52 protein-coding genes and 1 tRNA gene (1 of these 53 running past the window's edge) are annotated in these 56,553 nt (G+C 64.5%); 19 read left to right on the top strand and 34 right to left on the bottom strand.

Going from position 1 to position 56,553, the window contains the following annotated elements:
- Nucleotides 1–297 precede the first annotated feature (297 nt).
- The 3 genes from WH303_RS07355 to WH303_RS07345 all read right to left on the bottom strand — a co-directional run bounded on the left by WH303_RS07355 (nt 298) and on the right by WH303_RS07345 (nt 4,604).
- Nucleotides 298–1,890, bottom strand: a complete 1,593-nt coding sequence (locus WH303_RS07355) for an aldehyde dehydrogenase (NADP(+)) (RefSeq protein ID WP_339517689.1) — start codon at nt 1,888–1,890, stop codon at nt 298–300.
- 132 nt (nt 1,891–2,022) lie between these two features.
- Complete coding sequence (locus WH303_RS07350; RefSeq protein WP_339517687.1) at nt 2,023–3,354, bottom strand: MFS transporter; 1,332 nt, start codon at nt 3,352–3,354, stop codon at nt 2,023–2,025.
- Nucleotides 3,355–3,467: 113 nt separating this feature from the next.
- Complete coding sequence (locus WH303_RS07345) at nt 3,468–4,604, bottom strand: iron-containing alcohol dehydrogenase (protein WP_339517686.1); 1,137 nt, start codon at nt 4,602–4,604, stop codon at nt 3,468–3,470.
- Between the two features lie 104 nt (nt 4,605–4,708).
- Here WH303_RS07345 and WH303_RS07340 point away from each other — a divergent pair, with 104 nt between their 5' ends.
- Complete coding sequence (locus tag WH303_RS07340; protein WP_445228265.1) at nt 4,709–5,638, top strand: LysR family transcriptional regulator; 930 nt, start codon at nt 4,709–4,711, stop codon at nt 5,636–5,638.
- Between the two features lie 254 nt (nt 5,639–5,892).
- Nucleotides 5,893–6,903, top strand: coding sequence for a hypothetical protein (locus WH303_RS07335; RefSeq protein WP_339517685.1), 1,011 nt, complete (start codon nt 5,893–5,895; stop codon nt 6,901–6,903).
- An 81-nt stretch (nt 6,904–6,984) separates the two neighbouring features.
- Here WH303_RS07335 and WH303_RS07330 read toward each other — a convergent pair whose 3' ends face one another.
- The 11 genes from WH303_RS07330 to WH303_RS07280 all read right to left on the bottom strand — a co-directional run bounded on the left by WH303_RS07330 (nt 6,985) and on the right by WH303_RS07280 (nt 20,797).
- On the bottom strand, nt 6,985–8,292 hold the full coding sequence (locus WH303_RS07330) for an MFS transporter (RefSeq protein WP_339517683.1): 1,308 nt from the start codon (nt 8,290–8,292) through the stop codon (nt 6,985–6,987).
- A gap of 163 nt (nt 8,293–8,455) precedes the next feature.
- Entirely contained in the window at nt 8,456–9,430 is a 975-nt protein-coding gene (locus WH303_RS07325) for an NADPH:quinone oxidoreductase family protein (RefSeq protein WP_339517681.1), read from the bottom strand.
- Nucleotides 9,427–9,951, bottom strand: a complete 525-nt coding sequence (locus WH303_RS07320; protein ID WP_339517679.1) for a MaoC family dehydratase — start codon at nt 9,949–9,951, stop codon at nt 9,427–9,429. Before WH303_RS07320 ends, WH303_RS07325 begins: the two co-directional genes overlap by 4 nt.
- Nucleotides 9,952–9,960: 9 nt before the next feature.
- A complete protein-coding gene (locus WH303_RS07315) occupies nt 9,961–10,767 on the bottom strand; it encodes an enoyl-CoA hydratase/isomerase family protein (RefSeq protein WP_339517678.1) in 807 nt (268 codons plus the stop codon).
- Nucleotides 10,768–10,781: 14 nt separating this feature from the next.
- Nucleotides 10,782–12,401, bottom strand: a complete 1,620-nt coding sequence (locus tag WH303_RS07310) for a class I adenylate-forming enzyme family protein (RefSeq protein WP_339517676.1) — start codon at nt 12,399–12,401, stop codon at nt 10,782–10,784.
- A gap of 5 nt (nt 12,402–12,406) precedes the next feature.
- Nucleotides 12,407–13,408: an NAD(P)H-dependent flavin oxidoreductase gene (locus tag WH303_RS07305; protein ID WP_339517674.1), complete on the bottom strand. Its 1,002-nt coding sequence runs from the start codon at nt 13,406–13,408 to the stop codon at nt 12,407–12,409.
- Nucleotides 13,409–13,455: 47 nt separating this feature from the next.
- Nucleotides 13,456–14,253 (bottom strand): enoyl-CoA hydratase/isomerase family protein, encoded by a 798-nt coding sequence (locus tag WH303_RS07300; RefSeq protein WP_339517673.1) that lies wholly within the window; start codon nt 14,251–14,253, stop codon nt 13,456–13,458.
- Between the two features lie 10 nt (nt 14,254–14,263).
- Nucleotides 14,264–15,514, bottom strand: coding sequence for an acyl-CoA dehydrogenase family protein (locus tag WH303_RS07295; protein WP_339517672.1), 1,251 nt, complete (start codon nt 15,512–15,514; stop codon nt 14,264–14,266).
- Nucleotides 15,515–15,535: 21 nt separating this feature from the next.
- On the bottom strand, nt 15,536–16,594 hold the full coding sequence (locus WH303_RS07290; protein WP_339517671.1) for a phosphotransferase family protein: 1,059 nt from the start codon (nt 16,592–16,594) through the stop codon (nt 15,536–15,538).
- A 301-nt stretch (nt 16,595–16,895) separates the two neighbouring features.
- A complete protein-coding gene (locus WH303_RS07285; protein WP_339517669.1) occupies nt 16,896–19,565 on the bottom strand; it encodes a LuxR C-terminal-related transcriptional regulator in 2,670 nt (889 codons plus the stop codon).
- Nucleotides 19,566–19,618: 53 nt separating this feature from the next.
- Complete coding sequence (locus WH303_RS07280) at nt 19,619–20,797, bottom strand: acetyl-CoA C-acetyltransferase (protein ID WP_339517667.1); 1,179 nt, start codon at nt 20,795–20,797, stop codon at nt 19,619–19,621.
- Between the two features lie 183 nt (nt 20,798–20,980).
- Here WH303_RS07280 and proP point away from each other — a divergent pair, with 183 nt between their 5' ends.
- Nucleotides 20,981–22,552: a glycine betaine/L-proline transporter ProP gene (gene proP / locus WH303_RS07275; RefSeq protein WP_339517665.1), complete on the top strand. Its 1,572-nt coding sequence runs from the start codon at nt 20,981–20,983 to the stop codon at nt 22,550–22,552.
- A gap of 284 nt (nt 22,553–22,836) precedes the next feature.
- Nucleotides 22,837–23,805, top strand: coding sequence for a tripartite tricarboxylate transporter substrate binding protein (locus WH303_RS07270; RefSeq protein WP_339517664.1), 969 nt, complete (start codon nt 22,837–22,839; stop codon nt 23,803–23,805).
- 338 nt (nt 23,806–24,143) lie between these two features.
- Here the strand turns inward: WH303_RS07270 and WH303_RS07265 are convergent.
- From WH303_RS07265 to cysS, 6 genes are all read right to left on the bottom strand, one after another.
- Nucleotides 24,144–24,236: transfer RNA gene (locus WH303_RS07265), tRNA-Ser, on the bottom strand.
- Between the two features lie 25 nt (nt 24,237–24,261).
- On the bottom strand, nt 24,262–25,542 hold the full coding sequence (locus tag WH303_RS07260; protein ID WP_133858990.1) for an aspartate kinase: 1,281 nt from the start codon (nt 25,540–25,542) through the stop codon (nt 24,262–24,264).
- A gap of 77 nt (nt 25,543–25,619) precedes the next feature.
- Nucleotides 25,620–26,591 carry a tRNA lysidine(34) synthetase TilS gene (gene tilS, locus WH303_RS07255; RefSeq protein ID WP_339517662.1) on the bottom strand — a complete coding sequence of 324 codons (972 nt, stop codon included), beginning with the start codon at nt 26,589–26,591 and terminating at the stop codon, nt 25,620–25,622.
- Between the two features lie 83 nt (nt 26,592–26,674).
- Nucleotides 26,675–27,649 (bottom strand): acetyl-CoA carboxylase carboxyltransferase subunit alpha, encoded by a 975-nt coding sequence (locus tag WH303_RS07250; RefSeq protein ID WP_339517661.1) that lies wholly within the window; start codon nt 27,647–27,649, stop codon nt 26,675–26,677.
- 77 nt (nt 27,650–27,726) lie between these two features.
- Nucleotides 27,727–28,377, bottom strand: a complete 651-nt coding sequence (locus WH303_RS07245; protein ID WP_021026746.1) for a DNA-3-methyladenine glycosylase family protein — start codon at nt 28,375–28,377, stop codon at nt 27,727–27,729.
- A gap of 57 nt (nt 28,378–28,434) precedes the next feature.
- Complete coding sequence (cysS, locus tag WH303_RS07240; protein ID WP_339517659.1) at nt 28,435–29,820, bottom strand: cysteine--tRNA ligase; 1,386 nt, start codon at nt 29,818–29,820, stop codon at nt 28,435–28,437.
- Between the two features lie 315 nt (nt 29,821–30,135).
- Between cysS and WH303_RS07235 the strand changes: the two genes are divergently transcribed.
- The 5 genes from WH303_RS07235 (at nt 30,136) to WH303_RS07215 (ending at nt 33,732) form a co-directional block, all read left to right on the top strand.
- Complete coding sequence (locus WH303_RS07235; protein ID WP_339517658.1) at nt 30,136–30,690, top strand: tetratricopeptide repeat protein; 555 nt, start codon at nt 30,136–30,138, stop codon at nt 30,688–30,690.
- 181 nt (nt 30,691–30,871) lie between these two features.
- Nucleotides 30,872–31,456 carry a peptidylprolyl isomerase gene (locus WH303_RS07230; RefSeq protein WP_116925078.1) on the top strand — a complete coding sequence of 195 codons (585 nt, stop codon included), beginning with the start codon at nt 30,872–30,874 and terminating at the stop codon, nt 31,454–31,456.
- A 68-nt stretch (nt 31,457–31,524) separates the two neighbouring features.
- Nucleotides 31,525–32,031, top strand: coding sequence for a peptidylprolyl isomerase (locus tag WH303_RS07225; protein WP_021026742.1), 507 nt, complete (start codon nt 31,525–31,527; stop codon nt 32,029–32,031).
- 17 nt (nt 32,032–32,048) lie between these two features.
- The gene (locus WH303_RS07220) at nt 32,049–32,906 is read left to right on the top strand and encodes a UDP-2,3-diacylglucosamine diphosphatase (protein WP_339517657.1); all 858 of its coding nucleotides are present in this window, start codon (nt 32,049–32,051) and stop codon (nt 32,904–32,906) included.
- Nucleotide 32,907: 1 nt separating this feature from the next.
- Nucleotides 32,908–33,732, top strand: coding sequence for a M90 family metallopeptidase (locus WH303_RS07215; RefSeq protein ID WP_339517655.1), 825 nt, complete (start codon nt 32,908–32,910; stop codon nt 33,730–33,732).
- Between the two features lie 9 nt (nt 33,733–33,741).
- Here the strand turns inward: WH303_RS07215 and WH303_RS07210 are convergent, their stop codons facing one another.
- From WH303_RS07210 to WH303_RS07190, 5 genes are all read right to left on the bottom strand, one after another.
- Nucleotides 33,742–34,413: an alpha/beta hydrolase gene (locus WH303_RS07210; protein WP_021026739.1), complete on the bottom strand. Its 672-nt coding sequence runs from the start codon at nt 34,411–34,413 to the stop codon at nt 33,742–33,744.
- A gap of 127 nt (nt 34,414–34,540) precedes the next feature.
- Complete coding sequence (locus WH303_RS07205) at nt 34,541–35,098, bottom strand: NADPH-dependent FMN reductase (RefSeq protein WP_445228264.1); 558 nt, start codon at nt 35,096–35,098, stop codon at nt 34,541–34,543.
- Between the two features lie 113 nt (nt 35,099–35,211).
- On the bottom strand, nt 35,212–36,828 hold the full coding sequence (locus WH303_RS07200; RefSeq protein ID WP_339517653.1) for an ArnT family glycosyltransferase: 1,617 nt from the start codon (nt 36,826–36,828) through the stop codon (nt 35,212–35,214).
- A gap of 3 nt (nt 36,829–36,831) precedes the next feature.
- Nucleotides 36,832–37,428, bottom strand: a complete 597-nt coding sequence (locus WH303_RS07195) for a phosphatase PAP2 family protein (protein WP_339517652.1) — start codon at nt 37,426–37,428, stop codon at nt 36,832–36,834.
- A 265-nt stretch (nt 37,429–37,693) separates the two neighbouring features.
- A complete protein-coding gene (locus WH303_RS07190) occupies nt 37,694–38,407 on the bottom strand; it encodes an ABC transporter ATP-binding protein (protein WP_052329949.1) in 714 nt (237 codons plus the stop codon).
- 79 nt (nt 38,408–38,486) lie between these two features.
- On the opposite strand from WH303_RS07190, the gene WH303_RS07185 reads away from it, so the two are divergent.
- Nucleotides 38,487–39,101, top strand: coding sequence for an arylesterase (locus WH303_RS07185; protein WP_052329953.1), 615 nt, complete (start codon nt 38,487–38,489; stop codon nt 39,099–39,101).
- 50 nt (nt 39,102–39,151) lie between these two features.
- On the opposite strand, the gene WH303_RS07180 is transcribed toward WH303_RS07185, so the two are convergent.
- From WH303_RS07180 to WH303_RS07150, 7 genes are read right to left on the bottom strand one after another with little or no spacing between them, the layout of a single operon-like run.
- Nucleotides 39,152–40,393: a PLP-dependent transferase gene (locus tag WH303_RS07180; protein ID WP_339517650.1), complete on the bottom strand. Its 1,242-nt coding sequence runs from the start codon at nt 40,391–40,393 to the stop codon at nt 39,152–39,154.
- 58 nt (nt 40,394–40,451) lie between these two features.
- Nucleotides 40,452–41,957, bottom strand: coding sequence for a tRNA adenosine(34) deaminase TadA (gene tadA / locus WH303_RS07175; RefSeq protein ID WP_339517649.1), 1,506 nt, complete (start codon nt 41,955–41,957; stop codon nt 40,452–40,454).
- Between the two features lie 5 nt (nt 41,958–41,962).
- Entirely contained in the window at nt 41,963–42,208 is a 246-nt protein-coding gene (locus tag WH303_RS07170) for a hypothetical protein (protein WP_021026731.1), read from the bottom strand.
- A gap of 32 nt (nt 42,209–42,240) precedes the next feature.
- Nucleotides 42,241–43,176 (bottom strand): ADP-ribosylglycohydrolase family protein, encoded by a 936-nt coding sequence (locus WH303_RS07165; protein ID WP_339517648.1) that lies wholly within the window; start codon nt 43,174–43,176, stop codon nt 42,241–42,243.
- A complete protein-coding gene (locus tag WH303_RS07160) occupies nt 43,176–43,751 on the bottom strand; it encodes an NADAR family protein (RefSeq protein ID WP_339517647.1) in 576 nt (191 codons plus the stop codon). The genes WH303_RS07165 and WH303_RS07160 overlap by 1 nt, the downstream gene beginning before the upstream one ends.
- 15 nt (nt 43,752–43,766) lie before the next feature.
- Nucleotides 43,767–44,381 carry an HAD family hydrolase gene (locus WH303_RS07155; protein ID WP_339517646.1) on the bottom strand — a complete coding sequence of 205 codons (615 nt, stop codon included), beginning with the start codon at nt 44,379–44,381 and terminating at the stop codon, nt 43,767–43,769.
- On the bottom strand, nt 44,378–44,914 hold the full coding sequence (locus WH303_RS07150; protein ID WP_339517645.1) for an RNA 2'-phosphotransferase: 537 nt from the start codon (nt 44,912–44,914) through the stop codon (nt 44,378–44,380). Before WH303_RS07150 ends, WH303_RS07155 begins: the two co-directional genes overlap by 4 nt.
- Before the next feature lie 193 nt (nt 44,915–45,107).
- Between WH303_RS07150 and WH303_RS07145 the strand changes: the two genes are divergently transcribed.
- Together WH303_RS07145 and WH303_RS07140 are read left to right on the top strand one after the other, a co-directional pair.
- Nucleotides 45,108–45,836 carry an NUDIX hydrolase gene (locus WH303_RS07145; protein ID WP_021026727.1) on the top strand — a complete coding sequence of 243 codons (729 nt, stop codon included), beginning with the start codon at nt 45,108–45,110 and terminating at the stop codon, nt 45,834–45,836.
- A 115-nt stretch (nt 45,837–45,951) separates the two neighbouring features.
- Entirely contained in the window at nt 45,952–47,955 is a 2,004-nt protein-coding gene (locus WH303_RS07140) for a peptidase U32 family protein (RefSeq protein ID WP_339517643.1), read from the top strand.
- A gap of 134 nt (nt 47,956–48,089) precedes the next feature.
- On the opposite strand, the gene WH303_RS07135 is transcribed toward WH303_RS07140, so the two are convergent.
- Nucleotides 48,090–49,442, bottom strand: coding sequence for an MFS transporter (locus WH303_RS07135; protein WP_339517642.1), 1,353 nt, complete (start codon nt 49,440–49,442; stop codon nt 48,090–48,092).
- Nucleotides 49,443–49,629: 187 nt separating this feature from the next.
- Here WH303_RS07135 and cyoA point away from each other — a divergent pair, with 187 nt between their 5' ends.
- The 7 genes from cyoA (at nt 49,630) to WH303_RS07100 (ending at nt 56,533) form a co-directional block, all read left to right on the top strand.
- Nucleotides 49,630–50,685 carry a ubiquinol oxidase subunit II gene (gene cyoA, locus WH303_RS07130; protein WP_021026724.1) on the top strand — a complete coding sequence of 352 codons (1,056 nt, stop codon included), beginning with the start codon at nt 49,630–49,632 and terminating at the stop codon, nt 50,683–50,685.
- A gap of 30 nt (nt 50,686–50,715) precedes the next feature.
- A complete protein-coding gene (gene cyoB / locus WH303_RS07125; RefSeq protein ID WP_027010869.1) occupies nt 50,716–52,719 on the top strand; it encodes a cytochrome o ubiquinol oxidase subunit I in 2,004 nt (667 codons plus the stop codon).
- A complete protein-coding gene (gene cyoC / locus WH303_RS07120) occupies nt 52,712–53,335 on the top strand; it encodes a cytochrome o ubiquinol oxidase subunit III (RefSeq protein WP_021026722.1) in 624 nt (207 codons plus the stop codon). The genes cyoB and cyoC overlap by 8 nt, the downstream gene beginning before the upstream one ends.
- Nucleotides 53,336–53,764, top strand: a complete 429-nt coding sequence (gene cyoD / locus WH303_RS07115; RefSeq protein WP_116925060.1) for a cytochrome o ubiquinol oxidase subunit IV — start codon at nt 53,336–53,338, stop codon at nt 53,762–53,764.
- Nucleotides 53,765–53,833: 69 nt separating this feature from the next.
- Entirely contained in the window at nt 53,834–54,589 is a 756-nt protein-coding gene (locus tag WH303_RS07110; RefSeq protein WP_339517906.1) for an SURF1 family protein, read from the top strand.
- A gap of 137 nt (nt 54,590–54,726) precedes the next feature.
- Complete coding sequence (locus tag WH303_RS07105; protein WP_445228134.1) at nt 54,727–56,028, top strand: ATP-binding protein; 1,302 nt, start codon at nt 54,727–54,729, stop codon at nt 56,026–56,028.
- Complete coding sequence (locus tag WH303_RS07100; protein WP_339517637.1) at nt 55,991–56,533, top strand: response regulator transcription factor; 543 nt, start codon at nt 55,991–55,993, stop codon at nt 56,531–56,533. The genes WH303_RS07105 and WH303_RS07100 overlap by 38 nt, the downstream gene beginning before the upstream one ends.
- Nucleotides 56,534–56,551: 18 nt before the next feature.
- Here the strand turns inward: WH303_RS07100 and WH303_RS07095 are convergent, their stop codons facing one another.
- Nucleotides 56,552–56,553: a 2-nt sliver of a LysR family transcriptional regulator gene (locus WH303_RS07095; RefSeq protein WP_339517635.1), read on the bottom strand. Its footprint extends 898 nt past the window's final position; just 2 of its 900 coding nucleotides fall inside the window; its start codon lies beyond the right edge, outside the window; only part of the stop codon is in view: it crosses the right edge, with 2 bases visible at nt 56,552–56,553.

The raw sequence follows: 56,553 nt of genomic DNA, 5'->3' as shown, positions 1-56,553 counted from the left end.
AGGGCTTCCGGGAACCCCTACTTCAGGCGTTTGTCTTCACCGATGTGCGGATGCCGCTACGCAGGGGCTCCCCGCGCGCAAAGACTCGGCCCGCTTTTTTTGGATTCATATGCGTACTCCCAGCTGGCGCAACTGCAAAAAGCCGAAGCACCAAGCAGTTCTCACAACTTCCAATAGGCGCAAGCAGTGATGCGTCCTGCCTCCGCACAAGCCAGGCGCCCCCATATGCGGTGGAATGCCATGGAACGCCTGGCTTGCTACTCCAGAGAGCCCTCACCGCTCCCCAAAAATCCCTCCTCAGCCAACAGCCCCCTGGCTAGGCTGCCCATCCACCAAGCGCCACAGCCCCAACGCATTGTCATTTTGCAAAGCCACCGGCCGCAGCGCATCGGGCAGATCCTGGTAGCAGACCGGGCGCAAAAAGCGGTCGATGGCGCTCGCGCCGACGGAGGTGTACATGGCGTTGGAGGTGGCGGGGAAGGGGCCGCCGTGGACCATGGCGTGGCTCACTTCCACGCCGGTGGGGAAGCCATTGACGAGGATACGGCCGCATTGGCGCTCCAGCACCGGCAGCAGCGCGCGGGCGCTGTCGTGGTCGCCCTGCTCCAGGTGCAAGGTGGCGGTGAGCTGGCCTTCCAGCTGTTGTGCAACCTGCAGCAATTCGTCCACACTGCTGGCTTTGACGACGATGGAGGCGGGGCCAAACATCTCTGACTGCAAGGCCTCGTTTGCCAACAAGGTCTGGGCGCTGGTCACATACAGCGCGGCCTGGGCGGCGTTGGCATGGCCCGCGGCCACGCCGGCGGCCAGCTGCTCCACGCCGGCAGCGGCTTGCACCTGCGCACGGCCGGCCTCATAGGCCTGGTGGATGCCGGCGGTCAGCATGGTTTGCGCGCCCTTTGCGCGGATGGCCGCAGCTGCCGCACTGATAAAGCTGTCAAGCGCGGGGCTGTCGATGGCCAGCACCAGGCCGGGGTTGGTGCAGAACTGCCCGGCCCCCATCGCCAGCGAATCGGCAAAGCCCTGGGCCAGGGCCTCGGGCCGCGCGGCCAGCGCCTGGGGCAGCAAGAAGACGGGGTTGATGCTGCTCATCTCGGCGTACACAGGGATGGGCTCGGCGCGGCTGTTGGCGATGCGCAAGAGCGCCAGGCCGCCTTGGCGCGAGCCGGTAAAGCCAACGGCCTTGATCGCGGGGTGGGCCACCAGGGCCTCGCCCAGTTCACGGCCGGCACCCACCAGCAGCGAGAAAACGCCCTCGGGCATGCCCTGGCGTTGCGCGGCCTTTTGCACCGCCCGCGCCACCATCTCCGAGGTGCCCAGATGCGCGCTGTGCGCCTTGACGATCACCGGCGCGCCAGCGGCCAGTGCCGATGCGGTATCGCCCCCTGCCACCGAAAACGCCAGCGGAAAATTGCTGGCACCAAACACCGCCACCGGGCCCAGCGGGATCTTGGCCAGGCGCAGATCGGCACGGGGCAGCGGCTGACGCTCGGGCTGGGCGGTGTCGATGGTGGCGCGCAAAAAATGGCCGTCGCGCACGACCTGGGCAAACAGGCGCAGCTGGCCCACGGTGCGGCCGCGCTCACCCGTCAGCCGGGCAATCGGCAGTCCGCTCTCGGCATGGGCGCGCTCAATCAGCGCATCACCCAGATTCAGTATTTCTTCAGCAATCGCTTCCAAAAAGGCAGCGCGCTGCGCCAAGGGCAGATTGCGGTAGGGATCGAAAGCGGCAGCGGCCAGGCTGGCCGCCAGGTCGACTTCGTTGTTGCCACCCAGACCAAACTCGGGCTCGGCGATGGGGGCGTTCAGTATGGGGTTGAAGGCGCGTTGGCTGCCGCTGGTGCCGCGCAGGCTGCGGTAGCCAATGACCATGTCTCCAGTGATCTGCATGGAGGGTTTCCTCAAGAAGTTGTTTTGGGGGAAAGATGAAGGGGATGCGCGTAGCGCGCCCAGCATGGCAAGACCCACCGCAGGCCAGCAGCGCTGCGGCAGGTCCAGCCTATCAGGCCAGTATTCAGGCCATCACTCGTCCAGCGGCAGGCCGCTGCGGTCGCGGGCAACGCCCACGGCGACGATGGACACCAGTGCACACAGCACCAGGAAGATGACCACCGGCACATAGCTGCCGCTGTAGTAGGCGATCAGCGCGGTGGCAATCAGCGGCATCGGGCCGCCCACCAGGGCTGCACCAATCTGGTAGCCCAGCGACATGCCGGTGTAGCGGATGTCTGGCGGGAAGGCCTCGGCCAGCAGGGTGCCGATCATCGCGCCATAGCTCGACCAAATGATGCCCAGGCCCACACCGACGGCCAGCGCTGCTGCCCAGACGGATTTCTGATCAAGCAGCCAGAAGTACGGGAAGATCCAGAGCATGAAGGCAATGCTGCCGCCGATAAAGACCTTCTTGCGACCGATCTTGTCCGACAGGTGTCCGAAGAACAGCATGCAGGGGAAGGCGATCAGCGCGCAAATCAGCACGATATTGAGAATGGTCGAGCGGGCAAAGCCGTGGTCCATCATGTACGAGATGGTGAAGGTGGCGTAGAGGAAGAACGTCGAGGTCTCCACCACCTTGGCGCCGATGGCGATCAGCACTTCACGCCAGTGGAACTGCAGGGTCTGCTTGATCGGGATAGGCGCGCTGCTGCGGCTGGCCTGGATTTTCTTGAACGATGGCGTCTCGCCCACCGCATTGCGGATCCACATGCCCACCATCACCAGCACGATGGAGCCCACAAACGGAATGCGCCAGCCCCAGGCCAGGAAGGCCTCTTCGCTCATGCTCGCGCTCAGCAGCGAGGTGATGATATTGCCCAGCGCCAGGCCCAGCACCGCGCCGGTCTGCGGCACCGCGCCGTAGAAGCCGCGCTTCTTGCGCGGCGAGTACTCGACCGCCAGCAGCACGCCGCCGCCCCACTCGCCGCCCAGCGCCAGGCCTTGCAGCAGGCGCAATACCGTCAGCAGGATGGGCGCCAAGATCCCAATCTGCGCATAGTTGGGCAGTAGGCCCATCAGCACGGTTGACAGGCCCATCATCGACAAGGTCATCGCCAAGGTCTTCTTGCGGCCAATGCGGTCCCCGATGTGGGAGAAGATCACGCCGCCAATCGGGCGGATCAGGAAGGCCAGTGCAAACGTGGCCAGCGACAGCATCTGGCTGACCAGCGCGTTGTCGCTGGGGAAGAACTGCTTGGCAAAGATGATGGACGACATGGTTCCGTAGAGGAAATAGTCGTACCACTCGATGGTGCTGCCCACCGCGCTGCCAATCAGCGCGCGCCGGCGTTCCGCATCCGGAACCATGGTTTCCTTGTCGGCCATCGTGGCCGTGTGATTCAGAGAGCTGCTGCTCATGTCTCCACCTTTTGCTTGTTGGTTTGGGAATGTCTGCGTGTGCGCAAGCCTGCGGCCAGCCGGCCGTTGCGGCGGCGGGCCGGGCTTGCGTCTTTTTTGTTGAAAATGCCGGTTTACATCGACTGGCGCAGCATCTCGACATAGTCGTCGGCACTGGCCTCGCGCGGGTTGGTGCGGTGGCTGTGGTCGGCCAGCGCGCCCTTGACGATGCGCTCAAACAGGTCCTCGCTCACACCCAGCTCGGCCAGGCCCGTGGGCAGCTGCAGGGCGCGGGATTTGGTGACCAGGGCCTCTTCCACCGACACGCCATCGGCCAGGCCCATGGCCTGTGCCAGGCGTGCGATCTTGTCTTCGCGCACCACCGACTCCGCCCCCCGGTTGAAGCGGATCACCGCTGGCAGCAGGATGGCGTTGAGGGTGCCATGGTGCAGCTTGGGGTTGATGCCGCCCAGCGAATGGCTGAGGCTGTGCACGCAGCCCAGGCCCTTCTGGAAGGCCAGCGCGCCTTGCAGCGAGGCACTCATCATGTTGCTGCGCGCCTCCACATCGGCGGGGTCACGGAAGGCCACCTCGATATGGCGCCAGGCGCGCCACAGGCCATCGAGCGCAATGCCATCGGCCGGGGGGTTGAAGGCGGGCGCCAGAAAGGTCTCGATGCAGTGCGCAATCGCATCCATGCCGGTGGCGGCCGTCAGGCCTGCGGGCAGGCCCAGGGTCAGGTTGGGGTCGCAGATGGCGACCTTCGGGATCACATGGGGCGAGAGGATGCCGACCTTGCGGCCATCGTCCAGGATGATGATCGCGCCGCGCCCTACTTCGCTGCCAGTGCCCGCCGTGGTGGGCACGGCAATGATGGGCAAGGTGGCGGCAGTGATCTTGAGCGCGCCGCCCTCGATCAGCGCAAACTGGCGCAGCGGCCCTGCATGGCGGGCCGATACTGCCACCGCCTTGGCCAGGTCAATCGATGAGCCGCCACCCACGGCGACGATGCCGTCGCAGGCGCTGTTATTGAGCGCCTCGACGCCAGCGCGCACGGCCGTCTCCGACGGGTTGGGCGGCGTGCCATTGAACAGGCCAAAACGGGCCGCGCCCAGCGCCTCTTTGACCTGGTCGATGATGCCGGCCGCCTCCACCCCTTTGTCGGTCACGATCAAAGGATTGGTAATACCCAGCTTCTCGCACACATCCTTCAGTTCCGCCAGCACACCGGCGCCAAAGCGCACTTCGGTCACATAGTTGATCAGAGCCATAACGTTTTACCAGTTATATCCATTGCTATCAGAAGGCCCGAAGTCTAGGCAGCGCAGCCCATTCGGTACACTGACGGCTTCCCATACCGATATAACTTTTATTCATGGCCAGCGGCATCCCCAGCCTCAATTCCGTCATGTCGCGCCTGCATGCCAAGCAGCTGCGCCTGCTCATCGCCATCGAGGAAAGTGGCTCCCTGCTTGGCGCTGCGGACAAAGTCGGCCTCACGCAGCCGGGCGCCAGCAAGGCGCTGCGCGAGCTCGAGTCGACCTTGCAGGTGGACCTGTTCGAGCGCACCAACCGAGGGCTAATCCCGACGGAGGCCGGGCACTGCGCACTGCGTTTTGCCCGCCTGATCCAGTCGGACATCAACCAGCTGCGCTTTGAGCTCGATGCCATCGCCAGCGGCGTGGGCGGCCACCTGGCCATTGGCACCATCATGGGTGCGGTGCCGCTGCTGTCCGATGCGCTGTCGAACGTGCTCGCGCGCCAGCCGCATATGTCGGTGGAGATCATCGAAGACACCAGCGCAACCCTGCTGGGCATGATCGAGCGCGGCCAGATCCATGCGGCCATCTGCCGTTCCTCGGTCAGCCGCACGCCCGAGGTCTATGAGTCGCTGTTCATCAAGCAGGAGTCGCTGTCGGTGATTGCCAGCGTGCGCCACCCTGCGATGGGTGCCAAGGCTGTGCAGTTGCAGGACCTGCAGGACAGCCGCTGGCTGGTCTACCGCGCCCGCATGCCCATGCGCCGCCTGCTCGAGCGCGAGTTCCATGAAGCAGGACTCCACTTCCCTTCGCACCTGATCGAAACCACCTCGGCGCTGGCCACCGTCACCATGCTCGGCCGCAACAACGACCTGGTGGCCCTGGTCTCCGACGACATCGCGACCTACTTCTCGCGCAATGGCCTGGTCGGCACCATCGATCTGACCTTGCAATCGCGCAGCGAGCCCTATGAGCTGGTGCTGCGCAAAGGTGCACCCCGCAGTGCTGCGCTGGGGCTGTTGGTGGCGGCGCTGTGCGGCGCATAAGGCATCCAGCGAGAAAGACGGCTGCATAGCGGCGTTTTGCAGCTGGATAACTGCTGCTCTAGCCGCATTAACGTAAGCTTATGTAATAAAAATACTGCTAGGATGGGGCATGGCACTCCTGTTCCTCAAGACCAAATTCGTTTTTATTCAATGAATCGTTGGCTTATCTCAGTGACCGGGCCAGGCAACGATGCCCGTGACTTTTGCACGCTAAGAATTCAAACGAATAACCAGTAAAAAATAACAAATAGCACATGAACACCACGCAGATTGCGATCGCAGCGGCCAGCCTTGTCCTGCTGGGGGGATGCACGCCTTATGCCTACCAGGGACGCATGTCCCAGGATGAGCAGCTGAAGATCTACCAGGATGTGGAGACCTCCCGCCGCGAAGCCGCCCGGAATTTTGAGAAATATGCAGCGATTTGCCTGGCTGAGTTTCCGAATGCCACTGACGCCAAGAACGATGGCAACCAGCATCTGTCGGACCAGTGGGCGGTGAATGTCGCGATGGTCTCTGATGGTGATCCGCTGGTCTGCTCGGTCAACCGGGACAACCTGACCGTGGAGCGCATCCACAGTGGCTCGCGCACGATGGCACTGGGCGAGTACCGGGCTTACCTCAAGGGCGAATTGGCGCCCAGCGTCTACCAGTCCAAGGATGTGTCGCTGGGCCCATCGGACAAGTACCTGCTGGCACCGCGCCCCACGCTGCAGCTGTCGCGCCTGGTATGGGATGACCTGGCTGCGCCGGAGCGCCAGCTGCTGGAAGCGAACTACAGCATCGACTACTTCGCCGCCGCAGAGTTCGGCACCATCATTGATGTGCAAGGGGTCGATGAATCCACACCGGGCACCCACGCGGGCGCGGCCATTGGCAGCGCCGTCGCCAGCGCCGCCTATATTGACCGCGCGATTCGCGGTGGACACAACTACTCCGTCGGGGTCAACCTGGCGGTCGGGATACTGGGGGCCGTGCTCGGCTCGCTGGCGGACAAGCCCGCCGTCACGCAATTCCAGTTCCGCTACACCGTCAAGAAAGGCGATGGCGAGCTGGACTATGTCCACCAGGTCCAGGAGACGGCTTTCCGCAGCTCGCCGGGCGCCTGCGTGCTGTTGCCCACCTTGCAAGCGGCCACCCAGCAGCTGTGCGACCAGACCCCGGACAGCCTGAGAAAACGCCACCTGGCCAAGCTACAAGCTGCAGCGGCGGCCGCAACCGCGACCGCAACTGCAACCGCAGCACCCGCGCCCCAAGCAGACTGAAGCGAGTTGAGCGGCCACCCAACCCCCTCCCGCCGGATGGCGGTGGCCGTCCCTGCGGCGCAGGACTGGCGCGTCCAATCCTCAGGTCACCGAACGCGCCGCATCGCGGCGGATCGATAGCACGCCAATCAAGCCAATGATGGCCGCCGCAATCACAAAATACGCGGGTGACTGCTTGTTCTCGGTCATCTGCACCAGCTTCACAGCCACATAGGGGGCGGTGCCGCCCGCGATGATCACGCCGAAATTCCAGCCGGTGGCCACGCCGGTGTAGCGGTACTGCGGCTGGAACAACAAGGGCAGCAAGGTGTAGGCGCTGACCTGGGTGGCAACGGTGTTGAGCATCAGCACCACATAGGCCCAGGCGGCAACCATCAGGCTGCGCTCCATCAAGCCCATCATCGGGTAGGTCAGGAAGATGTAGCCGATCAGGCCCACGAGCATCAGGCGGCGCAGGCCGATGCGGTCACCGATGTAGCCGCCCAGCGGCATGAGTAGCGCAGACAGGCCAATGGCCAAGGTGGCGACCCAGTACACATTACCGGCGGGGTAGCCCAGCTGCTTGACCAGGTGGATGCTCATGTAGGTGAGGCCGATGTAGGCCGTGCCATTGGTGGCGGCGCTGATCGCGGTGGATTGCAGCAAGGCCTTGGTTTGCAGGCGGAAGACGGCGCCAATGGGCGAATGCTCCTTCTTCTCGGGCTTGCCCTCATAGGTCTCGCGCACGCGCGTGCGGGCCCAGATGCACAGCAAGGTCAAGGGCAGCGCCAGCAAAAAGGGAATGCGCCAGCCCCAGGCGCTCATCTGCTCGGGCGTGGTGAGTGCGGTGACCGCACCGGCCACGGCTGCTGCCACGGCAAAGCCGCCGGTCGATCCCATGGGGGTGAAGGCGCCAAAGGTGGCCTTCATGTGCGGTGGCGACGACTCCGAGATAAAGGTGGCCGAGCCCCCTACTTCGCCACCGGCTGAGAAGCCTTGCAGCAGCCGCACCAGCACCAGCAAGGCGGTGGCGAAGTAGCCCATCTGCTCATAGGTGGGCAGCAGGCCCATCAAGGTGCTGCCAATGCCCATGCAGATCAGGGTGCCCAGCAGCGCCGTCTTGCGGCCATACTTGTCGCCGATATGGCCAAACACGATGCCGCCCAGCGGCCGCACAAAGTAGGCCGTGCCAAACACCGCCAGCGCGGCCAGCAGCGATACCGTGGGGTCGCCGCTGGGAAAGAACAGCGGCGCAATCACCACCGCCATATAGCCGTAGAGGCTGAAATCGTAGTACTCGATCAAGGTGCCCACAAAACCCGAAACCGCTGCGCGTTTGGCATCGGCGGGTGCTCCGCTCTCGCTGGCCTGCGCTGCTATATCAGCGCTCAAGGTGTTCGCATTCGTCATGATTCATCCATTCGGAAAGGTGGTTTGGATAAGGGCAGCCCCCTGAGAACCTGTTCAAAGGGCCACCCCGGGGTTCACATCGGCGCCGAGGGCTTTATTGCCCCCTTGTCTCGTGGCACCGGTGTTCAAGACGGAAACCGGGAAATGCTGGGGGGTGTAGGTGCTAGGGCACGACGACTCCTTTGCCAATGGCCTGGCGCTGGCGCACGGCCTCCAGCGCAGCAGGCGTTTCCTCCAGCGAGAAGCGCTGGGAAATCAGCGGCCGCAGCCGCCCCTGGGTGTAAAGCTCGGCCAGCGCCTCGATGTCGGCCACCACATGGGCGCGCTCGCGCTGCAGGTAGTCGCCCCAGAACACGCCCACGATGGCGCAGCCTTTGAGCAGCGGCAGATTGAGTGCAATGCGCGGAATCTCACCACCGGCAAAGCCCAGCACCAGAAGGCGCCCACGCCAGGCAGTGCTGCGCAGGGCCGGCTCGCTAAAGCGCCCGCCCACCACATCGCAGACGACATCCACGCCCCGCCCGCCGGTGATGGCCTTGAGCCGCTCGCGCAAATCCTCGCGTTCGTAGTCGATGGTTTCATCCGCGCCATGCGCGCGGCAGGCGGCCAGCTTTTGTGGCGACGAGGCTGCCGCAATCACCCTTGCGCCCATGGCCTTGGCCAGCTCAATGCAGGCAATGCCCACACCGCCGGCTGCGCCCAGCACCAGCACCGTCTCGCCCGCTGCCAGGTCTGCCCGGTCGCGCAGCGCGTGGTAGGCCGTGCCATAGGTCATCAAGAGGGAGCCCGCCACCTCAAACGGCAGGCCGGCCGGCATGGGGAAGAGCGCAGCAGGCTGCACGCAGATCTGCTGCGCAAAGGCGCCCCAGCCGACAAAGCCGATCACGGCCTGGCCTTGGCGCACGCCCTGCACCTCGGCACCCAGCTCTTCGACCACGCCAGCAAATTCGCCCCCAGGGCTGAACGGCAGTGTCGGCTTGAACTGGTAGCGGTCTTCGATGATGAGGGTGTCGGGGTAGTTGATGCCGGCCGCCTTGACGGCGACGACCACCTCGCCGGGCGCGGGCTGCAGCGCAGGCAGATCGCGCAGCTGCAGCGCCGATGGCGGGCCAAACTGTTCGCAGACGACGGCCTTCATCGCGCGCCTCCTTGCTTGAACATCCGGCGCACCACCGACTCGGCTACACAGGCAGGTTTGCTCTGGCCCTCCAGCTCTACCGTGGCGTTAAAGAGCATCTGCACACCACCGGTGACCCGGCTGACGTCGGTCAACACAAAGCGGCTGCGCACCCTGCTGCCTGCCCGCACTGGCTGCATAAAGCGCACGCGGTTCAGGCCGTAGTTGATGCCCAGGTCGCAAAACGGCAGCAGCCCGGGCATAAAGTCCTCATAGTGCTTGCCCAGCAGCGACAGCGTGAGGAAGCCATGCGCAATCGTGCCGCCAAAGCGTGACTCCTGCGCTGCACGCGCCGGGTCTACATGTACCCACTGAAAATCGCCGGTCGCCTCGGCAAAGCGGTCGATGCGGCTCTGCTCCACCTCCACCCAAGGGCTGACATACAGCTCGGTGCCGGTAAGGGCTTGCAGATCCTCCACGCTCTGGCAGGCGGGCACCTGCAGGCCAGGGTCCTGGGCGGGCGGATTCCGTAAATCGTTCATGTCGCCTCCTTAGCGCCCCGTGAACACGGGGCTGCGCTTGTGCAAAAAGGCCTGCACGGCTTCCTGGAAATCCTCGGTCATCAGACCCAGCACCTGGGCATGGTTCTCCAGCTCAATGGCTGCGGCCAGGCTCGGGGCATCCAGGTTCTGCCACATCAGTCGCTTGGTATGGGCGGTGGCATACGGCGCATGGGCGGCGATCTGGCGCGCGCACTGCAAGGCCCGCTCCAGCAGCTCGGCAGCAGGCAGCACCTCGCTCACCAGGCCTATGCGCAGCGCCTCGTCCGCAGCGACGGGCCGGCCGCTCAGCATCAGCTCAAAGGCGCGCCCGGCACCGATGAGGCGCGGCAGGTGGTAGCTGATGCCGCATTCACCGGCGGTGATGCCGATCTTGATGGCCCCCACATGGAAGGCCGCCTGCTGCGCGGCAAAACGCACATCGGCGGCCAAGGCCAGGGCCATGCCCGCGCCGACTGCCACGCCGTTGACAGCCGCGATCACCGCCACGCTGGTCTCGCGCAGGCGCTGCACCAGGCCGGCAAAGTGCTGCTGCAAGTCCATGTTCTCGCGCACGGTGGCCGGCAGCTGCCCGTTCTCGTCCAGCAAGGATTTGAGGTTCAGCCCGGCGCAAAAGCCCTCCCCCTCGCCGCTGATGACCAGCACGCGCAGGCTGGCATCCGCCAGGCAGGTATCGAGCAGCGCATGCAGAAACTGCAGATCGGGCAGGCTCAGCGCATTGAGGCGCGTGGCACGCGTCAGGCGCAGCAAGGCAATGCCCGGCTGCAGGGTCTCCAGGGTGGCGGCATCGTTTGGCATGCGGGCGCCCTCCTTCAAGCCTGGGCGGCCAGCAGCTCTTGGCGCAGCACGCGCTTGAGCAGCTTGCCGTTGGCATTGCGCGGCAGCAGATTGCGGCTGATGGTAAAACTCTCGGGCACCTTGTAGTCGGCCAGGCGTTCTGCGCAAAAGCGGCGCAGCGCCTCGGCCTCGGTGTGCCTGTCGTCGCGCAGGGTCACAAACACATGCACGCGCTCGCCCAGCACCGGGCAGGGTTTGGCCACCACGGCGGCTTCCAGCACATCGGGGTGTTCGCACAAGGCGTTTTCTACCTCCACGCTGAAGATCTTGTAGCCGCCCCGGTTGAGCATGTCCTTGCGGCGGTCCATCACATAGACAAAGCCCTGCGCGTCCATGCGGCCCACATCGCCGCTGCGCCAGTAGCCAGCCACAAAGTTCTCCTGCGTGGCCTGCGGGTTGTTCCAGTAGCCCTTGGCCACCATCGGACCCTTGAGCCAGAGCTCGCCCACCTCATCGGCCGGCAAGGGTCGGCCATCGTCGTCCATCACCGCAATATCGGCGCAAGGCAGCGCCAGGCCTACGCTGGCCAGGTGCGTGCGCGTCAGCTGCGCGGGCATCACCGCTACGGGCGATGTGGTCTCGGTCGCGCCATAGCAGTTGGACAGGCGCAGCCCCGGCAGCCACTGCGCCAGCCGGTCTATGGTCTCGGGCGGCATCGGCGCGCCGCCAAAGCCGCCCACGGTCCAGTGCGACAGGTCATGCTGGCGGTAGTTCTCCTGCAGCAGCAGCAACTGGTACATCGCCGGCACCATGATCGTGAAGCTGATGCGCTCCCGGGCGGCCAGCGGCAGCATATCGGCCGCCTTGAAATGCGGCACCACCACCAGGGTGCCGCCCAGGCCCAGGGTCACCGCCATCAGCGCCACCAGGCCGGTGACATGGCTGAGCGGCACTACCGCGCAGCCCCGCACCGAGGCATCCAGCCCCAGCGCCTGCGCGTAGTGCAGGATGGTATGCACAATGCCCAGGTGGGTCAGCATCGCCCCCTTGGGGAAACCGGTGGTGCCCGAGGTGTAGACCAGCATGGCCAGGTCTTCCTCATCCAGCGCCTCGCACTGCGGCAGCGGCGCATGGGCCAGCAGCTGCGCAAAGGCCTGGGCGGCATCGGGCGCGCCGCCCACCACCACCTGGTGCCGCAGCGCCGGCGTCTCGCCCATGCCGGCCACCACAGCGCCCAGCGCTGCGTCATGGACCAGCACCACCGCCTCGCAGTCGCGCAGGATGTAGCCAATGCCGGCCGATTGGTCGCGGATGCTGAGCGGTACCACCACCGCACCGATGGCCATCGTGGCGTAGGAGGCAATCACAAACTCGGGGCCATTGCCCAGCAGCAGCGCCACGCGGTCGCCCTTGGCCACACCGCGTGCCCGCAGAGCGGCCGCTACGCGCAGCACCTGGTCTTGCAGCTGCGCCCAGCTCAGGCGCTGCGCGCCGCAGACCAGGGACTCGGCCTCAGGTTGGCGCCGGGCGGCCTGCAGCCACATGCGGATGACATCGTTGGGCCGCTCGGCAAAGCAGCGCATCTCACGCTGGTCGTAATGGGTTTCCAGCCGCAGCTGGGGCGTGGTTATGGTGGTGGGTGTGGACGGGGTCATGCTCATCAAGCCTCCTGCAGCACGGCTGCCTCGGGCATGCCAGCGCGGCGCGCGGCGCTGGCCAGCGCCTCCTGGCACTCGGCCACCATGCGCTGCACCAGCGCTTCGCAGCTGGGTACATCGTTCACCAGGCCCACCACCTGGCCGGCCCAGACCAGGCCGCCATCCACATCGCCGCTGTGCAGCGCAGCGCGGCCGCGCTGGCCGGCGACCAGCGGGTGGATCTCGGCAAACTCGCAGCCGCCGGACCGGCGCTCGGTAGCCACCACCTGGTCCGAGATCGCATTCTTCAGCACCCGGCCGGTGTTGCGGAATGTGCGGAAGATCAGCTGGGTATCGCGCTCGCCAGCGTTGACCAGGGCGCGCTTGATGTCGTCGTGGATGGGGGCCTCGACCGTCGCGCAAAAGCGCGTGCCCATGTTCACGCCCTCGGCGCCCAGGGCCAGCGCGGCGGCCAACCCCTGCCCATCGGCAATGCCGCCCGATGCGATCACCGGAATGCGCAGCGCGCGGGCGGCCAGCGGGATCAGCACCAGGCCCGCCACATCGTCCTCGCCCGGGTGGCCGGCGCATTCAAAGCCATCGATGCTGACGGCATCGACCCCATTGCGCTCGGCCGACAGTGCATGGCGCACGCTGGTGCATTTGTGGACGATGCGCATATGGCCGCGCTTGGCTTTTTCGATAAAGGCCACGGGGCTGTTGCCGGCGGTCTCCAGCACGCGCACACCGCTGTCGATGACCGCATCCAGGTAGGCCTCATAGGGGGGCGGCTTGGCCGACGGCAGAATGGTCAGGTTCACGCCAAAGGGCTGGTCCGTCATCTCCCGGCAGCGGGCGATCTCGCGTGCCAGCGCCTCGGGCGTGGGCTGGGTCAGCGCCGTCAGCACGCCCAGGCCGCCGGCGTTGGAGACGGCTGAGGCCAGCTCCGCCGTGCCCACCCACTGCATGCCGCCCTGGATGATGGGGTAGCGGATGCCCAGCAATTGCGTAATACGTGTCTTCATAGGATGCCTATGGCTTGCGTTCATGAATGGGTTGATCGATCAACGGCTCAGCGGCCTTCAAACCGCGCTGCGCGCTTGTCGCGGAAGGCGCTGATGCCTTCCTGAAAATCGGCCGTGCCAGCGCACTGGGTAAAGCTCTCCGCTTCTTTGTCCAGATGGGCGTCCAGCCCGCGCTCCAAGGCGCTGCGCAGCAGCTGCTTCATATGGCCCAGCGCATGCGTGGGGCCCTGGGCCAGGCGCTGCACCAGGGCTTCGGCCTCGGCTGCCAGGCTGTCCTTGGCGACCACGCGGTTGACAAGGCCCAGGCGCAGGGCCTCGGCCGCCTCCAGGTTGTCGCCCAGCAGCGCCAGTTCCATCGCCTTGCGCAGGCCCAGCACACGCGGCAGGCCCCAGGAGGTGGAGCAGTCGCAGCTTGCGCCGATCAGCGGATAGGCCACGCCAAAGCGCGTGCCCTCGGCAGCAATCGCCAGGTCGCAGGCCAGCATCAGCCCCAGTCCGCCCCCCGCCACCGCGCCTTGCACCGCACAGACCACCGGGGCCTGCAAGGCGGTCAGCAGGCGGATGCCGCCATGCATGCCGGCAATCAACTGCGCGGCGGCCTGCTGCGGATCGGCGCGCATTTCATCCAAGTCGCCACCGGCCATAAAGGCCCGGCCTTCGCCCGTGATGAGTACGGCGCGCACCAGCGGGTCGGCGGCGATGTCCTGGCAGGCCTGGTGAAAGGCGGCTGCCATGCCACGGTCAATGGCGTTGAGCGCCTGGGGGCGGTTGAAGCGGATATGGGCCACGGCGCCGTTGCGCCAGTGCAGCACGCTGCCATCGGGGTTCTGGTCGGGATAGGTCATCGCAAACTTTTTAGTGGCTGGTGCTGTAGTAGGCGGCGGTGGCGCCCAGGTTGTCGCGTGCGCGGGCCAGCTCGGCGCGGGCAATCGCACGCAGGTGCACCTCGTCCGGGCCGTCAAAAAAGCGCATCGCCCGGCCCCAGGACCAGAGGTAGGACAGCGGGGTATCGGGCGTGATGCCCATGGCACCGAACACCTGGATGGCCCGGTCCAGCACACGCGTCTGCAGCTGCGCCGCGACCAGCTTGATGGCCGATACATCGATGTGCGCGGCCTTGTTGCCGAACATGTCCATCTTCCAGGCGGCCTGCAGCACCAGCAACCGCGCCTGGTCGATCTCGACGCGGGACTGGGCGATCCAGTCCTGCACATTGGCGTAATCGCTCAGGTGCTTGCCAAAGGCGCGGCGGGTGAGTGCGCGCTCGCACATCATCTCGACCGCCAGCTCGCACTGGCCAATGGTGCGCATGCAGTGGTGCACCCGGCCAGGGCCCAAGCGCGCCTGCGCCAGCGCAAAGCCGCTGTGCTCCTCGCCCAGCAGGTTGCTGACGGGCACGCGCACTTCGGTGTAGGTCACCTCGCAATGCCCTTCGGGCGCATGGTGGTGCATGATCGCCACATTGCGCACGATGTTCAGGCCCGGGGTGTCCAGCGGCACGATGACCATCGAATGGCGCTGGTGGCGGGGCGCATCGGGGCTCTCATCGCTGACCCCCATGACAATGGCGAACTTGCAGTTCGGGTGCAGCGCGCCGGTGGTAAACCACTTGCGGCCGTTGATCACATACTCATCGCCGTCGCGGCGGATCGTGGTGCAGATATTGGTGGCATCGGACGAGGCGACATCGGGCTCGGTCATCGAAAAGCAGGAGCGGATGCTGCCGTCGAGCAAGGGCTTGAGCCAGCGCTCGTGCTGCTCGGGCGTCGCAAACAGGTGCAGCAGCTCGGTGTTGCCGGTATCGGGCGCATTGCAGTTGAACACCTCGGCCGACCAGTAGACGCGGCCGATGATCTCGGCCAGCGGGCTGTACTGCATATTGCTCATGCGGGTGCCGGGCTCATCGTCACGCAGGCCGGGCAGAAAGAGGTTCCACAAACCGGCCTCGCGCGCCAGTTGCTTGAGCGGCTCGACCACCTCGGTCGGGTAGGCGCCGGTGGCCGCGATGCGCTCGTAGTCGTGGTAGCGGGGCAGCACATGGCGTTCCATGAACTGGCGCAGCGTGCGCTGCATCTGCTGCGTGTCCTCGGGGTACTGGAAGTTCAAGAGCGTCTCCTGTAGAAAAATTCAAAACACTGCCGCTGGGGCGTCGATCGCCTCCAGCCCGCGCCGGGCCAGGGCCTGGGCCATCGCGCCCACCTCCGAGGCGTTGTCGGCCACCGCATTGCCCCGCGCGGCGCGGGCCGCAATGCCTTCAAAGATGACGGCCCAGCGCATGAACGCAAAGGCCCAGTGGAAAGGCGCGGCCTGGCGGGCCGGATCGCTGCGGCCGGCGCGCTGGTAGAAATGCGCCAGGTAGTCGGACTCGGACGGAATACCCAGCGCGGCCAGATCCAGCCCGCGCAGCCCGCCAAACTCCTCGGGCAGGGTGCGCCAGGCCACGGTGTTGAAGGCCACATCGGCCAGCGGATGGCCCAGGGTGGACAGCTCCCAGTCCAGCACCGCGACCACCTTGGCTTCGGTGGGGTGGAACAGCAGGTTGTTGAGCTTGAAATCACCATGGGTCAGCGTGGTTTCGTCATCGCTGGGGCGGTTGGCGCCCAGCCAGGCCAGCAACTCATCAATGGCTGGGTTGGGCGCAATGCGCGACAGATCCCACTGCTTTTGCCAGCGGTGCAGCTGCCGCTCAAAAAAGCCGCCCTCCTTGCCAAAGCCCTCCAGCCCGGCGGCGCGCCAGTCCACCGCATGCAGGGTAGCCAGGGTGTCGGCCATCGCCAGGTAGATCGCGCGGCGCTCGGCCGGGCGCATGCCGGTGAGCGCGTTGTCGTTGAAGACGCGCCCCTCGACCTTTTCCATCAGGTAGAAGGGCGTTCCGACCACATCGCTGCCTGCGTGGTAGAGCAGCATCTGCGGCACGGGCAGCGCCGTGTCTGCCAGCGCCTTCATCACGCGGTACTCGCGGTCCACCGCATGGGCCGATGGCAATACCTCGCCCGCAGGCTTTTTGCGCAGCACCATGTGCCGGCTGCCATAGCTCACAAAAAAGGTCGGGTTGGACTGGCCGCCGCCAATCGCCTGCAGCGCCATCTCACCCTGCAAGCCTGGCAACTGCGCGCGCAGAAAGTCGTCCAGGCGGGCTGGGTCAAAGGCTTGCGGGTGGCTAGAGGGGGTGCTGGAGGAGGTCATCGAGCAAGGGGTTTGGGTGGGATGCAATGGCGTGCAGGCAAAGCTGCGCCCCGGCCGTCCGCAGACGGCATCGTGGTGTTGACGTAGGAAAAACGGGCGCTTAGCTGCGCGCAGGACGGCGGAGTGCTACAGCGGTAGTACAGAGGCTGCAGATGGGGTCAGGTGCGCAATCCGCCTGGCGATGGGGCATGAACATGGCTTGTCTCCTGTCTTTGCTATTTTTAGCCATCATGGGGCCAGCCGCCCCAGCCCGCCCCCACCCGATGTGGGTGGCTCGGGTTTCCCCCTGCGGTGTTGGCGATCAGCCCTGCACCAGGCCCAGGTCGCGCGCGCGGGCAACGGCATCATCGCGACCCACCACCTTGAGCTTGCCGTAGACATTGCGCAGATGCCATTTGACGGTCTCGGGCGAGATGCCCAGCACCTGGGCAATGCGCTTGTTCGACATGCTGTGCGCAAGCGCCCGCAAGATCTCCAGCTCCCGCTCGGACAGAGGCTCGCTCAGCCCCGCATCGGCGGGCTGCGGCTGGGCACGGTAGCGCTGCGATTGCTGCTGCAGCCGCTCCACATAAAACGCGAGCAAGGGATCGGAGGCGCCAAAGGCCTGGGCGCAGGCCCCGGCCAGCACCAGCGCGGGCTCGCCCAAGTCCAGAATGCTGCGCACCAGGCCCAGCTGCTGGCCCTGCAGCAAGGCATCACGCATGACCTCCAGCGCCTGGTCCTGGTGCCCCAGGCGGCTCAGCAGCAGGGCACGCAGCACCAAGGTGGCGCAGCGGTCGCGCCGCTGCAAAAGCGCGCTGTCGTCCTTGCCGCGCTCGCCCAGCGCCTCCAGCGCAGCACGGTCGTCGAGGTTGGCCTCGTGGTACAGCGCCTGCGTGTAGCGGGCCATGCCGGTGATGCGCAGGCTCACGGGGCTGCGGGCATCGGCATGGCGCTGCGCCAGCAGCTCGATCTGGCGCAGCATCTGGCGCGCGCCTTCGCTGTCGCGCATCTGCAGCAGGCAGCGCACGCGCTCGCCCATCGCAAAGGCCAGCAGGCGGTCCAGCGAGCGGCGCTGGGCGATTTCTTCGATGCGCGCCAGGCCTTCGATCGCTTCGAGCGGGTTGCCGTCCAGCCGGCTCAGGCGCGCGCAGACCAGGGCCACGGTCACCAGCGCATCGGGCAGTACCACGCGCTCGGTGGTGTCCAGCCGGCCTTCGAGCAGCTGGCGCAGCTCGTCGAGCTCATTGGTCTCATACAGCACGGCCGCCAGATAGGCGGCGGCATTGCAGGCCATCTCGCTGTGGCGGCCCAGCGCCTTTTCGGCATGGGCGAGCGCCTCGCGCAGCACCGGCTCAGCCTGGCGCACATCGCCGGCATAGAGCCACGAGAGACCGCGCAGCGATTCGGTCATCAAATGGCCAAAGGCTGAATCGAGCAGCGGCGAGCCATCGTCGCGCAGCGGGGGCGAGCCGCGCAGCACCTCACGGGCCTTGTCATACTCGGCGCTGTGCCCATACATCCAGCCCAGCAGATTGCGCTTGCCACCCACCAGCACGGCGTCATCGCCCTGCTGGATGGACATCAGCTCGGGCAGCAAGGCCTGCGCGGTGCCCAGGTCGTCCTCTTGCAAGGCCAGCGAGAAGGCCAGCAGCACACAGTGCGCACGGCCTTCATGGTCGCGCTCGCCCAGCTGCGCGCGCAGCGCATTCAAGGTCTCGTGGCAGGCGGTGAGCTTGTAGTAGCACAGCTGGGTCCAGCCCAGCCACAGCAGCAGCGCCGGCCGCGCATGGACGGTGGCGCGCGGCAGCTCGGACACCGCACGCACCAGCTGCTGCAGCTGGCCGTTCAAAAACAGCTCGCGCGCCCAGCGCTCCACCCAGTGCACGGCCTGGTCCATGTCCCCTGCCTCGACCGCATGGTGCACGGCATCGCGCAGATGGCGCCGGGCGCCCAGCCATTGCGCCAGGGCCGCGTGGGTGCGCTGGCGCTCGGCCTGCGGCAGCGATTGGAAGCGGGTGAGCAGCAGCTCGCGAAACAGCGGGTGAAAGCGGTACCAGCCCTGGCTGTCGGCATCTTGCAGCGGCAGCACAAACAGGTTCTCGCGCTGCAGGCGCTCGAGCAAGGCGGGGCCCACGGGCTCGCCGGCAATCGTGATCGCCAGCGCCTGGTTGAAGCTGCGCGCCGCAGCCAGCCGCGTCATTGCGTCGATCTCATCCTTGTCGACCCGGCACAGCACCTCGCGGTTGAAGTAGGCGGTAAAGTCCTGCGCGTTCTGCACCGGCGACGCGGGCGTGCGCGGCTGCAGTGCCAGCAGCTGCAGGCCAGCGGCCCAGCCATCGGTTACCTCGAGCAGCTGGCGCGCCACAGCCGGGCTGGTGCTGCGCGGCTGGCGGGCCTGCAAAAACTGCTGCACCTCTTCCAGGGTAAAGCGCAGCTCGGTAGGCCCGATCTCTTCGAGCAAGCCTTGGTCACGCAGGCGCGCCAGGCGCAGCTGGGGCATGCTGCGCGAGACGATCACCAGCCGCAAGGCGGGCGGCGCAAAATCCAGCAAGGTCTGCAGCGCCGCGCCCGCGCGCATGTCGCCCATGTTCTGCCAATCATCGATCACCACCAGCAAGGGCCGGCTGCGTGCCAGAAACGCGCGCAGCAAGGCAATGACGATGGCATCGGCCCGCGCCTCGCCGCCCCGGTTGGACAGCAGGCGAGCCTCGCGCGCGATATCGCTGTCAATGCGGTCCAGCGAATCGAAGAGCGCCGCCATCAGCGCTTGGCCGTCGTCGCCGGGCTGCACCGTCACCCAGGCTTCGTCATGGCCAAAGGTCAGCGCTTGCGCGCGCCACTGCAGCGCCAGCGAGGTTTTGCCACTGCCCGCCGGCCCGTGGATCAGCAGGCAGGTTTTATGGCGGGCCTCGGACAGGCGCGCCAGCAGATGCTTGCGCTCAATGCGCCGGGGCTCCAGTCGGGGAAGTGTGTGGTTTGTCTCGGTCACTGTTTTTATCAATGCGCGGCATGTTTATCCCCTAATAGTGCCACGACTCAGTGTTAGAGACGCTCGATCACCGTCACATTCGCCATGCCCCCGCCCTCGCACATGGTCTGCAGCCCGTAGCGGCCGCCGCGCTGGTGCAGCGCATGGACCAGGGTGGCCATCAGCTTGGCGCCCGTACCGCCCAGAGGATGGCCCAGCGCAATGGCGCCGCCGTTCACATTCATGCGCGCGGGATCGGCCTGCAGCGCCTGCAGCCAGGCCAGCGGGATCGAGGCAAAGGCCTCGTTGACTTCGTAGAGGTCGATGTCGCTCAGGCGCATGCCGGCCTTCTTCAAGGCCAGCTGGGTGGCGGGCACCGGGGCCTCCAGCATGATGACAGGGTCATGGCCCAGCACGGTCATGTGGTGGATGCGCGCCAGAGGCTTGGCGCCCAGGCGGCGCAGGCCGCGCTCGTTGACGATCAGCACGCCGCTGGCGCCATCGCACATCTGGCTGGCATTGGCTGCGGTGATCAAGCCGCCCTCCTGCAGCAGCTTGACGCTCTGAATGCCTTCCAAGGTGGCTTCAAAGCGGATGCCCTCGTCCACCGCATGCAGCTCCTGCGTCAAGGCGCCCGTGGCATCGCGCACTGCAACGGGCAAAATCTCTGCAGCAAAGTGGCCGGCGCGGCTGGCGGCTGCCGCGCGCTGGTGGCTTTGCTGGGCGTAGCGGTCGAGCGCGTCCTTGTCCAGGCCGTACTTGCGCGCCACCATCTCGGCACCGACAAACTGGCTGAAGACGCTATCGCCATAGCGGCTGGCGATGCCGGGGCTGTGGTAGTGGCCCAGCCCGGCCTTTTGCGCCAGGCCGCCCGGGCTGCCCATGGGCACGCGGGTCATCGATTCGACGCCGGCGGCAATCACCATGTCCATCGCGCCCGACATCACCGCCTGCGCGGCAAAGTGGATGGCCTGCTGCGAGGAACCGCATTGGCGGTCGATGCTGGTGCCGGGCACCGATTCGGGCAGCCTGGAGGCCAGCACCACATTGCGCGCCACATTGCTGGATTGCTCGCCCACCTGGCTGACGCAGCCCAGAAACACATCGTCCACAGCGGCCGGGTCGGCATCGACACCTTCCACCAGCGCATTGATGACCTGCGCGGCCAGATCCACCGGATGCCAGCCGGCCAGTTGGCCACCCCGGCGGCCACCGGCCGTGCGTTGCGCCGCCACGATAAAAGCTTCGGACATGGGACTCCTTTGTCTCGTCATTTTTAGAACATGCTCGGGAAGAGTTTAGGCGCCCCCCGCCCCGGCCTGACCACCCATAACGGGTGGCTGGCGAAGTTTGGCGGCAGCGCGCAGCCCCCTCGTCCTACAGACGGGCGGGCAGCGATTGGCGAAGATGGCGACCCATAATTACCGGGGAACCGCATGGATACCACCAACAACAACACAGCGGCCGATCCGACGCCTCCTTCGCCGCCACTGATCCCCACCCAAAGCGGCACCTTGGAGCTGCACGACATCACCATCGTCGACAAGGTCAAGCTCAGAAAGGCGATTTCTGCCGCCGCGCTGGGTAATGCCATGGAGTGGTTCGACTTTGGCGTCTATGGCTTTGTCGCCTTTGCACTGGGCAAGGTGTTCTTCCCCGATGCATCGCCGAGCGTGCAGATGATTGCCGCACTGGGCACCTTCTCGATTCCCTTCCTGGTGCGGCCGCTGGGCGGCCTGTTCTTTGGCGTGATGGGTGACAAGTTCGGGCGCCAGAAGGTGCTGTCGATCACCATCATCATCATGGCTGCCAGCACCTTCTGCATTGGGCTGATACCGTCCTACGCCAGCATTGGCATCTGGGCGCCGGTCCTGCTGCTGCTGTGCAAGCTGGCGCAGGGCTTCTCGGTGGGCGGTGAATACACCGGCGCCGCCATCTTTGTGGCCGAGTTTGCGCCCGACCGCAAGCGCGGGTTTCTGGGCAGCTTTCTGGACTTTGGCTCCATCGTGGGCTTTGTCACCGGCGCGGGCGTCGTGGTCCTGCTGCAAAGCCTGCTGAGCGAGGCGAGCTTTCTGGACTGGGGCTGGCGCGTGCCCTTCTTCCTGGCAGCGCCCCTGGGCCTGGTAGGCCTGTACCTGCGCCATGCGGCGGAAGAAACGCCCGCGTTTCAGCAGCAGCTGGACCAGATGGAAAAGGACGACCAGGAGGATGTGGAGAACCGCCCCCGCATCTCCTTCAAGGAAATCGCGACACGCTACTGGCGCCCCTTGCTGGTATCGGTGGGCCTGGTGCTGACCACCAATATCACCTACTACATGCTGTTGACCTACATGCCCAGCTACCTGTCGCACAACCTGCACTACTCCGAAGACCATGGCGTGCTGATCATCATCGCCGTGATGATCGGCATGCTCTTTGTGCAGCCGGTGATCGGCCTGGCCAGCGACCGCTTTGGCCGCAAGCCCTTTGTGATCGTTGGCTCGATCGGCCTCTTGGTGCTGGCGATTCCCGCGTTCCGGCTGATCATCAACGGCCAGATCGCGCTCATCTTTGTTGGCCTGTTCATGCTGGCGATTGTGCTGAACTGCTTTACCGGCGTGATGGCCTCCACCCTGCCTGCGATGTTCCCGACCCGCATCCGCTACAGCGCGCTAGCCGCCTCGTTCAACATCGCCATCATCGTCGCCGGCCTCACGCCCACCATCACCGCCGCCTTGGTTGATTCGACCGGCAGCCTCTACCTGCCCGCCTACTACCTGATGTTTGTCGCAGTCGTCGGCATCATCACCGGCATCTTCATGAAGGAAACCGCCAACCGCCCCCTGCGCGGCGCCACACCAGCGGCCTCCAGCAAGCAGGAAGCCAAGGAGCTGCTGATCCAGACGCTGGACCACATCGAGCAAAGCGTGGACGATATCGACGCCGAGATTGCCAAGCTGCAAGAGCAGATTGCGGCGCTGGAGCTGCGCAAACAGAAGTATGTTGATTTGCATCCGCGGCTGGATTGAGTGGCGTACCGCTTAGGCACTACCAACATCGCAACACAAGGCCCTGCAAATTGCCTATTTGTAGGGCTTTTTTTCTTCTGAACCCGCTCGCCATACTTTCACCGCTCACCCGGGCTCCAGTGCGACACCAGAGCTGGGTACTCGCCACCCTGATCCGGCGAGCCCTACCGTTCACCAAGATGACCCCGCCGCCGGTGCCATCCTGCTGTCGCGCGTGTTGGGGATACGCAGTGATGGCTTCGCTAGACTGCAGAGACAACAACCATTCATGCAAGGAGACAACCATGCAACGCCGTACTTTTGCCGCTGTAGCAGCCAGCATTGCCGTTGTGGGCGCTGCGGGTTTTGCCGCGCCCGCCGTGGCACAGGCTGATTACCCCAACCGGCCTATTGTGCTGATCGTGCCCTATGGGGCGGGAGGTGTGAGCGATGTGGTGGCCCGGGCGCTGGCCCTGTCGATGGGCAAGCAGCTGGGCCAGTCCATCATCATCGAGAACAAACCGGGTGCCGGGGCCTCGATGGGGGTGATGGACATGAAGCATGCCAAGCCCGATGGCTACCGGCTGACCTTGAGCCCGGTAGCGATATTCCGGCAGCCGCATATCCAGAAGGTGGCCTACGATCCGGTGGCCGACCTGAGCTATGTGGCGGCCTTTATGTCGTATGACTTTCTGCTGGCCGTGGCGCAGGATTCGCCGTACAAATCGGTCAAGGACATTGTCGAGCAGTCCAAAAAGCAGCCCGGCTCGGTCGACTACGGCACGCCCGGCAAGTTTTCGGCCAACCATGTGCTGATGGCCTTGCTGGAGAAGAAGGCGGGCGTGCAGTTCACCCATGTGCCGTACAAGGGCGATGCCGAGGCGGTGAATGCCTTGATTGCGGGCCACACCAAGACAGGGGTGTTTGGCAATACGGTGCTTCCGCATATGCAGTCAGGCAAACTGCGTGCGCTGGCCATTGCCTCGGAAACGCGCCCTCCCGCCTTTGCCAATGTACCGACCTTCCGTGAACAGGGCTATGACGTGGTGACGCCATCGCCGCTGGGCATTGCTGGCCCCAAAGGACTGCCGCCCGAGATTGTGCGCAAGCTCGAAGCCGCCGTGAAATCTGCCATGGACGACCCCGCCTTTCAGCAGTCGGCCGCAAATTATGGCGTGCGGCTGGAGTACCGCAATGCCCAGGATTACAGCGCCTTCGCGAAGAAGGCCTTCGCCGAAGAAGGCACGATTGTGCAGAGCATCGGACTGGATTAAGAGTCGCATATTGATTGACAGGTGCCAGGCTGAGTGCCGGAGCCGTCATCAGCTTTTGTACAGACTGGCCACCTTCCCATCCCGCCCTATAGCGTTGATAAGGAACTGAGCAGCGCGCAGCCCTGAGGCTGTGTGGCTGCCGCCCTGAAGGCAAGCCAACGCACATGGAGGCGTCCTTCATGTCGAACCGCGTAAGCATGGCCCAGCGCCTGGTCACGGACATGCGCCGCAATCAACGCAGGCCACACTCCGACAAGACGCGATTCAGCGATGAGTGAAGAGCACACCACCCAGACGAAGAAAAACCCCTGAATGCGAACACTCAGGGGTTTGATTCTTGGCGGAAACGGAGGGATTCGAACCCTCGATGAGGCTCTACACCCCATACTCCCTTAGCAGGGGAGCACCTTCGGCCACTCGGTCACGTTTCCAATACAGCTATTCTAACCTGAAAAATCAGGCCGATTTGGAAACTTCTGCAGAATCCAGACCAAAAGCGGTGTGCAGGGCACGAACGGCCAGCTCCAGGTACTTCTCATCGATCACGACCGAGGTCTTGATTTCGGAGGTGGAGATCATCTGGATGTTGATGCCCTCTTCGGCCAGCGCGCGGAACATGGTCGATGCGACGCCCACATGGCTGCGCATGCCGATACCGACGATGCTCACCTTGCAGATGTTGGGGTTGCCGATGACTTCGTCAGCGCCGAGCTTGGGCACCACTTCTTCGCGCAGCAACTCGACCGTGCGGTTGAAGTCGCCCTGGTTGACGGTGAAGCTGAAGTCGGTCTTGCCGTCCTTGCCGATGTTTTGCAGGATCACGTCCACATCGATGTTGGCGTCGGCCACCGGGCCCAGGATCTGGTAGGCGATGCCGGGGGTGTCAGGCACGCCACGGACAGAGATTTTGGCTTCGCTGCGGTTGAAAGCGATGCCCGATACGAGGGCCTTTTCCATCTTTTCGTCTTCCTCAAATGTGATCAGAGTGCCCGATTTGGCCTCTTCATCCAATGCAATATCCCAGGGCGTGAAGCTCGACAGCACACGCATTGGCACTTTGTACTTGCCGGCAAATTCCACCGAGCGGATCTGCAGCACCTTGGAGCCCAGGCTCGCCATCTCCAGCATTTCCTCAAAGCTCACGGTCTTGAGGCGCTGTGCGGCCGAGACCACGCGCGGGTCGGTGGTGTAGACACCATCGACGTCGGTATAGATGAGGCACTCAGCGGCCTTCATGGCGGCGGCCACGGCGACGGCCGAGGTGTCCGAGCCGCCACGGCCCAGGGTTGTGATGTTGCCGTTCGGGTCAATGCCCTGAAAACCGGTGACGATGACCACGCGGCCTGCGTCCAAATCGGCACGCACGCGCTGGTCGTCGATCGATTCAATGCGCGCCTTGGTGTAGCTGTCATCGGTGCGCACCGGCACTTGCCAGCCGGTGTAGCTCACCGAGGGCACGCCTTCGGCCTGCAGCGCAATGGCCAGCAAGGCCGACGAGGCCTGCTCGCCAGTGGCGGCCAGCATGTCCAGCTCACGGTAATAGGACTTGTCTGCGCGGCTGGGTGCCAGCTCACTGGCGAGGCCCAACAGACGGTTGGTTTCGCCACTCATGGCGCTGGGCACCACCACCATCTGGTGGCCAGCCCTTGCCCACTTGGCGACGCGTTTGGCGACATTGCGGATGCGCTCGGAAGAGCCCATCGACGTGCCGCCGTACTTATGAACGATCAGTGCCATTGAATATCACGATGACGAAACACGAAGCTCGGCGTTGATGCAAAGTGTTTTGGCACGCCGTCGGAATCGTACATTAGTCAGACCAAAACTGGCGGATTGTACCAATCGATGACATCTCTGTGGCGCTGTATATACCCACGGCCTACTTTTATATGGATTTGGTGGCCCCGCGTGGTGCAGCGCTGCAGCTGCAGCAGCAGTTGCGCCAGCTGCGCAGCGCTCGGTGTCTGGCCATGGGCCGTGCGCAGCCAGTAGCGCAGCACATTGGCCATGCGCGCCTCGCTCAGCGCCTGCAGCGCGCCAATGCGCGGCGGCGCGCCGGTGGCCTGCAGATCGATCTGCGCCAGGTCATCGAGCAGCTCGGCCGCCTGCGCCGCGTTGGCGCTGCTGCGCGCCACCGTCTGCGCGATCTGCGGAAAGGCCTGCGCCAGGCTAGGCATCACCTGCTGGCGGATACGGTTGCGTGTGTAGCGGGTGTCGGTGTTGCTGGGGTCTTCGACCCAGGCGATGCCCAGCGCAGCCAGGTCAGCACGGATCTGCGCACTGCCCAGCCCCAGATAGGGCCGCGCCCACTGCAGGCCAGCGCGCTGCCACTGCGCGCGCATGCCCGCCAGGCCGGCCACCCCGGCGCCGCGCGACAGCGCCAGCACCACGGTTTCGACCTGGTCATCGGCATGCTGGGCCAGCGCCATGGTCTGGATACGGCCCTTCGCTGCCTCGTCAGCAGCCAGCACGGCCTGGGTCAGCGCTTGGTAACGCGCAATGCGTGCGGCATCCTCCGGGCTTTGGCCGGGCAGCGCATGGGCATTCACCGCCACCACCATCAGCGGCACGCCCCAGGCCGCGCACTGGGCGCGGCAATGCGCTTCAAACACCGCGGCTGCGGCCTGCAGCCCGTGGTTGATGTGGATGGCATGCACCTGGCCTGGAAAGCGCTGCAGGCAGGCCCAGAGCAAGGCGGTGGAATCGGCCCCACCGCTGTAGGCCACAGCCAGCGGCAGTGCGGGCTGCCAGCCGTTCAGCGCGGTAACAATGGCGGGCTCAGCCATGGCGCGCGCCCCACAGCAAAAAGCCTCCGCGAAGGGAGGCTTGGCAGCAGCGGCGCAGCATCAGCGGCGGCTGGCAGCGCGTATCAATGCTCAGCCTTGGAGTCCGAGAAACGGCCATAGCTTTGCAGGCGCTCGTAGCGGCGGTCCAGCAGCTCGGTGGGCTTCAGATCGGCCAGTTGGCGGAAGGCATCACTCAGGCCGCGCTTGAGCAGCGCCGCCATTTGCTTGTGGTCACGGTGGGCGCCGCCAACGGGCTCGTGGATGATCTTGTCGATCAGGCCCAGGGCCTTGAGGCGGTGGGCGGTAATGCCCATGGCATCGGCCGCTTCCTGGGCCTTGTCGCTGGTCTTCCACAGGATGGAGGCACAGCCTTCGGGGCTGATGGTGGAGTACACCGAGTACTGCAGCATCAGCACCTGGTCGGCCACCGAGATACCCAGCGCGCCGCCCGAGCCACCTTCACCGATGATGGTGGAGATGATCGGCACTTCCAGCTGCGCCATTTCATAGATGTTGCGGCCAATGGCTTCGGACTGGCCGCGCTCTTCGGCGTCAATGCCGGGGTAGGCGCCGGGCGTGTCGACAAAGGTGAACACCGGCAGCTTGAACTTCTCGGCGGTCTTCATCAGGCGCAGCGCCTTGCGGTAGCCTTCGGGCTTGCTCATGCCAAAGTTGCGCAGGGTACGCTCCTTGGTGTCGCGGCCCTTTTGGTGGCCTACCACCATGCAGGGGTTGCCATTGAAGCGCGCCAGGCCGCCCACGATGGACAGGTCATCGGCAAAGTGGCGGTCGCCATGCATTTCGACGAAATCGGTGAAGATCTCGTTCACATAGTCCAGGGTGTAGGGACGCTCGGGGTGGCGTGCGATCTTGGTGATCTGCCAGGGGGAAAGCTCGCTGTAGATGTCCTTGGTCAGCTGCTGGCTTTTCTTGCTGAGCTGATCAATCTCTTCAGAGATATCGACTGCGCTTTCGCTTTGCACATAGCGCAGTTCATCAATTTTGGTTTCCAGCTCCGCAATCGGTTGCTCGAAATCCAGGAATGTTCTTTTCGCCAAAATGATTCTCCTCGAGAAAAGCCGCAGGCAGCCTTCTCATAACGACCGACAGTGTAACCGCATGCGGCCAAACCAGATCAATCTGCATCCTGCCCCAGTGGCATGGCATTCTGGGAGCGCCAGATCAGCCAGGCCGCGACACTCGCCCAGGGTTGCCAGGCCTGGGCCACCTCGCGCGCATCGCTGCGGCTGACGGCCTCGCCCGAAAAATAATGGTCGCTGATGCCCTGCAGCAGCGCCGCATCGTCAATGGCCAGCACATTGGGCCGCCCCAGATGGAATAGCAAAAACATCTCCGCGCCCCAGCGCGCCAGGCCGCGTTGCGCCATCAGCTGCTCGATGACCGCGTCGTCATCGACATGCACCCAGGACAGCGCATCCTTGGGCTCTTGCACAAACCATGCAGCCAGACCACGCAGATAGCCCAGCTTGCGCTGCGGCAGGCGGATGGCCTTGGCCGCCTCGTCCGTCAGGGCCAGCATGGCCTTGGGGCTAGCCGACCCGAGCGCTGCCACCAGCCGCTTCCACAGCTGGCGCGCCGAGTTGTCGGACAGCTGCTGCCAGACCACCGAGCGCATCAGCAGCGCAAAGCCGTCGGCCTCGCGGCGCAGCATCTCGCCGGCATACAGCGGCGCGAGCCGGCGCATCACCCGGTCCTTGCGGGCCAGGTGTTTGCAGGCGACGGCCCAGTCTTCCGCTGACAGCGGTTTGTTGCTGATGCCAGGCATAGGGCTAGACGGACCGCGTCAACGCCATGGACAACGTCAGACTACCCACAGTGCGCATCAGGCCCCTGCCTGCACTACCGTCCAGGTCGTGCCTTGGGCGGAATCCTTGAGCTCCACCCCTTGGGCCAGCAGCTCGGCGCGGATGCGGTCCGATTCCGCATAGTTCTTGGCCGCCTTGGCAGCGGCACGCAGTGCAATCTGCGCCTCCACATAAGCGGCATCCACCGTAGCGCCCGCTTGCAGGTAGGCGGCAGGGTCGGCCTGCAGCAGGCCCAAGGTGGCCGCCAGCGCCTTGAGCAGGCCAGCCACCGCTGGCGATTTGCTGCGGTTGACCTCGGCCGCCAGCTCAAACAGCACGGCCACGGCTTCGGGCGTGCCAAAGTCCTCGTCCATCGCCGCCTTGAAGCGCGCTGCGCTCGGGTGGGTCCAGTCGATGGTCACCGGCTCGGCGGCGACCAGGCTCAGCGCCGTATAGAGGCGCTTCAACGCATTGCGGGCGTCGTCCAGGTGCACATCGCTGTAGTTGAGCGGGCTGCGGTAATGGGTGCGCACCACAAAGAAGCGGATGGTTTCTGCGTCGTAGCGCTTGAGCACATCGCGGATCGTGAAGAAATTGCCCAGGGACTTGGACATCTTCTCGTTGTCGACGTTGATGAAGCCGTTGTGCATCCACATCTTGGCCAGTGGCTGGCCGTGTGCGCCTTCGCTCTGGGCAATCTCGTTTTCGTGGTGGGGGAACTGCAGGTCAGCGCCGCCGCCATGGATGTCGAAGGTCTCGCCCAGCAGCGCGCAGCTCATCGCCGAGCACTCGATGTGCCAGCCCGGCCGGCCCGTGCCATAGCTGCTTTGCCACTTGGCCTCGTCGGGCTCGGTGGGCTTGGCGCTCTTCCACAGCACAAAATCCAGCGGGTCGTCCTTGCCGTCCTGCACGGCCACGCGTTCGCCGGCATTGAGCTCGTCGAGCGACTTGCCCGACAGCTTGCCGTAACCGGGGAACTTGCGCACGGCATAGTTCACATCGCCGCCTTCGGTGCGGTAGGCCAGGCCTTTTTCTTCCAGCTGCGAGATGATGGACAGCATCTGCGGCACGTATTCGGTGGCACGGGGCTCATGCGTGGGCCGCTCGATGCCCAGCGCATCGGCATCCTGGTGCAGGGCCTCGATCATGCGGTCGGTCAGGCTGCGGATGGTCTCGCCGTTTTCCACGGCGCGGCGGATGATCTTGTCCTCAATGTCGGTGACATTGCGCACATAGGTCACCTTCAGGCCGCTGACGCGCAACCAGCGCTGCACCACATCAAACGCCAGCATCGAGCGCGCATGTCCCAGGTGACAGAGGTCATAGACCGTCATGCCGCATACATACATGCGGACATGGCCCTGCTCAATCGGAACAAATGACTCCAGCGCACGCGAAAGCGTGTTGTAGATGCGCAAACTCATGAAAAATTAGCGTGGTTGTGGTTGAGAGAGGGAAAGACGCCTGGCGCCCTGCCCCGTTCCGCGTCCATCCTCTTGACAGAGGCTGGGGCACGGGTTTGGCAGCGCCTGCCCGGGCACCGCCGCCCGGCAGGAACCGCCGAACCGTGTATGGTAGCTGATGCCCGAGACCATGCCCTGCAAACCATGGCCGCCCGTCGTTCCGGGGCGCCAGCCCCCTCAGCTACAATGCGCTGCAGTATAAGCCTGCAGGCCACTTGCACGCGCCCAGCGCGCCCGAACCCTATGAAGTTAGTCAGTTGCCTTTTCTCCCCCCTGATGCCCCGTGCCGCCTTGCTGGCGCTTGCGCTGAGCTGCGGCGCCGCCTATGCGGACGAATACACGGCTGTGGAAAAGTTGATCCAGTCTGGCCAGACCGCCTTGGCCCTGGAGCAGCTGGAGCCCAAGATCCAGCAAGCCCCGCGTGACCCGCAATGGCGCTTTTTGCAGGGTGTGGCGCAGATGAACGCCGGCCAGCGCGACGAAGCCACGGCCACGTTCGAGAAACTGGTGCAGGAATACCCCGAACTGCCCGAGCCCTACAACAACCTGGCCGTGCTCTACGCCCAGAACAACCAGCTGGAAAAAGCCAGCCGCGCGCTGCAAGATGCCGTGCGGGCCAACCCCGGCTATGCCACCGCCTATGAGAACCTGGGCGATATCTATATCCGCCTGGCCGAGCAATCACTGAGCAAGGCCAGCACGCTGGCGCCGGCCCAGCAAGCGCGGCTGCAGCCCAAGATCAGCAGCCTGCGCCTCTTGGTGACCCGTGCCCAGCCTGCCGCTGCCGCCGCGCCGGCTGCCCCGGCAGCGGCGCCCGACGCAAAAAAATAAGGGCCTTGCCTTGAATCTTGCACCGTTGGCCCTCAACTCGGTGCAACGCATAGGGTGCAAACGCACACCTTGCAAACGCAGACGCTGCAACGCCCATGATTTGCGCGCAGCGCAGGATGCCTTGCGGACCCCGCAGCGCCCTGCGCTGGCCATCTACCGTATTCAACGACAGAGGAAACCGATGCCTTCCAAACGACACACTCTTTCCATTCTGGGCGGCCTGGCACTGGCCGGCGGCATGTTGCTGACCAGCGCCGCGCAAGCAGCGGACCAGCCCCGCGTGAAACTGGCGACCTCGATGGGCGACATCGTGGTCGAGCTCAATCCAGAAAAAGCACCCAAGACGGTGGCCAACTTTCTGCAGTATGTGAACGACAAGTTCTATGACGGCACGATCTTCCACCGCGTGATCGGCAACTTCATGATCCAGGGCGGCGGCTTCACCCCCGATATGCAGCAAAAGCCTGCGCGCTCGCCGATCCCACTGGAGGCCAACAACGGCCTCAAGAACAACACCTACACCATTGCAATGGCCCGCACGGCAGTGCCCGACTCGGCCACCGCGCAGTTCTTCATCAATGTGCAGAACAATGATTCGCTGAACGCCCCCAACCCCGATGGCCACGGCTATGCGGTGTTTGGCAAGGTCGTCAGCGGCAATGACGTGGTCGACAAGATCAAGGCCGTGCAAACCGGCAATGCCGGCCCGCACCAGAACGTGCCCAAGACCCCGGTCATCATCAAGTCGGCCACCGTCGTCAAGTAAATGGCCCTGCCGCTGGCCCCCAACCGGGCTGCGGCGCCCTTCCCACCTTTCTCAACAGGAAACACACCATGAGCAATCCACAAGTTGAACTGCATATCAAAGACTACGGCGTCATCACGCTGGAACTCGACGCAGACAAAGCCCCCAAGTCCACCGAGAACTTCCTGAGCTACGTCAAGAGCGGCCACTATGACGGCACGATCTTCCACCGTGTGATCAACAGCTTCATGATCCAGGGCGGCGGCTTTGCATCGGGCATGGACCAGAAGTCCACCCAGGCGCCGATCCAGAACGAAGCGCAAAACGGTCTGAAGAACGACCAGTACACCGTGGCCATGGCCCGCACCAGCGATCCCCACTCGGCAACCGCCCAGTTCTTCATCAACGTCGCCAAGAACGACTTCCTGAACCACACCTCGCCCACGCCTAGCGGCTGGGGCTATGCCGTGTTCGGCAAGGTGGTCAAGGGCAATGACGTGATCGACAAGATCAAGGCCGTCAAGACCGGCTCCAAGGGCATGCACCAAGACGTGCCCAAGGACGAAGTGCTGATCGAAAAGGCTGTGGCCCTGTAATAGGCGCCACCATTTGCATGGACAGCCCGACCAACCCTAGTGCCGCAGCCCCCCATGAGGCGCTGCGCGCCCAGTTGGCCACCACGGCAGTCCATGCCTTCGCTGCGCCCCCCGCCTGGCGCAGCATCGAATTCATCTCTGATCTGCATCTGCAACCCCAGCTGCCACTGACCTGGCACAGCTGGCAGCGGTACCTGCAAGCCAGTACCGCAGATGCGATCTTTATGCTGGGCGATTTGTTTGAAGCCTGGGTCGGCGACGATGCGCTGGACGAGACCGGCAGCTTTGAAGCGGCCTGCGCCCAGAGCCTGCGCGAGGCCAGTGGCCAGCGCGCCCTCTTTTTCATGCATGGCAACCGCGACTTTCTCATCGGCGCGCAGTTTGCCGAGCGCACTGGCATGCAATTGCTGCCCGACCCCAGCTGTCTGGAGTTTCTGGGCCAGCGCTGGCTGCTCAGCCATGGCGATGCGCTGTGTGTGGAAGACAGCGAGTACCAGCGTTTTCGTGCGGTGGCACGCAGCCCCGCCTGGCAGCAGCAAATTCTGGCCCAGCCGCTGGCCCAGCGCCGGCAACTGGCAGGCAACATGCGCAGCCAGAGCGAGGCGCGCCGCATGCGCGAGGTCATCACCGCCGATGTCGACACCCAGGCCGCCCTGGCCTGGTTGCAGCAGGCCCAGGCGCCCACGCTGATCCACGGCCACACCCACCGCCCGGCCAGCCACGCGCTGGATGCCAATCACCAGCGCGTGGTGCTGAGCGACTGGGACACCGACCTGGAACCTGCCCGCGCCGAAGTGCTGCGCATCGATGCCGCCGGCCTGCAGCGCATTGCGCTGAGCGACTATTTGGCCCGGCCGCCACAGCAAGGACGCTGAGATGGCATGGCTGCAGCGCACCTGGTCACGTCTGCGCGCGCTGGCGCGCCCCGTGCCCGAAATCCCCGCCGCCCTGTGGTTGCAGGTGCTGCAAAAATACCCGTTCCTGCAAGCGCTGTCGCTGGAAGAAAAAGCCAAGCTGCGAGCCTTGAGCGCGCTATTTCTGCGCCAAAAACAGTTCTCGGGCGCCCATGGCCTGGTGGTGAGCGATGCGATGGCGCTGACCATTGCCGCCCAGGCCTGCGTGCCGCTGCTCCACCGGGGTGAGGCGCAGCAGGCCATTGCGCTCTACGATGATTTTGTTGGCATCGTCGTGCACCCGGGCACGATGGTCGCTGCGCGCGACATGCACGACGAGGCGGGCCTGGTGTCGCACCGGCGCATGATGCTCGAAGGCGAAGCGATGCAGCATGGCCCTGTCACCCTGAGCTGGGCGGCCATCGCGCAGGACCCGCTGCAGCAAAACGAGCGCGGCACCAGCGTCGTCATCCACGAGTTCTGCCACAAGATCGATATGCGCAATGGCGGTGCCGATGGCTACCCCTCGCTGCCCGGCCATTTTCTGGGCCTGGCGAGCGCCGCCGAAGCACGCCAGACCTGGGAGCGCACCTGGGCATCGGCTTTTGACGCCTTTCGCCATGCGATCGCCAAAGCCCAGCGCTTTGGCGAGCCCGCGCCCTGGCTGGACAGCTATGGCGCCACTGCACCGGCCGAGTTCTTTGCAGTGGCCTGCGAGGCCTTCTTTGTCAACCGCAGCCACTTCGCGCAGGAATGGCCACAGCTCGACCGCATGCTGGCCGGGTTGTTCCGGCCGGGCGCCGACTAATTACGGACCTTAGCCGCGCTGCTGTGCCTGTGTCAGCGCCTGCAGCCAGGCGATGCTGTCCTGCAGCTCTTGCGGGTGCAGCTCATGGCGGCAGGGGTACTCGTGGTAGGCCAGGTCAACAGGCGTCGCTTGCAGCGCTGCGCGAATCGCATGGGCCTGCGCCAGCGGAATGACATTGTCGGCCGTGCCATGGCTGATCCAGGCTTGGCGCCCGGCCAGCTGCGCCGGGGCGACCTGCTCGGCCGCAATCTCGGGCAAGAGGCGGCTGTGCCACACCATGATGGCCTGCAGCAGCTGCGGCTGGGTCAGCAGCGCCGACAGCGACATGATGCCGCCCTGGCTGAAACCGCCCACCACCACCCGTTGGGCCGGTATCTGCAAGGCCTGGGCCGCCTCGGCACAGGTCTGTGCGACGAGCGCGCGGCTGGCTTTTTCCTGGGCGGTGTCGATGCTGCGGCTGCCATCGGGGTTCACCCCAAACTGGAACCAGGCATAGCTGCTGGGGCCCAGGGTGTAGGGCGCGCGCAGGCTCAGCACATGGAAAGCCGGTGGCACCATGCCCGCCAGGCCAAACAGATCTTGCTCATTGCTGCCCACGCCATGCATCAGTACCAGCAACCAGGGTGCTGGGGTATCCGCCGCAGCGGCGCGGTACAAGTGGTGAAGGGGAAGGTTCAACATGGCAGCCCTGCTCAAAAAAATTGGCTGCATCGTACCGCAGCCTTGGCAACCATGGTGGCAACCACAGCAAAGCGCTTTGCTGCGGCTGGGGCGCCATCGCTGGCGCCCCGTGCCCAGCGCTGATGGCTTATTTCTTCGAGTGCAGCGCCACCCAGGCCAGAAAGCGCTCCATGTAGCTGCGCAAGAACTTTTCGCTGGCCTCGGCCACCTTGCCATCGGCACTGACCAGGCCATCGGTCCAGCGGATAAAGCCCTCGGGCTGCGCCATCGCAGGCATGTCGAGGAACACCAGAATATTGCGCAGATGCTGCTGGGCCATCGACGTTGCCGGGCCACCGGTCGAGGTGCCGATGATGCCGGCAGGGATGCCATTCCATGCGCCGCTGCCATAGGGGCGGCTGCCACCGTCCAGCGCGTTTTTCAGGTAGGCCGGCACCGAGCGGTTGTGCTCGGGCGTCACAAAAAGGATGCCGTTCTTGCTGCGCACCTTGTCTTTGAATGCGGTAAACGCTGCCGGATAGGCGTCCGCATCGTCATCGCGGTTGTAGAACGGCAGCGCGCTCAGGTCCAGGAACTCGAAGTCCGCCTGGTCCTGCACCAGGTTCACCAGGCCATGGGCCAGTTGCTTGTTGATCGAGGTCTTGCTGTTGCTGCCAACGATGATGCCAATTTGGGGTTTTGCCACGGTCATTCTCACTTTCAGGACATGCACAAGGATGAAAGCCTCTGGTTATACCCCTGCTTGGTGACGACTGATGTAGGCCAAGGCGAACTGCGCGGCCATGGACGCGCGGTGACTCATTTCACGATACCACTGCCGCAAGCCTGGCCTGCCTGCAGCTGCCAGACCTGGGTGCTGCCCAGGTGCAGGGCTGGTGCAGCAGCCGCCACCGCCGGCATCTGGCGCTGGGCGGCCTCGGCGCTGCCCACCACCCACAAGCGCTGCTGCGGATGCGCACAGGCATAGGCTTGCAAGCCCTGCGCATCCAGCAAGACACGGCGGCCCAGCTGCGGCGCAAATTGCGCGGCATCGCTCAGCTCCTTCTTCCAGTTGTCGGCCTGCTGGCCTTCGGTGCGCCAGTCGTCCACCACCAGCGGATCGGCCATCGCGGGCAGGTAAAAAGGCACTTCGTAGTACAGGTGCTCCAGCATCACCAGCCGGTCCGCCGACTGCACCGGCAGGCTGCGCAGTGCGCGCCACTGGGCCTTCGCAGGCACGGCTACCGTGCCCAATACCACCGCCAAGACCACACACAACAGCGCGGCCAGGGCCGCAGTGCGCCGGCCCCAGCGCTGCCAGCCAGCTGCTTGCACCAGGCGCACCACCGCATAGGCCAGCGGTGGCAGCGCCGGCAGCACATAGCCCACGATCTTGCTGTGGGGCACCGAGAAGAACAGCACAATGACGGCAAACCAGACCAGCATCAGCCGGTCCAGGCTTTGCACGAAAGCCGGCGTTGCAGGCCGTGCTGCTGGCAGCGATATCGGTGCGGCAGTTTGTTTGCGCCTCCAGCTGCGCCAGCCAGCAGCCAGCGCCCAGCCGGTCCAGGGCAAGGCGGCCAGCGCGATCACCGCGCCATAGAACCACCAGGGCTGGGGGTTGTTGAAGCTGCTGCCGGTGTAGCGCTGAAAGTGCTGGGTGACAAAAAAGTAGTGGAAAAAACCGCTGTGGCGCTGTTGCGCCATGAACACCCAGGGGCCAGCAATCAGCAGCACCGGCAGCCATGCCGCGGCGTGCAAAGGCAGCCACCATTGGCGCCAGCGCCGGTCCCAGACCAGCCAGAGGGCCCAGACCATACCGGGCAGCACCAGCGCAATCAGGCCCTTGGCCAAAAAACCCAACCCGGCCCAGGCGCCCGCCGCAGCCAGCCAGCCCATCCAGGCCATGCCCCGGATACGGCCGGTGGCCTGGCGCGCCTCCAGGGTCGCCATTGCGGCGCTGCAGATGCAGGCCGTCAGGCAGCCGGCCAACAGCATGTCCATATTGGCGTACTGCGCGGCCATATAGGTATAGGGCATGGTCACCAGCACCACGGCCGCAGCCACGGCCACCGACTGGCTGGCATAGCGCTTGAGCAGGACCAACAAGGACATGGCCGCCAGCCATGCGCCCAAGAGCGATGGCAGGCGCGCCACCCATTCATGCACACCCGCAAGCTGGAAGCCGGTGGCCGCCAGCCAGTAGTACAGCGGCGGCTTGTGGAAAAACGGCAGGCCGTTGAGCGCAGGCGTCACCCAGTCGCCGCTGCGCAGCATCTGCAACGCAGCCACGGCGTACCTGCCCTCATCCGGATCGCTGAGCGGCCGCAGCCAGGCCAGCACCAGCAGCCACAGTTCCACCAGGACCGCCATGCGGGCCTCGATCGTCCAGGCAAAGCGGGCGGGCATGGCCCGCGCAGAAGCAAGGCTGTGCATGCCCTACTCCAGCGATGCCGCCTGCGACGCAGGGCGTGGCGCTGCGGCGTCTTGCAACGCGAGCTCGGCAGGGTCTTGCACCACCGGCCCGGCATGCCGCCACAGCCAGCCGTACAACAGCGCAATCACCCCGCCCAGCGCCGCGCCGGCTGCGATATCAAGCGGAAAATGCACGCCGCAGTACACCCGGCCCCAGCTCACCGCCAGCGCCACGGCCACGATGGCGGCGCCGCCCAGGCGCAACTGCCGCAGCCATAGCAGGCAAAAGCCCAGAGTAAAGAGTGAACTGGCATGCGCGCTGGGCAGTGAGCCCCGGGCGGCATGGTCAATATAGGCGGGGCTCAGCCCCATCACGAAGGGGCGGGGATGCCCCAGCCAGACGGCGAGCCGGTGCGCCAGCAACACGGCAGCGGCGCAGCACAGCATGCTGCCCAGCAGGTACAGGCGGTCGGCCGGCCGCTTCCACCACAGCCACAGCAGCGCGGCCCCGGCCAGCACCACGCCGTCCATGCCCAGCCAGCGGGCCAGCTCCAACACCCAGGCCGTGGGTGCAAAGCCCCCGGCCATCCATGCAAACCATTGCAGATTCAATGCTTCCATCACAAGCCTCTCTGGCAGAAGGCCGCTCTGGATGGGTGTTCACCCGGCAACAGCGCACTCTGTAGGTTGGCACTGTGGCGGGCGGAGCTTACCGATGTCTTAATGCATGGAAAAAAGTGGTAGACACATAAGAGCCACTAAGACGACCCAGCAAACCGCAGGTTTGCGGTTGAGACTAGGCGCCCTGCCGCAGGCAGTACAGGAGTACGACAAGGCAGGGTGCGGCCGGCCAGGCAACGACGTATCAAGGGTTGTATTAGTGGCTCTAAATGCGGCTGTCTTGGACGACGGCGCCGGCGGCGATAGTGATGACGCGCTGGCACTGGGCGGCAATGGCGCGGTCGTGCGTCACCATGATCAAGGTGGTGCCCGCTTCGCGGTTCAGGTCCATCACCAGCTGCATCACGGCTTCGCCGGTGGCAAAGTCCAGGCTGCCGGTGGGCTCGTCGGCCAGCAGCACGGCAGGCTGCACGACAAAGGCGCGGGCCAGTGCCACGCGCTGCTGCTCGCCACCCGACAGCAGCTTGGGGTAGTGCGACAGGCGCTGGCCCAGGCCCACGCGCTCGAGCATGGCAGTCGCCTGCTTGCGGGCATCGCGCTGGCCGGCCAACTCGAGGGGCAGCATCACGTTTTCCAGCGCCGTCAAATTGCCCATCAATTGAAAGTTCTGAAACACAAATCCCATCGTGCGCGCACGCAGCGCAGCCCGGTCATCCTCGCTCAGCGCAAACAGGTCCTGGCCTGCAATCCGCACCGTGCCCACGCTGGGCGTATCCAGGCCCGCCAGGATCGACAGCAAGGTGCTTTTGCCCGAGCCCGATGCACCGACAATCGCGACGGTTTCTCCCTGCGCGATGCTAAAGTCCACATCACGCAGAATGGTCAAACTGCCGGTCGAATCCGAGACCGATTTACCCAGGCCCTGGGCCACCAACACCGCCTCAGGCGCCTGCGATTGAGAAAGCACTGCATCTGTCATGACAACCAATCTTTCCTCCAATGATCGAACACCCGTCACGCGACGCCGGTGTCTTCGCAGCATCGTAGCGTTGTCAATGATGTCCTCCGCCGCTATAGGTTTTACAGCACAGGCGGCTGCACCACAGGCGCCCGCCACGATTTTGGTCGTGGGCGACTCGATCAGCGCCGAATACGGCATTGCTCGCGGCACCGGCTGGGTGGCGCTGCTGCAGGACAAGCTCGAACAAAGCAAAAACGCCAACGCCTACCAGGTGCACAACGCCAGCATCAGTGGTGACACCACCGCCGGCGGCCGGGCCCGCTTTGGCCAGCTGCTGACGCAGCACAAGCCCGGCATCGTCGTGCTGGAGCTCGGTGCCAACGATGCGCTGCGCGGCCTGCCGCTGGCCAGCACCCAGGCCAACCTGGCGGCAATGGTGGACAGCGCCCAAAAGGCTGGCGCCCAGGTGCTGCTGCTGGGCATGCAGGTGCCGCCCAACTACGGCAGCAAATACACCACGGACTTTGCCCAGGTCTTTACCAGCCTGGCGCGCGAGAAGAAAACCGCCGTCGTGCCCTTTTTGCTGCATGGCGTGGCCGATGTGCCCAACGCGGAAAAGAACTTCCAGGCCGACCGCATCCACCCACTGGCCAGCGCCCACCCGCAACTGCTGGCCAATGTCTGGCCCGAGCTGCAAAAGCTGATGAAATAAAAATGTCGCCAGCGCGGTGCTGGCGGCGTTTAAAGGTTGGGATCTAACCCTTAGCCAAAGGCTTTTTTCAGCGCTTGCGCCAGATCCTGTTGCAGGTCGTTTGCATCTTCGAGTCCGATCGAAAAGCGCACCACCGTGCCCGGCTGCAGCTGCGAGTCGCCCAGCGCGCGCATGCTGCCAATCTTGTAGGGCACCACCAGGCTGATCGGGCCGCCCCAGCTATAGGCCAGTTTGAACAGGCGCAGACTCTCGCAGAACAGGTCAATCTGCTGCTGGCTGTAGCGCGGATCAATCACCACGCTAAAGAGCCCTGCGGCTGCGCCCTGCTTGCCCGCCACGCTGCCCGCGCCACAGAGCTGCTGCCAATGCGCGTGGCCAGGCGATCCGGCAAAGGCCGGGTGCAGCAGCTGCACGACGGCGGGTTGCTCGGCCATGAAGGCGGCCAGCTGCCGGGCTGCCGCATCTTGCGCGTGGTAGCGCAGCGCCAGGCTGGGCAGGCTGCGCAGCACGGTTTCGATATCGTTCACTCCCACGCCCAGGCCCAGGTGCATATGCGTGGCCTGCACCTTGCGGTGCACGGCGGCATCACGCGTCACGATGGAGCCCATCAGCACATCGCCGCCACCGCTGGGGTACTTGGTGAGCGAATGCGCCGACACATCCACGCCCGTGCGGTAGCTGCCGTCGCCATCCAGGTCAAAGCAGTTGAAGGCCAGGCCCGCGCCCCAGGTGTTGTCCAGCGCCGTGGCAATGCCTTTTTCCTTGCACAGGCGCACAAGACCCAGCAAATCGGGGAACTCCATGCTGACCGAGCCGGCCGCCTCCAGCCAGACCAGGCGGGTGTTGTCCTGGATCAGGCTGGCGCAATGGTCTACGCGCATCGGGTCGTAGTAGCCGATGCTGACGCCAAAGCGCTGCAGCTCGCTCTCGGCAAAGCCCTTGCTCGGGCCGTAGACGTTGTCGGGCAGCAGCACATGGTCGCCGCTCTTGAGCAGCGCCAGGCCAATCACCGAGATCGATGCCAGGCCGCTGGGCACCAGCACGCAGTGGCTGCCGCCTTCCAGCGTGGCAATGCGCTCTTCCAGGATGTAGGTGGTGGGCGTGCCGTGCAGGCCATAGGTGAAGGCGCTCTTGTCTTTCCAGTCCCAGCTGCGCATCGCCGCCACGTTGGGGAAGAACACGCTCGATGCCTTGAACACGCCGGGCTGCGGCGCCGCAAACGGCGCATCTGGCGCATAGGGGTGGTGGATGATGCCGGTGATCGGTGCCTGGTTTTTGGGGGTGGAGCTCATAGCAAAAAAAGTCGGTCAGAAAACGGAACAGCTGCGGGCTATTGTGCAGCAGATAGGCTCAGCGCCAAGCCACCGCCACCAAGCCCAGCGCTGCGGGGTTGGCACCCGCCTCAAAGAAGCGGCTGGCCTGCAGCAGTGCCGCACTGTTTTGCAGGGGCAGCCAGTCACCACCTGCGCAGCGCTGCCAAGCCAGCGGCCCGGCGCTACCAGCCGCTGTTACGACAACCGCCAGCCAGGCATCCAGCCCATCCGCCGGCGCTGGCCACCAGCGGGCCTGCTCACCCAGGCTGACCAGCACCGGCAGTGCTTGCGCTGATGCAGCCGGCGCCATAACGGGGGCATCCAGGGCCACCAAGGCATCACGCGCCCAGGCGCGCAGCCCGGCGCGGTAGCCCTTGTCGGGGAACTGCGCTGCCCATTGCTGGCGGTCTGCATCCAGGGCCGCACCCATAGCGCTGCTGCCCAGTGCGGCGGCGATATCCAGCGCCGGCTTGCGCGCCACCTCCTCCAGCCAGAGCCGGTAGTCGGCGCTCGGCGCTGCGGCGTTGGGCGGGTTGATCAGCCACAGCCCTTGCACCGGCTGGCCCAGCGCAGCCTGCTGCGCCACCAGGGCCTGGGCCAGGCGCGCGGCATCGCCATGGGCCACGACGACCAGCCCCCGTTCGCCATCCAGATGCAAATGCTGGATGAGGTCTTGCAGCATCGCCAGCTGCTGCGCATCGCCCAGCCGTTGTTCCTTTTTGGGCTTGTCGCTGCGCCCCAGGCCCAGCCAATCGGGTGCCAGCACGCGGTCACCCCGCGCGGCCAGGCCGGCTGCCAGTTCGCGAAACAGGCCTTGCTGCGCCGGCAGGCCGGGCAGCAGCAGCCATTGCCGGGCAGCGGCAGATGGCGGTGGGTTCTGGCCCGCGCTGTCTTTGACATGCAGGCGCAGGCCGCCCAAAGCCGGCCAATCGCTGTAAAAGCAGCTGGGGCAGGCGCAATCCAATGCGGGGGCAAACAGCGCATCGGGCGTACGCAGTGCGTCGTCGCGCAGCGGGTGGCTGGCCAGCGCCTGCTGTTTCTGCTGCACGCGGCGCTTGCCAAAAAATTCGGTGAGCAGGGCTACAGCCTCGTCTGCCAACACCCCCATGGTCACGGCGGTGTGGTGGTTCAGTGCAGCCTGCGCAAACAGGTCCAGCACTGATCCGCCAGCGCCGGTGCGCGGCTCGGCAGCGCCCCAGACCACACGGTCCAGGCGCGCATGCAAGATGGCGCCAGCGCACATCGCGCAGGGCTCCAAGCTGACATACAAGGTACAGCCATCGAGCCGGTAATTGCCCAGGCGCTTGGCCGCATCGCGCAGCGCCTCGATCTCGGCATGGGCGCTGGGGTCGTGTGCGCCAATCGGGTGGTTAAAGCCCCGGCCGACGATCTGGCCATCACGCACCACCACAGCACCCACGGGCACTTCGCCAGCGTCGGCCGCAGCGCGCGCCTGCTCCAGCGCAGCGCGCATCCAGTGCGCATCACCAGGCTGGGGGGGCAGCTGGCCGCCGGTGCTGGCGGGGACAAGGCTGTCAGCCATCGCAGTCACTCTTCGGCTTGCTTCAGGCGCTGCGCATCCTGCTGCACCGCCTGGTTCAGCTGGTCCTGCACCTGCTGCTGGATCTGCCGGCTTTGTGCATTCACATCCTTGCTGGTGTCGATCTGCGGCACGCGCACGCCTTCGACGGCGGCGGGGGTGGGTGCCTTGGTCACCCCCATGTTCTGCTTCATCAGCAACGCCACAATCGCCATCACCACCAACAACCCTGCCAAACCCAATACAGCCCGCATAGCATCCTCCCTCCATTCCGTATGCGGTCTGATTATCGCGCGGCGTCGTGGCAAGCGGCAGGCAAGCCCTGGTTGGCCTGCCACAGCTGCACCGCCAGCTCCCGGATCTCATCGGCCAGGTGCAGGCGCTGCAGCCAGTGGTGCGGTATGCCCTGCTCGCCCCAAAAGGCGCCCGCTATCTGGCCAGTGATGGCCGCCGTAGTGTCGGCGTCATCACCCAGATTCGCGGCCTCCAGCACCGCGTCCGCAAAGCAGTCATGCCGGGCAAAGCACCACAGCGCTGCTTCGAGGCTGCGCACCACATAGCCCGAGCTCTGGATGTCGTCCCGGCTTTTGGCCAGGTACTGGCCTTGCGCAATCAGCTGCAACTGGGGGCTGGCCAGCGGCAGATCCGCCAGCGCCAGCACCTCATTTTTGGGCCGGCCCTGCAGCGCGCGGGCGATGGCGACCGCCAGCAGGCGGCAGGCATCCAGGCACTCCGCCGCGCCATGCGTGGTTTGCGAGCTGAGTGCTGCCTTGTCTTGCAGATGCTGCTCATCGCCGCAAAAGCGCAGCGCCACAGGCGCCAGCCGCATGATCGAGCCATTGCCCGCGCTGTGCGGGTCCGTGCTGCCAGCCAGCGGATTGCCGGTTAACAAGAACCTTTGCAAAGCTTCCCGCGTGGCCATGCCAATGTCAAAGCAATGGCCGGTAGCGCTCCAGTAACCCCACTGGTACCAGTTGGCATAGCGTGCCATCTGGTCGGCCGGGTCGCAATCGCCCTTGGAGACCAGGCTCTCGGCCAGGCACAGCGCCATTGAGGTGTCATCGGTCCACTGGCCCGCGCGCAGCGAGAACGGGCCCCCGCCCACCATGTCCGTCAGCGGCATAAAGCTGCCGCGCGGCTGGAACTCGACCGTGGTGCCCACCGCATCGCCGCAGGCCAGGCCCAGCAATGCGCCTTGAAAACGGTCCTGAGTTGGCGTCATCACTGGCCTCCGCTGCGCAGCTGCGCGCGCGCCACCATCAGCGCAAAGCCCAGCAGGTTGAGACCGCGCCAGTGCTCAGGCTGCTGGGCCAGTGCATCCTGCGCCGCCAGGCCAATGCCCCAGATGGCATCCACCGGGCTGGCCTCGACCAGCACGCGCTCCCCGGTCGTCAGCAGGTAGTCCTGCAAACCCGCGTTCTGGCCAAACTTGGCCGCATTGCCGCGCACGACGATGTCAAAGCAGGCGGTGTTCCAGCGCTCGCTGTCAAAACCCCGCACCGTGCGGCCCAGCGCCTTGGCCTGCGCTGGGCTCGCGCATTGCAAAATCTTGGCCCGCACTTCGTCATCGCCAAACAGCCGCGCTTTCTCCGCCATCATGAAGTGCTCGGCGCTGCGGTAGTGCGCGCCGTCCACCGTGAACCCGGCCTCAAACCACTGGCTCAGGCAGCCCTTGCCGACACGGCCATCAGCCTCGGGCTGGTGGCCCCAGAAGAACAGGTAGCGGGGCTGCCGGCCCGCCTGGATCTGCGCGAGCAGTTCGGGCACGGAGCGGATGCTGTCGTTGGTATGCGTCATGTCAATTCTCTTATCTCAGTTCTCTTGTTTCTCAACCAGCCACCAGTGCGCAAACGCGGCCAGGCTGGCATGGGTGGAATGCAGTTGTTGCAGGGCCGGCCCGCAGTTGGGGCTGCCCTCGGGTTCGCGCAGCACCAAGGCACCATGGATGCCTTCTGGCAGGCCCGCAAAGTTCGGTAAATAGTCATCCACAAAGGCCAGCGGCTGCAGCTGAGCCAGCGCTGTGGCCTTGGGGCTGCCGGCGCTGGCATCGTTGCCAGTAGCAATCACCCGCGCAATCGGAAAGCCATGGGCACGCAGGTTGGCCAGCCTTGCCTGGGCAAATTGGGGAGGCAGTGCAGTCAGGCATACCAGCTCAAAGCCGGCGCCCTCCAGTTGCTGGCAAGCCTCCAGCGCACTGGGTACAGCAGGCAGGGCGGACCAGAACTGCGCATCCAAGCCTGCGCGAAATTGGTGCAGCGCCTCGCCGTTCAGTCGCTCCACATCCCAGCGGTCTGCCGCCCAGTAGGCATGGGGGTTGCGCAAGGCAGGGTAGCGGCCAAAAGCACGCTGCCAGGCACCGGCATAGGCCAGGTTGTAGTCGAGCAGCACGCCATCGGCATCCAGCGCCAATACGCGATGGCCGCTCATGCGTCCAGCCTCTGCAGGTAGGCCACGGGCACGGCGTCGGTCAACCAGACGCCATTGTCCGAGCAATAGAACACATGGCCATTGGCGACCATGCCCGCCGCATCCACACGCAACAAGGCCAGCTTGCCGTGGCGCCGCCCTACCGCGCCAGCCGTCTCGATCCTGGCCGACAGGTGTACATGGTGGCGCTTTTGGCGTTGCAAGCCTTGCGCCAGGATCGCGTCAAGAAAGCGGGTTGCCGTGCCGTGGTAGAGCGCATCCGGTGGGGTGCTGGGGGCCAGTTGCAGCTCGACGGTGACCGAATGCCCCTGGTTGGCTCGGATGCGCTTGCCATCCTCGCTGAACGCAAAGCGCTGCTTGGCGCAGCCCGCCACCACCGCCTGCAATTGCGCCAGGCTCATCGCTTTGCCACTGCGGGCCAGGCAGGCGAGCAGTTCGCCCGTGTGCGCCCAGCCTGCGGCATCGAGCTGAAGGCCAATGGTCTGCGGGCTGTGCCGCAGCACCAGGCTGAGCAGCTTGCTACGGCGAGTCATGGTGGCGGACTGCTTGCCGACCTGGGTGTCTTTGGTTGGTTGTTCAAAAGTCATCATCTGTCTTTCTTGTTGTTATGTATCGGTGAGAGCGTTGGCCTCCTGTCTGGACTACTCCCTCATGCCATAAGTTGCATTGAACAACTTACAAGAGTTGTACAATACAACTAGCTTTTCCATCCGTCAAGGTTTTTTTATGGCCTCCACCGCTGCCAGCCACCAACCCGTTGATTTTGTACGACCCTACACCACCGTGGATGTGGTGATTTTCAGCGTGCTGGACGGGGCCTTGAAGGTCTTGCTGGTGCAGCGCCCTGCGTCGAACTCCGAGCCCTTCCCCGGGCGGTGGGCGCTGCCCGGAGGCTTTGTCGATGTGGCGCAAGACAGCGATCTGCAGGCCTGCGCCAACCGCAAGCTGCGCGAGAAGACCAATGTCGCCAGCCCCTACCTGGAGCAGCTGGGCAGCTGGGGCGGCCGCAGCCGGGATCCGCGTGGCTGGTCGGCCACCCATGTCTACTTTGCGTTGATAGCTGCGCAGCCCTTGACCCTGGCCAAGGGCGCCAATGCGGCCGATGTGGCCTGGTTCGAGGTCGATGCCATCTGCGATGGCCCCCCTCTCGCCTTTGACCACAGCGAGATCCTGCGCGCTGCGGTCGATCGGCTGCGCGGCAAGGTCGAGTACACCTCGCTGCCCGCCTTTTTGCTGCCCGAGCCCTTTACCCTGCCCCAGCTCCAACAGGTGTACGAGACAGTGCTGGGACGGCCGGTAGACAAGAGCGGCTTTCGCACCCGCATGCTTGCGGCGCAATTTTTGCACGAGGCCGGGCATGTCGAGGGGCCCTCCAACCGCCCGGCCATGGGCTACCGCCTGGCCGACCGCAGCGCGCCGGTGGTGTTTCCACGCACCTTCAGCCCGCGCGGCTGAACGGTGCTGGACAAGGGGATAAACCGGGTCGGTATGGTGCTTGGGCTGGCACTGCAGTCAGCTTATCTCCGAGCGCAGCGGCCCTCCTGCAGCGACCTGAGATAATCCTGGCCCTATGTCCCTCCTGCCCCACCAGCTCGAACTGCTCTCCCCGGCCCGCGATGCCGATATCGGGATTGAAGCGATCAACCATGGCGCCGATGCCGTCTATATCGGAGGGCCGGCCTTTGGCGCGCGCGCCACGGCGGGCAATGACATCCGGGATCTGGAGCGCCTGATCAAACATGCGCACCGCTTTGGCAGCCGCATCTTCATCACGCTCAACACCATCTTGCGCGACGATGAGTTGGAAGGCGCGCGCCAAATGGCCTGGCAGGTCTACGAAGCCGGGGCTGACGCGCTGATCATCCAGGACATGGGCCTGCTGGAGCTGGACCTGCCGCCGATCCAGTTGCATGCCTCGACCCAAAGCGATATCCGCACGCCTGAGAAAGCCCGCTTTCTGCAGGATGCCGGCCTGTCGCAGATCGTGGTGGCGCGCGAGCTGGATCTGAAACAGATTGCCGCCGTGCGTGCCGCAACCGACCCGGCCCGCACGACGATTGAGTTCTTTGTGCATGGCGCCCTGTGCGTGGCCTATTCGGGCCAGTGTTACATCACCCACGCCCACACCGGCCGCAGCGCCAACCGGGGCGATTGCAACCAGGCCTGCCGCCTGCCCTATGAGGTGCTCGACGCCCAGGGCCGCATCATTGCGCATGAAAAGCATGTGCTGTCGATGAAGGACAACAACCAGAGCGACAACCTGCGCGCGCTGATCGATGCAGGGGTGCGCAGCTTCAAGATCGAGGGGCGCTACAAGGACATGGGCTATGTGAAGAACATCACGGCCCACTACCGCAAGCTGCTCGACGAGATCATCGAAGAGCGCGAGTTCTCCGAGGCGCCGCTGGCGCGCTCGTCCTCGGGCCGCACCAGCTTCAGCTTCACGCCCGATCCGGACCAGAACTTCAACCGCGAGTTCACCGATTACTTCGTCAATGGCCGCAAGGACGATATCGGCGCCTTCGACACTCCGAAGACCCCGGGCCGCGCGATCGGCTGGGTCACCAAGGTGGGCGAGAACTTTGTCGAGCTCGAGGCCTCCAGCGGCGACACCGTGCTGCACAACGGCGATGGCCTGTGCTACTACGACCTGCAAAAAGAGCTGGTCGGCATGCAGATCAACCGTGCCGAATCGGTGGATGCGAAGAAATCGCTGTGGCGCGTGTTCCCCAAGGACCCGATCGCCGGCTTCAAGGACCTGCGCAAGGGCCTGGAAGTGAACCGCAACCGTGACATGGCCTGGGTGCGCACCCTGGATAAAAAGTCCAGCGAGCGCCGCATTGGCCTTTGGGCCCAGCTCGGCCAGACCCCGGATGGCTTTGCGCTGACCCTGACCGATGATGACGGCTTTGTCGGCAGCGCCAGCCTGGTGCAGCCGCACCAAGCCGCCACCGACAGCGAGCGGGCCGAAGCGAGCCTGCGCGACCAGTTGGGCCGCTTTGGCACCACGATTTTCTCGGTGCATGACATCAGCCTGCAGCTGGACCAGCCCTGGTTCATCCCCGCCTCTGCACTGAACCAGCTGCGCCGCGATGCTGTGGCTGCGCTCGAAGCCGCCCGCGAGGCCGGCTTTGTGCGCCTGCCGCGCGCGCTGCCGGTGGAGCCGCCTGCGCCCTTCCCGGAAGACACGCTGACCTACCTGTCCAATGTGTTCAACCAGAAGGCGCATGACTTCTATGTCAAGCATGGCGTCAAGGTGATCGATGCGGCCTACGAGAGCAAGGAAGAGGAAGGCGAAGTCTCGCTGATGATCACCAAGCACTGCGTGCGCTTCTCGATGAGCCTGTGCCCCAAGCAGGCCAAGGGCGTCATCGGCGTCAAGGGCACCATCAAGGCCGAGCCGCTGCAGCTGATCAATGGCAAGGAAAAGCTGACCCTGCGCTTTGACTGCAAGCCCTGCGAGATGCATGTGGTCGGCAAGATGAAGCGCTCGGTCATCAACCAGCATGCCAAGGAGATGCAGGAGTTCCCGATGCAGTTCTACCGCACCCGGCCTGCGGTGGTGCGTACTTGAGCGGGCGATCCGCCCGCACCAAGAAAAAAGCTGCAGAAGCCAAGCTCTGCAGCTTTTTTTTCACCAAGGCCCAGGAGCTCAGGTCAATCCTTCGTCCCGGCTGTCCGCAATGGACAGTCCCTTGATAAAACCGGTCAGGTGCTGGCCTCGGCGCTTTCGCGCGACTCCAGTGCACGGTTGATGCCCAGGGCCGCCAAGGTACAGACGGCACCCGACAGCAGATAGAGGCAGACAGCGATCAGGCCGAACTTGGCCGACAAGCCCAGTGCCACCAGCGGTGCAAAGGCTGCGCCCACCAGCCAGGCCATGTCCGTGGACAGCGCAGCGCCGGTGTAGCGGAAGCGCGGCGAGAAGTTGGCGGTGACCGTTCCGGACGACTGGCCGTAGGACAGGCCCAGCAGCACAAAGCCGACGATGATGAAGATGTTGTTACCGGTCACGCCGCTGGACAGCAGCTTGGGCGTGGCCAGGCTGAACAGCGCAATCAGCACCGCCATCGCGCCCAGGGTGTTGCGCCGGCCAAAACTGTCTGCCAGCTTGCCCGAGGCCACAATCGCCAGCGCCGCGCAGAAGGCCCCCAGAATCTGCACCCCCAGCACATGGGTGATGGGCTGGTCCGAATAGAGCGAAATCCAGGACAGCGGAAACACGGTGACCAGGTGGAACAGCGCAAAGCTGGCCAGCGCGGCAAAGGCGCCGATGGCCACATGGCTGCCCTCCTCGTCGATCAGGCGGGTGACGCTGACGGGTTCGAGCTCGCGCTCCTGCATCGCCTGGGTGTAGGTCTGGCCCAGCACCAGCTGCAGCCGCGCAAACAGGGCCACCACGTTCACCGCAAAGGCGACATAGAACGGATAGCGCCAGCCAAAGCTGAGGAACTCGGCCTTGGACAGCGCGCTGTACAGGTAGGCGAACAGGCCGGCGGCCAGCACAAAGCCCAGTGGCGCGCCCAGCTGGCCGATCATCGCGTACCAGCCTCGGCGGTTGCTTGGCGCGTTCATCGCCAGCAGCGACGGCAGGCCATCCCAGGAGCCGCCCAGTGCCAGGCCCTGCGCAAAGCGGAACAGCGCCAGCAGCCAGATGGCGGTGCGGCCGAGAACCTCATACCCGGGTAAAAAGGCGATACCGACCGTGGAGACACCCAGCAAAAACAGGGCCACTGTCATTTTGGCGGCACGTCCCCAGCGGCGCTGGATGGCCATCGAGATGGCGGTGCCGACCGGTCTGGCGACAAAAGCGATGGAGAAGACCGCAAATGACAGCAAAGTGCCATTGAGCTGCGAAAAGTTGGGAAAAAAGACGCTTGGAAAGACCAAGACCGCCGCTATGCCAAATACGAAAAAATCAAAATACTCTGACGAACGGCCGATAATCACCCCGACCGCGATCTCGCCAGGTGTTACATCTTCTTCAGAATGGGCACGGGGACGGGGATCAGCACCGGGGGTGCCGCCGACAGGAGATGCTGTGTAACCGAGACTACTCATACAAAAGCTCCTTCCTCAAGCTGTTACCGGCCTGCTGAGACCGTACCTTTACCAGGAGCCTAGCTGGGTACTTTCTGAGAGGGCGTAGGACAAAATGTCCAATCGACAGGCCTGCCTCTAGCATTTACATTTGGGGGGATTTTGCAATCCATGTTTATACCTAAGCGCGCTTGCCGTGCCCTTTCGCATGCCTGATCTGAAAAAACTTCACGGGCCCTCACGGCTCGTTGCGGCGTTACTGGTTGCCGCCAGCCTTGCAGGCTGTAACACCGTCGTTCTCAACCCTGCGGGTGACGTGGCGGCGCAGTCCGGCAATTTGGTGATCATCGCCACCTTGCTGATGCTGATCATCATCGTTCCGGTGATCGTGCTGATCCTCTTGTTCGCGTTCAAGTACCGCGAAAGCAATGAGCCCGCCGACTACGATCCCGAGTGGCACCACTCCACGGTGCTGGAGCTGGTGATCTGGTCCGTTCCGCTGCTGATCATCATCGCGCTGGGCGCGCTGACCTGGATCTACACCCACAAGCTCGACCCCTACCGTCCTCTGGACCGCATTGACGCCAACCGCCCTCTGGCTGCGGACGTCAAGCCGCTGGAAGTCGAAGTGGTGGCCATGGACTGGAAGTGGCTGTTCATCTACCCTGAGCAAGGCATTGCCACCATCAACGAGCTGGCCGCGCCCGTGGACCGTCCGATCCGCTTCAAGCTGACCTCGACCACGACGATGAACGCCTTCTACGTACCTGACCTGGCCGGCATGATCTATGCCATGCCATCGATGCAGACACAGCTGAACGCCGTGATCAACAAGCCTGGCGTCTACAAGGGCATGAGCTCGCACTACAGCGGCTCGGGCTTTGCCGGCATGACCTTCAAGTTCCACGGCCTGAGCAATGGCGACTTCGACGCCTGGGTGCAAAAGGCCAAGACCGAAGGCGCGACCCTGGACCGTGCGGAATACGTGAAGCTGGAAAAGCCCAGCGAGCGCGATCCTGTGCGCCTGTTCAGCACCGTTGACAGCACCCTGTACCACGCCGTGCTCAACCGCTGCGTTGAAGCGGGCAAGATGTGCATGGACGAGATCATGGCCAAGGATGCGATGGCCAACATGAAGGCCCGTGCAGCTGCAGGCAAGAGTGTTTCGCTGATCCCTGAGGACGACGTGTGCACGGTGGCCAACGCCCCTGCCGTGGTCGCCTCCCTGGGCGAGCCAGCGCCTGGCACCCCCGTGGCGCAGTAACCCCATCGAGAATTTTCAAAGAGACTCAATATGTCCGTAGCTACAAACGTAAGCCATGACCCGCTCCTCGGGCGGCTGACATGGAATGACATACCGATGGTGCATGAGCCCATCGTGTTGTGGACCTTCATCGCCGTGGTCCTGGGCGGCCTCGTGGTCGTCGCCGGTATCACCAAGTTCAAACTTTGGGGTCCGCTGTGGAAGAACTGGATCTGCTCCATCGACCACAAGAACATCGGGATCATGTACATGATCCTGGGCCTGGTCATGTTCCTGCGCGGCTTTGCCGACGCGATCATGATGCGTGGCCAGCAGGCGCTGGCCGCCGGTGAATCGATGGGCTACCTGCCCCCGCACCACTACGACCAGATCTTCACCGCCCACGGCGTGATCATGATCTTCTTCGTGGCCATGCCTTTTGTGACCGGCCTGATGAACTATCTGGTGCCGCTGCAAATCGGTGCGCGTGACGTGGCCTTCCCGTTCCTGAACAACTTCAGCTTCTGGATGACCACCTCCGGCGCCGTGCTGGTGATGGCCTCGCTGTTCGTCGGTGAGTTCTCCACCCTGGGCTGGCTGGCACTGTCGGGTCTGGGCGAGTACCACCCGGGCGTGGGTCTGGATTACTACATCTGGGCGCTGCAGATTGCCGGCGTCGGGACGACCTTGTCCGGTATCAACCTGATCGTGACCATCATCAAGATGCGCGCGCCTGGCATGAACCTGATGAAGATGCCTATCTTCACCTGGACCTCGCTGTGCACCAACGCGCTGATCGTCGCCTCCTTCCCGATCCTGACCGCTGTGCTGGTGCTGATGACCCTGGACCGCTACGTCGGCACCAACTTCTTCACCAACGAGCTGGGCGGCAACCCCATGCTGTACGTGAACCTGATCTGGATCTGGGGCCACCCAGAGGTCTACATCCTGATCCTGCCTGCGTTCGGCGTGTTCTCTGAAATCGTTGCGACCTTCTCGCGCAAGCGCCTGTTCGGCTACACCTCGATGGTGTATGCGACCGTGTGTATCACCATCCTGTCCTGGCTGGTGTGGCTGCACCACTTCTTCACCATGGGGTCCGGTGCCAGCGTGAACTCGTTCTTCGGCATCACGACGATGATCATCTCGATCCCGACCGGCGCCAAGATCTTCAACTGGCTGTTCACGATGTACCGTGGCCGCATCAAGTTCACCGTGCCCATGCTGTGGACCGTGGGCTTCATGCTGACCTTCACCATCGGTGGTATGACCGGTGTGCTGCTGGCCGTGCCGCCTGCTGACTTCGTGCTGCACAACTCGCTGTTCCTGATCGCCCACTTCCACAACGTCATCATTGGTGGCGTCGTGTTTGCCGTGTTCGCCGGTATCAACTACTGGTACCCCAAGGCCTTCGGCTACCGCCTCGATGAGTTCTGGGGCAAGGCATCGTTCTGGTTCTGGTTCTTCGGCTTCTGGGTTGCGTTCACGCCGCTGTACGTGCTGGGCCTGATGGGTGTGACCCGTCGTGTCAACCACTACGAAGACACCTCGCTGCAGATCTATTTCATCATCGCGGCCTTCGGCGCTGTGCTGATCGCGCTGGGTATCGCCTGCTTCTTCATCCAACTGTTCGTCAGCTACCTCAAGCGCGACCAGCTGCGTGATGTGACCGGTGACTGCTGGAACGGCCGTACCCTGGAATGGGCTACCTCGTCGCCTCCTCCCCAATACAACTTCGCCTTCACGCCTGCCGTGCATGACAGCGACGCCTGGTGGGACATGAAGAAGCACAGCTACAAGCGCAAGCTCGACGGTTTCGTGGAAATCCACATGCCCAAGAACACTGGCGCCGGCTTCGTGATCTCGATGATCGCCCTGGTCTTTGGTTTCGCGATGATCTGGCACATGTGGTGGATCGCAGGCATCAGCTTTGCCGGCATCGTGTTGGTCTCGATCATCCACACCTTCAACTACAAGCGTGACTATTACATCCCTGCAAGCGAAGTAGCAGCCACCGAAGAAGAACGTACCCAACTGTTGGCCCGCCATGTCTAATCACAACACCCTCGCCGGCGCGACCGGTACCCGTGACTACTTCCTCAAGGAAGAACCGCACGTTGAAAATGGCACCGCTCTGGGCTTCTGGCTCTACCTGATGAGCGACTGCCTGATCTTTGCTGCCCTCTTCGCCACCTATGGCGCGCTGGGCCGCAACTATGCAGGCGGCGCAGGTGGCGCCGAGCTGTTCGACCTGAGCCTGGTGGCCATCAACACCGCCTTGCTGCTGCTGTCGTCCATCACCTTCGGCTTTGCCATGCTGGCCAAGCAAAAGGGCTCGGTCAAGGGCACCGTCGTCTGGCTGATCATCACCATGCTGTTTGGCGCCGGTTTCCTGGGCGTGGAACTCTATGAGTTCCACCACCTGATCCATGTGGGCGCTGGCCCGCAGAGCAGCGCTGCGATGTCGGCCTTCTTTGCACTGGTGGGCACCCACGGTCTGCACGTGACCTTTGGTCTGGTGTGGCTGGTGGTGCTGCTGCTGCAAATCGGCAAGCACGGCCTGACCCGCGAGAACAACCGCCGCCTGATGTGTCTGTCGATGTTCTGGCACTTCTTGGACGTGGTCTGGATCGGCGTCTTCTCCTTCGTATATTTGATGGGAGTGCTGTAAATGAGCGCACAACATAACCACGCAGCACACGGCCACGATGACCACGGTCATGACGATGGCCCACACAGCACCTTCTCGGGCTACATGATCGGCTTTTTCCTGTCGATCATCCTGACGGCCATCCCCTTCGCTGTGGTGATGGGTGATGTGTTCGAGAACCGCACCACCACCGTGGTCGTGATCGCCTTCTTCGCGGTCGTGCAGATCATCGTGCACATGGTCTACTTCCTGCACATGAACGGCAAGATCGAAGGCGGCTGGACCCTGATGTCCACCATCTTCACGATCGTGTTCGTGGCCGTGACCCTGGCCGGTACCTTGTGGGTCATGTACCACATGAACACCAACATGATGCCTGGCCACAACCACAACCCGGCCGCCGTGACCCAGCAGCAACCTGCTGCCAGCGAAGGCCACACCAACCACTAAGCTGTTTTGACCAACGAAACGCAACGGAATGCGCAGGGCCAGCCCCGGCATTCCGCACTTTTTCAGGCGATGCTCGCAACCGTGGGCATCGCCTTGTTCTTGGGCTTTTGCGCCTTGGGCACCTGGCAGGTCTACCGCCTGCAGTGGAAGCTCGACCTCATCGAGCGGGTCGAGCGCCGGGTGCACAGTGCGCCCCAGCCCGTACCTGCAATAACCAGCTGGCCCCAGCTCGATGCCAAGGCCATGGAGTACCAGCCCAGCCAGCTGCAAGGCCAGTGGCTGACGGACAAGACCGTGCTGACCCAGGCCACCACGGCGCTGGGTTCGGGATTTTGGGTGCTCACGCCGCTGCAGCGTGCCGATGGCAGCCAGGTGCTGGTGAACCGCGGCTTTGTGCCCGACGCCTTGCGCCGTGACTGGGCAGGCGGCCCGCAGCTCACGGCAGCGACGCCCACGGGCGAGGTCAGCGTGACCGGCCTGCTGCGCGCTACCGAGCCCAAAGGCGGCTTTCTGCGCGACAACGACCCGCAGGCCCAGCGCTGGTTCTCGCGCGATGTGCAGGCCATTGCACAGGCCCAGGGCCTGGCGCAAGTGGCGCCCTTCTTCATCGACGAAGGCCTGCCCGATGGCAGTGCCGAGCTGGTGGGCGAGCAAAAGCGCAGCAGCGCCAGCGACCTGCAAGGCCAGCAGTGGCCACGCGCAGGGCTCACGCAGGTTCGCTTTGTCAACAACCACCTGGTCTATGCGCTGACCTGGTATGGCCTGGCCCTGATGGTGGTGGGCGCCACCTGGCTGGTGCTGCGCCGACGCAAGGGCGCGCGTTAGCCACGGTGCAGTTACCGGCGCTTAGCGGCGCCGGTAACACTGGCAGGCGCAAGGCCTGCCGCCTGCGGCACAATTGCACGGTGCCACTGTCCATCCCCTCCCCTTTTCAGGTCACCCACACCACTGACCGCCAGAACATGCAGCTGCTCATCCAGCTGCGCTGGCTGGCGGTGGTCGGCCAGGTGGTCACCATCTCGCTGGTCCGCTGGGGCTTTGACATCTACCTGCCGCTGTACGAGATGTTTGCCGTGCTGGCCGGCCTGGTCATCACCAACCTGATCTGCGTCTGGTGGCTGCGCTGGCGCCAGCACGATATCTCGTCCAGCGATCTGTTTGTGGCGCTGCTGGCCGATGTCGGGGCGCTTAGCCTGCAGCTCTACCTCAGCGGCGGCGCCAACAACCCCTTCATCACCTTGTTCCTGCTCCAGGTCACCTTGGGGGCGGTGTTGCTCAAGCCCTTCTACGCCTGGGGCATTGTGGTGGTCACCGGCTGCTGCGCGGTGGCGCTAGCGTTTTTCTACCAGCCGCTGCAGATCATGAGCCACCGCAGTGGTGCCATGCATGCGCTCTACCTGCTGGGGCTGCTGATCAGCTTTGGGCTCAATGCCATCTTGCTGGTCTCCTTCATCAACCGCATCATGTCCAACCTGCAGCTGCGCGATGCGCGCCTGGCCGACCTGCGCCAGCGCGCGGCCGAAGAGGAGCACATCGTGCGCATGGGCCTGCTGGCCAGCGGCGCCGCCCATGAGCTGGGCACGCCGCTGTCGACCTTGGCGGTGATTCTGGGTGACTGGCAGCGCATGCCCTCGATCGCGCAGGACAGCGAGCTGATGGAGGATCTGCACGAGATGGAGCACCAGGTGCAGCGCTGCAAATCCATCGTCACCGGCGTGCTGCTGTCGGCCGGTGAGACGCGCGGCGACGCGCCCCAGAGCACCACCCTGGTCACCTTCATGGACCGGGTCGCCGCACAGTGGCAAAGCCACCGCCAGCCCGGCAACTTCGTCTACCGCAAGCAGGTCGCGCGCGATATTCCGATCATCTCGGATACCTCGTTGCAACAGATGATTTTCAATGTGCTGGACAATGCGCTGGAAGCCTCGCCGGGTTTTGTGCAGCTGGTGGTGGAATGCCCCGCGCAGGACGATGCCCAGCTGGTGCTGCAGGTGACCGACAGCGGCCCGGGTTTCAAGAGCGAGATCCTGGCCCATCTGGGCAAGCCCTACCAGTCCACCAAACAGCGCCCTGGCGGTGGCCTGGGCCTGTTTCTGGTGATGAATGTGGCCCGCTCGCTGGGCGGCCATGTCGAGGCCCGCAACCGCGAGCAGCACCTGGGCGGCGGTGCAGCTGTACGCATCAGCCTGCCGCTGGCCTCCATTGCCCTGGATGACGAACCACACCATGACGCCAACCCAAGAACGCCTCTTACTCCTGGTTGAAGACGATGCCGCCTTTGCCCGCACGCTGCGCCGCTCCTTCGAGCGCCGTGGCTACCGCGTGCTGCATGCCAGCAGCGCCGACGAAGTGGCGCAGCTCTTGCAGACCGAGCGCCCGCAGTATGCGGTGATGGACTTGAAGCTCGCAGGCCACGCCTCGGGCCTGTCCTGCGTGCAGTTGCTGCATGCGCAAAACCCCGATGCGCTGATCGTCGTGCTGACTGGCTATGCCAGCATCGCCACCGCGGTCGAAGCCATCAAGCTGGGCGCCTGCCACTACCTGGCCAAGCCCTCCAACACCGACGACATCGAGGCGGCCTTCAGCCGGGTCGAAGGCAGCACCGAGGTGGACCTGACTGCCGCCACCACCTCGATCAAGACGCTGGAGTGGGAAAAGATCCACGAAACGCTGGCCGAGACCGGCTTCAACATCTCCGAGACCGCGCGCCGCCTGGGCATGCACCGCCGCACCCTGGCGCGCAAGCTCGACAAGCAGCACGTTCGCTAGGGGCCTGTTCACAGAGGCTC

It is taken from the genome of Comamonas sp. MYb69 (genome assembly GCF_037479315.1).
GTDB lineage: Bacteria > Pseudomonadota > Gammaproteobacteria > Burkholderiales > Burkholderiaceae_C > Comamonas.
The sequence above is the reverse complement of the archived record's forward strand: the minus strand, read 5'-3'. Positions and strand labels throughout refer to the sequence as shown.

Excerpts from the sequence above, each read along its gene's own strand:
- WH303_RS07355 (WP_339517689.1), bottom strand. The coding sequence starts at position 1,890 with ATGCAGATCACTGGAGACATGGTCATTGGCTACCGCAGCCTGCGCGGC.
- WH303_RS07350 (WP_339517687.1), bottom strand. The coding sequence starts at position 3,354 with ATGAGCAGCAGCTCTCTGAATCACACGGCCACGATGGCCGACAAGGAA.
- WH303_RS07345 (WP_339517686.1), bottom strand. The coding sequence starts at position 4,604 with ATGGCTCTGATCAACTATGTGACCGAAGTGCGCTTTGGCGCCGGTGTG.
- WH303_RS07340 (WP_445228265.1), top strand. The coding sequence starts at position 4,709 with ATGGCCAGCGGCATCCCCAGCCTCAATTCCGTCATGTCGCGCCTGCAT.
- WH303_RS07335 (WP_339517685.1), top strand. The coding sequence starts at position 5,893 with ATGAACACCACGCAGATTGCGATCGCAGCGGCCAGCCTTGTCCTGCTG.
- WH303_RS07330 (WP_339517683.1), bottom strand. The coding sequence starts at position 8,292 with ATGACGAATGCGAACACCTTGAGCGCTGATATAGCAGCGCAGGCCAGC.
- WH303_RS07325 (WP_339517681.1), bottom strand. The coding sequence starts at position 9,430 with ATGAAGGCCGTCGTCTGCGAACAGTTTGGCCCGCCATCGGCGCTGCAG.
- WH303_RS07320 (WP_339517679.1), bottom strand. The coding sequence starts at position 9,951 with ATGAACGATTTACGGAATCCGCCCGCCCAGGACCCTGGCCTGCAGGTG.
- WH303_RS07315 (WP_339517678.1), bottom strand. The coding sequence starts at position 10,767 with ATGCCAAACGATGCCGCCACCCTGGAGACCCTGCAGCCGGGCATTGCC.
- WH303_RS07310 (WP_339517676.1), bottom strand. The coding sequence starts at position 12,401 with ATGACCCCGTCCACACCCACCACCATAACCACGCCCCAGCTGCGGCTG.
- WH303_RS07305 (WP_339517674.1), bottom strand. The coding sequence starts at position 13,408 with ATGAAGACACGTATTACGCAATTGCTGGGCATCCGCTACCCCATCATC.
- WH303_RS07300 (WP_339517673.1), bottom strand. The coding sequence starts at position 14,253 with ATGACCTATCCCGACCAGAACCCCGATGGCAGCGTGCTGCACTGGCGC.
- WH303_RS07290 (WP_339517671.1), bottom strand. The coding sequence starts at position 16,594 with ATGACCTCCTCCAGCACCCCCTCTAGCCACCCGCAAGCCTTTGACCCA.
- WH303_RS07280 (WP_339517667.1), bottom strand. The coding sequence starts at position 20,797 with ATGTCCGAAGCTTTTATCGTGGCGGCGCAACGCACGGCCGGTGGCCGC.
- proP (WP_339517665.1), top strand. The coding sequence starts at position 20,981 with ATGGATACCACCAACAACAACACAGCGGCCGATCCGACGCCTCCTTCG.
- WH303_RS07270 (WP_339517664.1), top strand. The coding sequence starts at position 22,837 with ATGCAACGCCGTACTTTTGCCGCTGTAGCAGCCAGCATTGCCGTTGTG.
- WH303_RS07260 (WP_133858990.1), bottom strand. The coding sequence starts at position 25,542 with ATGGCACTGATCGTTCATAAGTACGGCGGCACGTCGATGGGCTCTTCC.
- tilS (WP_339517662.1), bottom strand. The coding sequence starts at position 26,591 with ATGGCTGAGCCCGCCATTGTTACCGCGCTGAACGGCTGGCAGCCCGCA.
- WH303_RS07245 (WP_021026746.1), bottom strand. The coding sequence starts at position 28,377 with ATGCCTGGCATCAGCAACAAACCGCTGTCAGCGGAAGACTGGGCCGTC.
- cysS (WP_339517659.1), bottom strand. The coding sequence starts at position 29,820 with ATGAGTTTGCGCATCTACAACACGCTTTCGCGTGCGCTGGAGTCATTT.
- WH303_RS07235 (WP_339517658.1), top strand. The coding sequence starts at position 30,136 with ATGCCCCGTGCCGCCTTGCTGGCGCTTGCGCTGAGCTGCGGCGCCGCC.
- WH303_RS07230 (WP_116925078.1), top strand. The coding sequence starts at position 30,872 with ATGCCTTCCAAACGACACACTCTTTCCATTCTGGGCGGCCTGGCACTG.
- WH303_RS07225 (WP_021026742.1), top strand. The coding sequence starts at position 31,525 with ATGAGCAATCCACAAGTTGAACTGCATATCAAAGACTACGGCGTCATC.
- WH303_RS07220 (WP_339517657.1), top strand. The coding sequence starts at position 32,049 with ATGGACAGCCCGACCAACCCTAGTGCCGCAGCCCCCCATGAGGCGCTG.
- WH303_RS07215 (WP_339517655.1), top strand. The coding sequence starts at position 32,908 with ATGGCATGGCTGCAGCGCACCTGGTCACGTCTGCGCGCGCTGGCGCGC.
- WH303_RS07210 (WP_021026739.1), bottom strand. The coding sequence starts at position 34,413 with ATGTTGAACCTTCCCCTTCACCACTTGTACCGCGCCGCTGCGGCGGAT.
- WH303_RS07200 (WP_339517653.1), bottom strand. The coding sequence starts at position 36,828 with ATGCACAGCCTTGCTTCTGCGCGGGCCATGCCCGCCCGCTTTGCCTGG.
- WH303_RS07195 (WP_339517652.1), bottom strand. The coding sequence starts at position 37,428 with ATGGAAGCATTGAATCTGCAATGGTTTGCATGGATGGCCGGGGGCTTT.
- WH303_RS07190 (WP_052329949.1), bottom strand. The coding sequence starts at position 38,407 with ATGACAGATGCAGTGCTTTCTCAATCGCAGGCGCCTGAGGCGGTGTTG.
- WH303_RS07185 (WP_052329953.1), top strand. The coding sequence starts at position 38,487 with ATGTCCTCCGCCGCTATAGGTTTTACAGCACAGGCGGCTGCACCACAG.
- WH303_RS07180 (WP_339517650.1), bottom strand. The coding sequence starts at position 40,393 with ATGAGCTCCACCCCCAAAAACCAGGCACCGATCACCGGCATCATCCAC.
- tadA (WP_339517649.1), bottom strand. The coding sequence starts at position 41,957 with ATGGCTGACAGCCTTGTCCCCGCCAGCACCGGCGGCCAGCTGCCCCCC.
- WH303_RS07170 (WP_021026731.1), bottom strand. The coding sequence starts at position 42,208 with ATGCGGGCTGTATTGGGTTTGGCAGGGTTGTTGGTGGTGATGGCGATT.
- WH303_RS07165 (WP_339517648.1), bottom strand. The coding sequence starts at position 43,176 with ATGACGCCAACTCAGGACCGTTTTCAAGGCGCATTGCTGGGCCTGGCC.
- WH303_RS07160 (WP_339517647.1), bottom strand. The coding sequence starts at position 43,751 with ATGACGCATACCAACGACAGCATCCGCTCCGTGCCCGAACTGCTCGCG.
- WH303_RS07155 (WP_339517646.1), bottom strand. The coding sequence starts at position 44,381 with ATGAGCGGCCATCGCGTATTGGCGCTGGATGCCGATGGCGTGCTGCTC.
- WH303_RS07150 (WP_339517645.1), bottom strand. The coding sequence starts at position 44,914 with ATGACTCGCCGTAGCAAGCTGCTCAGCCTGGTGCTGCGGCACAGCCCG.
- WH303_RS07145 (WP_021026727.1), top strand. The coding sequence starts at position 45,108 with ATGGCCTCCACCGCTGCCAGCCACCAACCCGTTGATTTTGTACGACCC.
- WH303_RS07140 (WP_339517643.1), top strand. The coding sequence starts at position 45,952 with ATGTCCCTCCTGCCCCACCAGCTCGAACTGCTCTCCCCGGCCCGCGAT.
- WH303_RS07135 (WP_339517642.1), bottom strand. The coding sequence starts at position 49,442 with ATGAGTAGTCTCGGTTACACAGCATCTCCTGTCGGCGGCACCCCCGGT.
- cyoA (WP_021026724.1), top strand. The coding sequence starts at position 49,630 with ATGCCTGATCTGAAAAAACTTCACGGGCCCTCACGGCTCGTTGCGGCG.
- cyoB (WP_027010869.1), top strand. The coding sequence starts at position 50,716 with ATGTCCGTAGCTACAAACGTAAGCCATGACCCGCTCCTCGGGCGGCTG.
- cyoC (WP_021026722.1), top strand. The coding sequence starts at position 52,712 with ATGTCTAATCACAACACCCTCGCCGGCGCGACCGGTACCCGTGACTAC.
- cyoD (WP_116925060.1), top strand. The coding sequence starts at position 53,336 with ATGAGCGCACAACATAACCACGCAGCACACGGCCACGATGACCACGGT.
- WH303_RS07110 (WP_339517906.1), top strand. The coding sequence starts at position 53,834 with ATGCTCGCAACCGTGGGCATCGCCTTGTTCTTGGGCTTTTGCGCCTTG.
- WH303_RS07105 (WP_445228134.1), top strand. The coding sequence starts at position 54,727 with ATGCAGCTGCTCATCCAGCTGCGCTGGCTGGCGGTGGTCGGCCAGGTG.
- WH303_RS07100 (WP_339517637.1), top strand. The coding sequence starts at position 55,991 with ATGACGCCAACCCAAGAACGCCTCTTACTCCTGGTTGAAGACGATGCC.